The sequence below is a fragment of the Mycetohabitans sp. B46 genome (genome assembly GCF_037389205.1).
In the GTDB taxonomy this organism is placed as follows: domain Bacteria; phylum Pseudomonadota; class Gammaproteobacteria; order Burkholderiales; family Burkholderiaceae; genus Mycetohabitans.
In genome coordinates this window covers 112885-169102 of the sequence record NZ_JADBGL010000006.1, presented here as the reverse complement: position 1 = coordinate 169102, position 56218 = coordinate 112885, and the positions used below count along the sequence as shown (strand labels likewise).

Genomic DNA, 56218 nt, shown 5'->3' with positions numbered 1-56218 from the left:
GCAGCGAGAAATCGGATGCATCAGCCTTCGGCAACCGCGCCTTTGTGATTCATGCGCCGTTCGTTACTGTCAACGACGAGCAGGATTGGTCAGACGACGCTTCGACTGTCACAGATTGGTCAGACGACGATTCGACCGTCGTGGACGGGGCGGACACGGATACCGACACGACAGAATGCTGTGGTGATGACGAGTTTATTCCAACCGATCCAAAGTATGCCGTCCTCGATAATTTCATTGACCAGTACGAAGGCGATGACTTATCGAAGTGGAACGACATGGCATCGGCCGCTCATTGTATCGCGCTGGAGCGTCCAATTGCCGCGATGCAGATTCTGAGCGGCCAAGTCGATGGGGCCACGGACGAGATGAAGCAAGCCGCACTGCAGTTTGTCAACGACAACCCGTCGCTCAAAAGCGGACTGCAGCAGACCGGTGCGCTAAAGAGCGATGGAACGATCGATCAGGGAAAAATGGCTCAGTTCCTGGAATCGACGCATAAAAACCTGGAGCAGGCTGATAGCAATGTCCGGGACTATATGAAGAAACATCCCAACGCGGATCCCGACTCGATTGCAGCGGTGAACTCGGCCGCGCTATTGCGGGCCTATCTCACGATCACCGGTCAGTCCACGGGCCATCAGGACGCCGGTGGCAAGAACCATAGCTACGACGGCGGAAAGGGCGGCGGCATGGTGGCGACCAAAAAGCAGGTCGAGGATCTACAGAACAACGACGGCTTTGACGACGCGATTAAAACTGCCGCCAAGGCATGGTCAACCAACGGTGGTTTCGATGCGCTCGACCGCGCGGGTGTCGACAAGGCCACGAACAAGGCCGATAACCTGATCAACGCTGACAATCTGGCGAGCTTCATCAAGGACGAGGCGCCGACGGACCAACAATCCGACTTGAGCTTCTTGAAAGATGCAGGCCTGAAAAACATCACCGCCAATACTGATATCAGTACACTGAATCAGGACATCTTCGCTCATCCCGGCAATTACACGGCAGAGCAAAAGGCCGCGGTCATGTGCAAGCTGATGCAAACGCTGATCAACGTGCAGGCCGGCGGCAGCGATCATTTACGCAATGTTGACGAGACGGTCAAAGTGCTCGCGCAAGACATCCAGACACTGGCCAAGGATCCGGCCGTGGTCGAGTACCTAAAGAAGAACTTGCCGCCGGAAATGGAAAGCCTTGCGCAGCTGTTCGAGAAGGCGGGCGGTGGCTCGGCGTTGAATGGCGACGCTGAAGGGACCGATTCTAGCGGCAACGGATCGTCCAGCGCGAACCCGACCGACATCATCGACACAATCAAGGACGCGGTCAAGGGCACCAAAGACGTCGGCTCGTGGGTTACCCGCGGCGTCGGGGCGGCCGGTGAGGCTGCGGCGGAAACGGGTGAGGTTGCTACCAAGATTGCGACGACCGCTGCCCGCGTCGTGGGCAACGTGGCGGGCGAAGCCGTCGCTGGGATCGTCGGCGCGGTATCGACAGTGCTCGATGCACTCGGGCCGATTGGCGAAATTGCCGGTGTGATAGCGACGATTGTGTCGGCAATCGTCGAAGCGGTGCACAAGAAGCAGAATCAGGAGAAGTTTGCCGATAACGTGAATCCGACGCTGCAGCAATTCGGCATTCCATTGCCAACCTGATCCGCTGTTTGAATCCGATTATGCGACGAATTGTGTATCACCGTGGCGACGAGGTCATGCGCTTTGTCGCCGCGGCAACGGGCGAGGCGAGCTATAACGACTGCACGACGATTGGGCTCGAAAAAGACGACCATATCGTGGCCGGCGTGGTGTACCAGGGGTACAACGGCCCGAACGTGCTGATGCATTGCGCGATGCTGGAGTCGCGTCATCTGCTGACGCCGGCGTTTCTGTCAGCGGTTTTCCTGTATCCGTTCGTGGTGCTCAATTGCCGGCGGGTGACGGGGCTGGTGCGCACGGATAACCTGCGTGCGCAGCGGCTCGACGAGCACCTGGGTTTTCGGCGTGAAGGCATCATGCGCGAGGGCGCCGGAGACGGCACGGATTTCATCCTCTATGGCATGCTCAAGCAGGAATGCCGCTTCCTGCGCGGACGATATTTCCAGGCACTGCAGCAGGAGCTGGGGCTGATCCCGGGGCCGACGCGGGCCCGGCGCGCCGAGCCGTCTAAGTGACTGCTACCAAGCAGTATCCTTCATTGGCCATCGAGCCGATATCGCTGCCCGCGCGCGGTTGTTAAAATACACGGATCTGAACGCGCACGCTGCGTGCCGTTTCCACCCGTGGAGTTGCATGTCCCGCTGTCTTGCGTTGCTTAAAGAGGTCTTCGGCTATCCGGCGTTTCGCGGGCCGCAGGCCGATATTGTCGAACATGTCGCGGCGGGGCACGACAGCCTCGTGCTGATGCCCACCGGGGGCGGCAAGTCGTTGTGCTACCAGATTCCCGCGCTGGTGCGCCACGAAGCCGGCCTGGGTGCCGGCATCGTGGTGTCACCGCTGATCGCGTTGATGCAGGACCAGGTCGCGGCGTTGACCGAGGCGGGGGTGCGGGCGGCCTACGTGAACTCGGCGCTTACCGCGGCCGAGGCGGCGGCGACCGAGCGCGCGTTCGCGCGTGGTGAGTTGCAATTGTTGTACGTTGCACCGGAGCGACTGCTGACGACGCGGTTCCTGGAGTTGCTTGCGCGCAGCCGGATAGGGCTGTTCGCGATCGACGAAGCGCACTGCGTGTCGCAGTGGGGCCATGATTTCCGGCCCGAATACATGCAACTATCCGCGCTGCACGAGCGTTTCCCGCAGGTGCCCCGTATCGCGTTGACCGCGACGGCGGACGCGCTCACGCGCGAGGAAATCATCGAGCGGCTCGCGCTGAGCAACGCTCGGGTGTTCATTTCGAGCTTCGACCGGCCAAACATTCGTTACCGGATCGTCGAGAAGGATAACGCGCGTACGCAATTACTCGACTTTATCCGGGCCGAGCACACCAACGTGGACGGTACCACCGATTCAGGCATCGTCTATTGCCTGTCGCGGCGCAAGGTCGAGGAGACGGCCGACTGGCTGGTGCAGCAGGGGCTGCGCGCGTTGCCGTATCACGCCGGCATGGACGCGCAGCTTCGCCAGCGGCACCAGCAGGTCTTCCAGCACGAGGAGGGTGTTGTGATGTGCGCGACGATCGCGTTCGGCATGGGGATTGACAAGCCGGACGTGCGTTTTGTCGCGCATCTGGACCTGCCCAAGAGCATCGAAGGCTACTATCAGGAAACCGGCCGGGCCGGCCGCGATGGCCTTGCGTCCAACGCGTGGATGGCCTACGGGCTGGGCGACGTCGTGCAACAGCGCAAAATGATCGACGAGTCCGAGGCCGACGAGCTGCACAAGCGAGTGCAAACGGCAAAGCTTGATGCGTTGCTTGGATTATGCGAGACGGCTGGATGCCGGCGCGTGCATCTGCTCGGCTATTTTGGCGAAACGGGCCAGCCATGTGGCAACTGTGATACGTGCTTGGAGCCGCCGGCAACCTGGGACGGCACGCGCGAGGCACAGATGGCGCTCTCGTGCGTATACCGCGTGCAGCGGGCCAGCGGCTTTGGATTTGGCGCGGGCCACCTGATCGATATATTACGCGGCAATGTAACCGAGCGCGTCAAGCAACGGGGGCATGACGCGTTAAGCACCTTTGGTATCGGCGCGGCCTTGTCAGAGGCGCAATGGCGGGCGATTTTCCGTCAGTTGATTGCACTAGGTTTGCTTGCGGTCGATCACGGGGGTCACGGCGTGCTGGTGCTCACGCAGGCGAGCAAGCCGGTGTTGAAAGGGGAGCGCAACATCACGCTGCGCCGGTATGCCAAGCCCAAACGGGTGCGCGAGGCGGATGGCGCGCGTCGCGGCGAGCGCACCGATCCGACCGCCGGCATGTCGCCGCGCCAGCGTGCGCGCTGGGATCGGTTGCGTGCCTGGCGCAGCGAGACGGCCAAGGCCGACGGTGTGCCGGCCTACGTGATTTTTCACGATGCGACGCTGGCCGAGCTGGCCCGTAGCGCGCCGGTTTCGCTCGATGAACTGCGCGGCGTACCGGGCCTGGGTGCGCGCAAATTCGAGCGTTTCGGGGACGAACTGCTCGAGGTGATCAGCGACGACTGACGGCGGTCGTTGTGCCACCGGTGTGATCCAATGCGCGCAACTTGTTGACGTACTTGCAAATTTTGGATTACTATGCTGGGTTCCGGTACTCGGCGCAATTGCGCTCACATCGCTGGTCGTCCTCTTTATCATCGTGGGTCGGCCGGTTGTCAGCATGGCGGGCGCGGCGCTTTCGCCGCCGATATTCCGGTGTCGGTACATCGGGTGGCGTGTATGTAGCCATTCAGGTCCGCTTGCCCGGGTCTGCGTCGTCCGATTTTGTCTATTTCCAGGAATCAACAATGCCAACCATCAATCAATTGGTTCGCAAAGGCCGCACTTCGGAGCATGTGAAGAGCAAGAGTCCGGCCTTGCAGGACTGTCCGCAGCGTCGCGGCGTGTGCACCCGTGTGTACACGACGACGCCCAAAAAGCCGAACTCGGCGCTTCGTAAGGTCGCGAAGGTTCGCTTGACGAACGGCTTCGAGGTCATTTCATACATCGGTGGTGAAGGCCACAACCTGCAAGAGCACTCGGTCGTGCTGATTCGCGGCGGCCGGGTCAAGGACTTGCCGGGCGTGCGTTACCACATGGTGCGCGGCTCGCTCGACACGCAAGGCGTTAAGGACCGTAAGCAGGCCCGCTCGAAGTACGGTGCGAAGCGCGCCAAGGCGGGTAAGTAAGCTGCATCGCTCGTCGATGCAAAGGCGGTGGTGCCAGATTGGTCGGTGCTATCGAGTAAGTGGTCACCCGGCCAAGCTGGTTAGTCGTGAGATAGATCGGGTTAGTTGGTGGCCGTGGGGTGGGGAAAGTAACCGCTCCAACTGAACAGTCAAAGGAACAGAAATGCCGCGTCGTCGCGAAGTCCCCAAGCGGGAAATATTGCCGGACCCGAAGTTCGGTAATGTGGATGTTGCAAAATTTATGAACGTACTGATGCTGTCGGGCAAGAAGTCAGTGGCCGAGCGCATCGTGTACGGGGCTTTCGAGCAAATCCAGGGCAAGGCCGGCAAGGACCCCCTGGAAGTGTTCACTGTCGCGCTGAGCAACGTAAAGCCGGTGGTTGAAGTGAAGAGCCGCCGCGTTGGAGGTGCGAACTACCAGGTTCCGGTCGAAGTGCGCCCGTCGCGCCGTATGGCATTGGCGATGCGCTGGTTGCGCGAGGCCGCGAAGAAGCGTAGCGAGAAGTCGATGGCGTTGCGCCTGGCCGGTGAATTGCTCGAGGCCGCGGAAGGTCGGGGTGGCGCGATGAAGAAGCGCGACGAAGTGCACCGGATGGCGGAAGCGAACAGGGCTTTCTCGCATTTCCGTTTCTAAAGGCCGTTTAGGCTGGAAAGCCTGGCAAACGGAGAAGGAAATTCCGGGCGGGTGCGCTTCCGAAGCGCCTCGCCCGTTTGTGTTAAGGCGCACCGGGGTTCCCCGCTGCGCAATCCTTTTGAGAGATTAAAGTGGCTCGTAAGACTCCTATCGAGCGTTACCGTAATATCGGTATCAGCGCGCATATCGACGCCGGCAAAACGACGACGACCGAGCGCATCCTGTTTTACACTGGTGTGAACCACAAGATCGGCGAAGTGCACGATGGTGCCGCGACGATGGACTGGATGGAGCAGGAGCAGGAACGTGGCATCACGATCACGTCCGCTGCGACGACGGCGTTTTGGAAAGGCATGGGCAGCAACTATCCAGAACACCGCATCAACATCATCGACACGCCGGGACACGTGGACTTCACCATTGAGGTCGAACGCTCGATGCGCGTGCTCGATGGCGCGTGCATGGTGTACTGCGCGGTCGGCGGCGTACAGCCGCAGTCGGAAACTGTGTGGCGCCAGGCCAATAAGTACAAGGTGCCGCGGCTCGCGTTCGTCAATAAGATGGACCGTACCGGCGCGAACTTCTTCAAGGTGTATGACCAGTTGAAGACGCGCCTGAAGGCCAATCCGGTGCCGATCGTCGTGCCGATTGGCGCGGAGGAGTCGTTCAGGGGTGTCGTTGACCTGCTGAAGATGAAGGCGATCATTTGGGACGACGCGTCGCAAGGAACGAAGTTCGAGTACGTCGACATCCCGGCTGAACTCGTGGACACGTGTAACGAGTGGCGCGAGAAGATGATCGAGTCGGCGGCCGAGGCGAGCGAAGAACTGATGGAAAAGTATCTCGGTGGCGAAGCGCTGACCGAGGCCGAAATCATCAAGGCGCTGCGCGATCGCACGATCGCCTGTGAAATCCAGCCGATGCTGTGCGGGACCGCGTTCAAGAACAAGGGCGTGCAACGCATGCTGGACGCGGTGATCGACTTCCTGCCGTCGCCGGTTGACATTCCACCGGTCAAGGGCGAGACTGAGAGCGGCGAGGGGGCCGAGCGCAGCGCATCCGATGACGAGAAATTCTCGGCGCTCGCGTTCAAGATCATGACGGACCCGTTCGTCGGCCAGTTGATCTTTTTCCGGGTGTACTCGGGCGTCGTGAACTCCGGCGACACGGTGTTGAACTCGACGAAGGGCAAGAAAGAGCGCGTCGGCCGTATCCTGCAGATGCATGCGAACCAGCGCGAGGAAATTAAGGAAGTGCGCGCCGGCGACATCGCCGCGGCGGTCGGCCTGAAGGAGGCGACCACCGGCGATACGCTGTGTGATCCGGCCAATCCGATCGTGCTTGAGCGCATGGTGTTTCCGGAGCCGGTGATCTCGCAGGCTGTCGAGCCGAAGACGAAGGCTGACCAGGAGAAGATGGGGGTCGCGCTGAACCGCCTTGCGCAGGAAGATCCGTCTTTCCGCGTGCAGACCAACGAGGAGTCAGGCCAGACGATCATCTCCGGCATGGGCGAGCTGCATTTGGAGATTCTCGTCGATCGGATGAGGCGCGAATTCAATGTCGAGGCGACGGTGGGCAAGCCGCAGGTTGCGTATCGTGAAACGATTCGTAGCACGGCGGCGGACGTCGAGGGCAAGTTTGTCAAGCAGTCCGGTGGTCGCGGCCAGTACGGTCACGCGGTCATCACGCTGGAGCCGAACGAGCAGGGCAAGGGCTATGAGTTCCTCGACGAGATCAAAGGCGGCGTGATTCCTCGCGAGTACATTCCGGCGGTCGATAAGGGTATCCAGGAAACACTGAAGAGCGGTGTGCTGGCTGGCTTCCCCGTCGTCGACGTGAAGGTACATCTGACGTTCGGCTCGTACCACGACGTGGACTCGAACGAAAACGCGTTCCGGATGGCCGGCTCGATGGCGTTCAAGGAAGCGATGCGCCGTGCCAATCCGGTGATTCTCGAGCCGATGATGGCGGTTGAAGTCGAAACGCCGGAAGAGTATATGGGCAACGTGATGGGCGATCTGTCGGGTCGTCGTGGCATCGTGCAAGGCATGGATGACATGGTGGGCGGCGGCAAGATCGTTCGTGCCGAGGTGCCGCTGTCGGAAATGTTCGGTTACTCGACGTCGCTGCGCTCGCTGACGCAGGGCCGTGCGACGTACACGATGGAGTTCAAGCACTACGCCGAAGCTCCGCGCAACGTGGCTGATGCGATCATCAACGCGAAAGCGAAGTGATCGGTTGGCAACGCATTCACGAAACACTTTTGAAAGAAGAGAAACATGGCTAAAGGTAAATTTGAACGGACCAAGCCGCACGTGAACGTGGGCACGATCGGTCACGTTGACCATGGCAAGACCACGCTGACGGCGGCGATCGCGACGGTGCTGTCGTCGAAGTTTGGCGGCGAAGCGAAGAAGTACGACGAGATCGACGCGGCGCCGGAAGAGAAGGCGCGTGGCATCACGATCAACACGGCGCACATCGAGTACGAGACAGAGCAGCGTCACTATGCGCACGTGGACTGCCCGGGACACGCGGACTACGTGAAGAACATGATCACGGGCGCGGCGCAGATGGACGGCGCGATCCTGGTGGTGTCGGCCGCGGATGGCCCGATGCCGCAAACGCGTGAGCACATCCTGCTGGCGCGTCAGGTGGGCGTGCCGTACATCATCGTGTTCCTGAACAAGTGCGACATGGTGGACGACGCGGAGTTGCTCGAGCTGGTGGAAATGGAAGTGCGCGAGCTGCTGTCCAAGTACGAGTTCCCGGGCGACGACACGCCGATCATCAAGGGCTCGGCGAAGCTGGCGCTGGAAGGGGACAAGGGCGAGTTGGGCGAGGCGGCGATTATGAGCCTGGCCGATGCGCTGGACACGTACATTCCGACGCCGGAGCGTGCAGTGGATGGCGCGTTCCTGATGCCGGTGGAAGACGTGTTCTCGATCTCGGGTCGTGGCACGGTGGTCACGGGCCGTGTGGAGCGCGGGGTGATCAAGGTTGGCGAGGAAATCGAGATCGTCGGTATCCGTGACACGACGAAGACGACGTGCACGGGCGTGGAGATGTTCCGCAAGCTGCTGGACCAGGGTCAGGCCGGGGACAACGTGGGTATCTTGCTGCGTGGCACCAAGCGTGAGGATGTGGAGCGTGGCCAAGTGCTGGCTAAGCCGGGCACGATCACGCCGCACACGCATTTCACGGCGGAAGTGTACGTGCTGAGCAAGGATGAGGGCGGGCGTCATACGCCGTTCTTCAACAACTACCGGCCGCAGTTCTACTTCCGCACGACGGACGTGACCGGCTCGATCGAGTTGCCCAAGGACAAGGAAATGGTGATGCCGGGCGACAACGTGTCGATCACGGTTAAGCTGATCGCGCCGATCGCGATGGAAGAAGGCCTGCGCTTTGCGATCCGCGAAGGCGGCCGTACCGTCGGCGCCGGTGTCGTCGCCAAAATCATCGAGTAAAATCGCTGGTTTGCTGTAGCGGTACGTCGTAGTGTCCGGAGCAGGCTGCCCGTTTCCCGATCGGGGGCCTGCTCCACGTTCTTTGGTTATGGCGATGCAATATCGCCTCGCTCTTTACAGGAAATGTCATGCAAAAGCAGAAAATCCGTATCCGCCTGAAAGCTTTCGACTACAAGCTGGTCGATCAATCAGCGCGGCAGATTTTCGAGACGGTACAGCGCACCGGCGCGATCCTCGTCGGCCCAATCCCGCTGCCGCGGCGCATTCAGCGCTTTGACATCTTGCGTTCGCCGCACGTGAACAAGACGTCGCGCGATCAGCTGGAAATCCGCACGCATCTGCGCCTGCTGGATATCGTCGATCCGACTGATAAGACCGTGGATGCGCTCATGAAGCTCGACTTGCCGGCGGGTGTCGACGTCGAAATCAAGCTGCAGTAGCGCGGCTTTGCGGCGCGCCATGCATGGCGATGGCGTGGTGTGCCTAAATCATTGATTGCTTGCGAAAAACGAAAAGCCTTGCTACAATGCTAGGCTTTTCGCGTATTTGCGTTAAAAAGCCGTGTGGCAGGCGGGCGTTAGCCTCTTCCCTGTTCACCGGTGTTTCGTAATCAGCCCCGACCAATCGCAGTCGGGAATGGAGAAAACGATGAGCCTTGGACTCGTAGGTCGCAAGGTTGGGATGACCCGTATTTTCACGGCTGACGGTGATTCGATTCCCGTGACCGTGCTGGACGTGTCGGACAACCGCGTGACGCAGATCAAGACCGTTGAAACGGACGGTTATACGGCCGTGCAAGTTGCTTTCGGCGAGCGTCGCGCGTCGCGTGTGACCAAGCCGCTGGCCGGTCATCTCGCCAAAGCCGGTGTTCAAGCCGGTGAAATCCTCAAGGAATTTCGCATCGAAGCCGACAAGGCGGCCGAGCTGTCGCCGGGCGCGGTGGTCGGTGTCGACTTGTTCGAAGTGGGTCAGAAGGTCGACGTGCAAGGCGTGTCCATCGGTAAGGGCTATGCCGGTACGATCAAGCGCTACAACTTCGGTTCGGGCCGCGCGTCGCACGGTAACTCGCGCTCGCACAACGTGCCGGGCTCGATCGGTATGGCGCAGGATCCGGGTCGTGTGTTCCCGGGCAAGCGCATGACCGGCCACCTCGGTGATGTGACGGCCACCACGCAGAATCTCGAAATCGCACGTATCGACGCGGAGCGCAAGCTTATCCTCGTTAAAGGTGCGGTGCCGGGCGCAAAGGGCGGCAAAGTTTTTGTGACGCCGGCCGTCAAGGCTCGCGCGAAGAAGGGGGCGTGACAATGGAATTGAAGCTCCTGAACGACCAAGGTCAGGAAAGCGCGGGTGTGAACGCATCGGACATCGTGTTCGGTCGTGACTACAATGAAGCGCTGATCCACCAGATCGTCGTCGCGTACCAGGCGAACGCGCGCAGCGGTAATCGCGCGCAGAAGGATCGTGAGCAAGTCAAGCACACGACTAAGAAGCCGTGGCGCCAGAAGGGCACGGGCCGCGCCCGCGCCGGTATGTCGTCGAGCCCGTTGTGGCGCGGCGGTGGCCGTATCTTCCCGAATTCGCCGGAAGAAAACTTCGGCCAGAAGGTCAACAAGAAGATGTTCCGCGCCGGCGTCTGCTCGATCCTGTCGCAGCTTGCCCGCGAAGGCCGTCTGTCGGTGGTCGAGGACATCAAGCTCGACGCGCCGAAGACCAAGCTGCTGGCGGCTAAGTTCAAGGCCATGGGGCTCGAGTCGGTGCTCGTGATCACCGATACCGTCGACGAGAACCTGTACCTTGCGTCGCGCAATTTGCCGCATGTGGCGGTTGTCGAGCCGCGTTATGCCGACCCGCTGTCGCTGATCTACTTCAAGAAAGTGCTGGTCACGAAGGCTGCGGTCGCCCAGATCGAGGAGTTGCTGTCATGAGCGAAATTCGCAAGAACGATCATCGTTTGATGCAGGTTCTGCTCGCGCCGGTGATCTCCGAGAAGGCGACGCTGGTGGCCGACAAGAACGAGCAAGTCGTATTCGACATTGCGCCGGACGCCACGAAGCAGGAAGTCAAGGCGGCAGTCGAATTGCTGTTCAAGGTCGAAGTAGAGTCGGTCAACGTGCTGAATGTGAAGGGCAAAGCCAAGCGCTTTGGCCGTTTCATGGGCCGTCGCAAGGACGTACGCAAGGCGTATGTGAACCTGAAGCCGGGCCAGGAAATCAACTTTGAAGCGGAGGCCAAGTAATCATGGCGCTCGTTAAGCTCAAACCGACTTCGCCTGGCCGTCGTGCGATGGTGAAGGTGGTCAACAAGGAACTGCACAAGGGCAAGCCGTACGCGGCGCTGCTCGATAAGCAAAGTTCTACGGCTGGCCGCAACAATAATGGTCATATCACGACGCGCCACAAGGGCGGTGGTCACAAGCATCACTATCGCGTGGTCGATTTCCGTCGCAACAAGGACGGTATTCCGGCGAAGGTCGAGCGTCTCGAATACGACCCGAACCGCAGCGCGAACATTGCCCTGCTATGCTATGCCGATGGCGAGCGCCGCTACATTATCGCGCCGAAGGGCGTGATGGTTGGCACGCAGCTGTTGTCGGGCTCGGAAGCGCCAATTCGTGCGGGCAATACGCTGCCGATCCGCAATATTCCGGTGGGTACGACGATTCACTGTGTCGAAATGCTGCCGGGCAAGGGAGCGCAAATCGCGCGCTCGGCCGGTGCGTCGGCGATGCTGCTGGCTCGCGAAGGCACGTATGCGCAGGTTCGCCTGCGCTCGGGTGAAATCCGGCGCGTGCATATCGAATGCCGTGCAACGATCGGTGAAGTCGGCAACGAGGAGCACAGCCTGCGCCAGATCGGCAAGGCTGGAGCGAATCGCTGGCGCGGTATCCGTCCGACGGTCCGCGGTGTGGCAATGAACCCGATCGACCACCCGCACGGTGGCGGCGAGGGCCGTACGGCGGCGGGTCGCGATCCGGTCAGCCCGTGGGGTACGCCGGCGAAGGGCTTCCGCACGCGTCGCAACAAGCGCACGACGACAATGATCGTCCAGCGCCGTCACAAGCGTTAAGGAGTAGGCAATGGCACGTTCTGTTAAAAAAGGTCCGTTCTGCGACGCCCATTTGCTGAAGAAGGTTGAGGCGGCTGCAGCTTCGCGTGACAAGAAACCGATCAAGACCTGGTCGCGTCGTTCGACGATCCTGCCGGATTTCATCGGCTTGACGATCGCCGTGCACAACGGCCGCCAGCATGTTCCGGTGTATGTGTCGGAAAACATGGTCGGCCACAAGCTAGGCGAATTCGCGTTGACCCGTACCTTCAAGGGGCACGTGGCCGACAAGAAGGCCAAGAGATAAGGGGCAATCAAGATGGAAGTGAAGGCAATTCATCGCGGTGCCCGCATTTCGGCGCAGAAGACGCGCCTTGTGGCCGACCAGATTCGCGGTTTGCCGGTTGACAAGGCCTTGAATATTCTGACGTTTTCGCCGAAGAAAGCGGCTGGTATCGTCAAGAAGGTGGTGCTGTCGGCAATCGCCAATGCGGAGCACAACGAGGGTGCGGACATCGACGAGTTGAAGATCAAGACGATCTACGTCGACAAGGCAGCCTCGCTGAAGCGTTTCACCGCTCGCGCGAAGGGTCGTGGCAACCGTATCGAGAAGCAATCCTGTCACATCACTGTGACGGTCGGGAATTAAGGGGTCACACGATGGGACAGAAAATTCATCCGACTGGCTTCCGCCTGGCTGTCAGCCGTAACTGGGCATCGCGTTGGTACGCGAACAATACCCAGTTCGCGGGGATGCTGAAGGAAGACATCGGTGTTCGCGAATACCTGAAGAAAAAGCTGAAGAACGCGTCGGTGAGCCGTGTTGTGATCGAGCGTCCTGCAAAGAACGCGCGTCTCACGATCTTCAGCTCGCGTCCGGGCGTTGTGATCGGCAAGAAGGGCGAGGATATCGAGTTGTTGAAGACCGAACTGCAGCGCCGCATGGGCGTGCCGGTTCACGTCAACATCGAGGAAGTCCGTAAGCCGGAAACCGATGCGCAACTGATTGCCGATTCGATTACACAGCAGCTCGAGCGCCGGATCATGTTCCGTCGCGCGATGAAGCGCGCAATGCAAAATGCGATGCGTTTGGGTGCGCAGGGCATCAAGATCATGAGCGCGGGTCGTCTGAACGGCATCGAAATCGCACGGACCGAATGGTACCGTGAAGGCCGTGTGCCGCTGCACACGTTGCGCGCCGACATCGATTATGCGACGTCGGAAGCGAAGACGACGTACGGCATTATCGGTGTCAAGGTGTGGGTCTATAAAGGCGATACGCTTGGCCGCAACGATGTGCCGGTCGCCGAAGAGCCGACGGAAGACAAGCGTGCACGCCGTAATGCCCGTCCGGGTGATCGTCGCCCGCGCCGTGATGGCGAAGGCGGCTCGCCGGGCGCACGTCGGGGCGGTCCGCGCCGTAGTGGTGCCGGTGCTGGCGGCGACGCGAAGAGTGGAGAATAACCATGCTGCAACCGAAACGCAGAAAGTACCGCAAAGAGCAAAAAGGTCGTAATACTGGCGTGGCAACGCGTGGCAACGCGGTGTCGTTCGGTGAATTCGGCCTGAAAGCGGTCGGTCGCGGCCGTTTGACCGCGCGTCAGATCGAATCTGCGCGTCGAGCGATGACCCGCCACATCAAGCGTGGCGGCCGCATCTGGATTCGCATCTTCCCGGACAAGCCGATTTCGCAAAAGCCGGCTGAAGTACGGATGGGTAACGGTAAGGGTAACCCTGAGTACTACGTCGCTGAGATCCAGCCCGGCAAGATGCTGTACGAAATGGATGGCGTTAACGAAGAGCTGGCGCGTGAGGCGTTCCGTCTGGCAGCGGCGAAGTTGCCGCTGAAGACGATGTTCGTCGCTCGCCAGATCGGCGCCTAAGGAGTCAAGCGATGAAAGCTTCCGAACTTCGCGATAAGGATCAGGCCGCGCTCAACAAGGAGCTGTCGGACCTGCTGAAAGCCCAATTCGGTCTGCGCATGCAGCTCGCGACCCAACAGCTGCAGAACACCAGCCAGCTGAAGAAGGTCCGCCGCGACATCGCGCGTGTGCGTACCGTGTTGACTGAAAAGGCGAACCAGAAATGAACGATAGCGTTAAAACCTCGCTTAAGCGGACGCTGGTCGGCAAGGTCGTCAGCAATAAGATGGACAAGACCGTGACCGTGCTCGTCGAGCATCGCGTCAAGCACCCGATCTACGGCAAGTACGTCGTGCGCTCGAAGAAGTACCACGCGCACGACGAGGCGAACACGTATAACGAGGGTGACCTCGTGGAGATCCAGGAAAATCGTCCGATTTCGAAGACGAAGGCCTGGACCGTGTCTCGCCTGGTTGAAGCGGCGCGCATCATCTGAGCGAAGGTGGCGTGAGCCACCGCAGTATCGCAATAAGTCGTTGCAAGTCCGGGATTATTTGTTATAATCTCGGACTTCCCTGATGTAAGGGATGCCCCGTCGCGGGTAAGTGGTGGGGCTGAGTTGGCCAGTGCGCGCATGGGTGCTATCATCCGCGCCGCAGGATTCACCGATTGCGATGGCGGGTTTCGTCTGCCGTCGCTGCTGTTCTAACCCAAGCAGCCGATCGGCTGACGGGACCAAGACTGACCGGCCGCGCCATGGTGGCGTGCCGGATTAAGTTGGGAAAGATAAACCATGATCCAGACCGAAACTCGGCTTGAAGTAGCCGACAACACGGGTGCACGCGAAGTGTTGTGCATCAAGGTGCTCGGCGGCTCGAAGCGTCGTTACGCGAGCATTGGCGACATCATCAAGGTGAGCGTCAAGGAAGCCACGCCGCGTGGGCGCGTCAAGAAGGGCGAAATCTACAACGCCGTGGTGGTCCGTACCGCCAAGGGCGTGCGTCGCCAGGATGGCTCGCTGATCAAGTTCGACGGCAATGCCGCCGTGCTTCTGAACAACAAGCTTGAGCCGATCGGTACGCGCATTTTCGGGCCGGTCACGCGTGAATTGCGTAGCGAACGTTTCATGAAGATCGTTTCGCTCGCGCCGGAAGTGCTGTAAGGAGTCGCGATGAACAAGATTCGCAAGGGTGACGAAATCATCGTCATCGCAGGCAAGGACAAGGGCAAGCGCGGTACCGTGCTGGCGGTTGCGGGCGATCGTGTGACGGTTGAAGGTATCAATCTCGTGAAGAAGCACGTGAAGCCGAACCCGATGAAGGGCACGACGGGCGGTGTGGAAAGCAAGTCGATGCCGTTGCATATCTCCAACGTCGCGTTGGTCGATGCGAACGGCCGTGCATCGCGAGTGGGCATCAAGGTCGAGGAGGGCAAGAAGGTGCGCTTCCTGAAGACCACCGGTGCTGTGCTGAGCGCCTGAGTCGGGAGTCGAAAATGGCACGTTTGCAGCAGGTTTACAAAGAGAAGATTGTTTCCGAACTGACGCAAAAGTTCGGCTACAAGTCCGTGATGGAAGTGCCGCGCATCACCAAGATCACGCTGAATATGGGTCTTGGCGAAGCGGTTGCTGACAAGAAGATCATCGACAATGCGGTGGGTGATCTTACGAAGATCGCCGGTCAGAAGCCGGTCGTGACGAAGGCGCGTAAGGCGATCGCGGGCTTCAAGATCCGCCAGGGCTATCCGATTGGCGCGATGGTCACACTGCGTGGTCGCGCGATGTACGAGTTCCTGGATCGCTTCGTGACGATTGCGCTGCCTCGGGTGCGCGATTTTCGCGGCATCTCGGGCCGGGCATTCGATGGTCGCGGCAACTACAACATCGGGGTGAAGGAGCAGATCATTTTCCCCGAAATCGATTACGACAAGATCGACGCGCTGCGTGGGCTGAATATCAGCATCACGACGACTGCGAAGACCGACGAAGAAGCGAAGGCACTGCTCGCCAGCTTCAAGTTCCCGTTCAGAAACTGAGGTTACCGTGGCTAAACTGGCACTGATCGAACGTGAAAAGAAGCGTGCTCGTCTCGCAGCGAAGTATGCGCCCAAGCGCGCGGCGCTGAAGGCGATCATTGACGATACGAGCAAGTCCGACGAAGAGCGCTACGAAGCGCGCCTGAAGCTGCAGCAACTGCCGCGCAACGCGAACCCAACCCGCAAGCGCAATCGCTGCGCGATTACCGGGCGTCCGCGTGGCACGTTCCGCAAATTTGGCTTGGCGCGCGGCAAGATTCGCGAAATCGCATTCCGCGGCGAGATTCCCGGCCTGACGAAGGCGAGCTGGTAAGGAGCAACATAAATGAGCATGAGTGATCCTATCGCCGATATGCTGACTCGCATCCGCAACGCGCAGATGGTCGAGAAGGCTGCGGTGACGATGCCCTCGTCGAAAGTGAAGGTCGCAATCGCGCAGGTCCTGAAGGACGAAGGCTACATTGACGACTTCGCCGTGAAGGCCCATGGCCCGAAGGCGGAGCTGAACATTGCGCTGAAGTACCACGCCGGCCGGCCGGTCATCGAGCGTCTGGAGCGGGTATCCAAGCCCGGGTTGCGCGTGTATCGCGGTCGCAACGACATCCCGCAGGTCATGAATGGCCTCGGCGTCGCCATCGTGTCCACGCCCAAGGGTGTGATGACCGATCGCAAAGCGCGCGCCACGGGTGTGGGCGGCGAAGTCATTTGCTACGTTGCGTAAGCCCGACAGGAGAGTGAAACATGTCTCGAGTAGGTAAGAGCCCGATTCCTCTGCCCAACGGTGCTGAGGTGACGCTGGGCGATACGCAGATTACGCTGAAGGGGCCGTTGGGCACGATTTCTCAGGCGCTGAACCCGCTTGTGAAGGTGATCAACGATAACGGCGAACTGAAGTTCCAACCGGCCGATGAATCGCGCGAGGCGATTGCGCTGTCTGGCACGATGCGCGCGCTCGTTGCGAACATGGTGAACGGCGTGACAAAGGGCTTCGAGCGCAAGCTCACGCTGGTCGGCGTTGGTTACCGTGCGCAGGCGCAAGGCGACAAACTGAATCTGTCGCTGGGCTTCTCGCATCCGGTCGTGCATCAAATGCCGGAAGGTGTGAAGGCGGAAACGCCGTCGCAAACGGAAATCGTCATCAAGGGGATCGACAAGCAGAAGGTCGGCCAGGTTGCCGCGGAAGTACGCGGTTACCGTCCGCCTGAGCCCTACAAGGGCAAGGGTGTGCGCTACGCCGACGAAGTCGTGATCCTCAAGGAAACGAAGAAGAAGTAAAGGTGCGCAATCATGGATAAGACTCAATCTCGCCTGCGCCGTGCTCGTCAAACGCGTATCAAGATCGCTGAGCTGCAGGTTGCGCGTCTGGCCGTGCACCGCACCAACCAGCACATCTACGCGCAGGTGTTCTCGCCGTGCGGTACGAAGGTGGTGGCGAGCGCATCGACCGTTGAGGTCGAAGTGCGCCAGCAACTAGCCGACAAGTCGGGCAAGGGCGGTAATGTCGCCGCAGCTCAGCTGATCGGCAAGCGTATCGCCGAGAAGGCCAAGGCTGCCGGTATCGAATCCGTCGCCTTTGACCGCTCGGGCTTCCGCTATCATGGCCGCGTCAAGGCGCTTGCCGATGCCGCGCGTGAAGCCGGGCTCAAGTTCTAAGGATAGGGATTCGTCATGGCAAAGATGCAAGCGAAGGTTCAGGCCGACGAACGCGACGACGGCCTGCGCGAAAAGATGATCTCGGTCAATCGTGTGACCAAGGTCGTGAAGGGTGGTCGGATTCTCGGCTTCGCCGCGCTGACGGTGGTGGGCGACGGGGATGGCCGGGTCGGCATGGGCAAGGGCAAGGCCAAGGAAGTACCGGTCGCTGTCCAGAAGGCAATGGAGCAGGCTCGCCGCAACATGTTCAAGGTGCCGCTGAAGAACGGCACGCTGCAGCATGAGGCGCACGGCAAGCACGGCGCGTCGCAGGTGTTGCTCGCACCGGCCAAGCAAGGTACCGGCGTGATTGCCGGGGGCCCGATGCGTGCGGTGTTCGAGGTGATGGGCGTGACGAACGTTGTGGCGAAAAGCCACGGTTCGACCAACCCATACAACCTTGTGCGCGCCACGCTCGACGGTCTGCGTCGCCAGTCCACGCCGGCCGATATTGCGGCCAAGCGCGGCAAGAGCGTCGAAGATATTTTGAGTTAAGGCGGGGTGGTCACCATGTCTGAAAAAACTGTCAAGGTCCAGCTCGTCAAGAGCCTGATCGGTACCCGTGACACGCATCGCGCGACGGTGCGCGGCCTCGGCCTGCGTCGCCTGAACTCGGTTAGCGAATTGCAGGACACGCCGGCGGTGCGCGGCATGATCAACAAGGTCTCGTACCTCGTCAAGGTCATCGGCTAAGCGCGACACGAGCTTAAGGAGTGAAGATGGAACTGAACAACCTGAAGCCGGCTGCAGGCTCGAAGCACGCAAAGCGTCGTGTCGGCCGTGGCATCGGCTCCGGCCTGGGCAAGACGGCGGGCCGTGGTCATAAGGGTCAGAAGTCGCGTTCGGGCGGCTTCCATAAGGTGGGCTTCGAAGGCGGTCAAATGCCGTTGCAGCGCCGCTTGCCCAAGCGCGGGTTCACGTCGCTGACGAAGGAGTTCGTTGGTGAAGTGCGTCTGGGCGACCTGGAAAAGCTGCCAGTCGACGAAATCGATCTGCTGGCGCTGAAGCAAGCGGGCCTCGTGGGCGAGCTGATCAAGAGTGCGAAGATCATCGCGACCGGTGAAATCAAGCGCAAGGTCACGATCAAGGGGTTGGGCGCCACGAAGGGCGCGCGCACTGCGATCGAAGCTGCGGGCGGTTCGTTTGCTGAGTAAGTCGTTGCAGACGCAGTCACTCGGATTTGCTACGGAGAAGGTTCTTGGCTAACAGCCCGACTTTCGCAAAGACTGGACGCGGTGGGCCGAAGTACGGCGATCTGCGCCGGCGGCTGGTCTTTCTGCTGCTGGCGTTGATCGTCTACCGGATCGGCGCGCATATCCCGGTACCGGGAATCGATCCCGACCAACTGGCCAAGCTGTTCCAAAGCCAGTCCGGCGGCATCCTGGCCATGTTCAACATGTTCTCGGGTGGCGCGCTGTCGCGGTTCACGGTGTTTGCGCTGGGGATCATGCCGTACATCTCGGCATCGATCATCATGCAGCTGCTCTCGATCGTGTCCCCGCAGTTGGAAGCGCTGAAGAAGGAAGGGCAAGCGGGTCAGCGCAAGATTACCCAGTACACGCGCTATTTTACGGTGGCGCTGGCGACGTTCCAGGCGTTTAGTATCGCGGTTGCGCTCGAGAATCAGCCGTACTTGGTGACCGATCCAGGCATGATGTTCCGGCTCACGACGGTGGTGACACTGGTGACCGGCACGATGTTCCTGATGTGGCTCGGCGAGCAGATCACTGAGCGCGGTTTGGGCAACGGGATTTCGATCATTATCTTCGGCGGTATCGCGGCGGGTTTCCCGAACGCGATCGGCGGGCTGTTCGAACTGGTGCGCACTGGATCGATGAGCATCATCGCGGCGATCATCATCGTCGTGCTGATTGCCGCGGTCACGTATCTGGTCGTGTTTATCGAACGGGGGCAACGCAAGATCCTTGTGAACTATGCGAAGCGCCAAGTCGGTAACAAGATCTATGGCGGCCAGTCGTCGCACCTGCCGTTGAAGCTGAACATGTCGGGTGTGATTCCGCCGATTTTCGCGTCGTCGATCATCCTGCTGCCGGCGACGATCGCGAACTGGGTCAGCTCCGGTGCGAACATGCGTTGGCTGCATGACCTGGCGTCGACGTTGGCGCCGGGGCAACCGGTGTACGTGATGTTGTACGCGTTGGCGATTGTTTTCTTCTGCTTCTTCTACACTGCGTTGGTGTTCAATAGCAAGGAAACAGCCGACAACCTGAAGAAAAGCGGTGCCTTTGTTCCGGGGATTCGCCCGGGTGAGCAGACTGCGCGTTATATCGACAAGATTCTCACACGTCTGACGCTAGCCGGTGCGATCTATATCGTATTCGTGTGCCTCTTGCCCGAATTCCTGGTACTGCGCTGGAACGTGCCGTTCTACTTCGGTGGCACATCGCTGCTGATCATTGTCGTCGTGACGATGGACTTCATGGCGCAGGTGCAGTCGTACGTTATGTCGCAACAGTATGAATCGCTGCTCAAGAAAGCCAATTTCAAGGGCGGCAACATCCCGATGCGTTGAGCAAGGAATATGGCCAAAGACGATGTCATTCAGATGCAAGGTGAGGTCATTGAGAACCTTCCTAATGCAACATTCCGGGTCAAACTGGAAAACGGCCATGTCGTGTTGGGGCATATCTCCGGGAAGATGCGGATGCACTATATCCGGATCCTCCCGGGCGACAGGGTAACGGTGGAATTGACGCCTTACGATCTGTCTCGTGCGCGGATCGTGTTCCGGGCGAAGTGATTGAGAAAAAGGGTAATATCATGAAAGTGATGGCATCGGTTAAGTGCATTTGCCGCAATTGCAAAATCATCAAGCGCAAGGGCGTCGTGCGCGTCATTTGCAGCTCGGATCCGCGTCACAAGCAGCGCCAGGGCTAAGGCCACGCTTGCGCTTTTTGTTTGAGGAAAAACAATGGCTCGTATCGCAGGGGTTAACATCCCAGTTCACAAGCACACCGTGATCGGCCTGCAGGCGATTCTCGGTATTGGTGCCTCGCGCGCACGGTTGATCTGTGTGGCAGCTGGCGTGGACACTTCGAAGAAGGTCAAGGAACTGACCGACGCGGATCTCGAAAAGCTGCGCGATGAAGTCGCGAAGTTCGTCGTCGAGGGCGATTTGCGCCGCGAAGTGACGATGAACATCAAGCGCAAGATGGACATCGGTTGCTACGAAGGCGTCCGCCATCGCAAGGGTCTGCCCATGCGCGGTCAGCGCACGCGCACGAATGCCCGTACCCGCAAGGGTCCGCGTCGTGCAGCCCAAGCGCTGAAGAAGTAAGCGGAACTGACAGTTACAGGAAAACGTAATGGCTAAGGCTTCGAACAGCAGCGCGGCGCAACGCGTTCGCAAGAAGGTCAAAAAGAACGTCGCTGAGGGCGTAGTGCACGTCCATGCGTCGTTCAATAACACGATCATCACGATCACGGACCGCCAGGGCAACGCACTGGCGTGGGCGACGTCGGGTGGTCAAGGGTTCAAGGGTTCGCGCAAGTCGACCCCGTTCGCTGCGCAGGTTGCCGCCGAGTCGGCCGGCCGCGTCGCGGTGGAGTATGGCGTGAAGAACCTCGAGGTCCGGATCAAGGGTCCGGGCCCGGGTCGCGAATCGGCAGTTCGCGCGCTGCACGGCCTTGGCATCAAGATCACGTCAATTTCCGATGTGACACCGGTGCCGCACAACGGATGTCGTCCGCCGAAGCGCCGCCGCATCTAATGCTGGCAAGTGTATGGGAGCCTGTTGCTGCGCACGGCAACAGGCTCCCTGCATTGTAAGTTTATTGACTAAGTCCACCGTTCGGCCCAAAGGGCGCGAACTAGCGCGGATCGGCCAGACCCGCGTGAATCAACGTTAAGGAATTGCAAAGTGGCACGCTATACCGGTCCAAAAGCAAAACTGTCCCGCCGCGAAGGCACCGATCTGTTCCTGAAGAGCGCGCGTCGCTCGCTCGCCGATAAGTGCAAGCTGGACAGCAAGCCGGGTCAGCATGGTCGTACGTCGGGCGCCCGCACGTCCGACTACGGTCTGCAACTGCGCGAGAAGCAAAAGGTGAAGCGGATCTACGGCGTGCTCGAGCGCCAGTTCCGTCGTTACTTCGCCGAAGCCGATCGCCGCAAGGGCAACACCGGCGAAACGCTGCTGCAACTGCTCGAGTCGCGTCTGGACACGGTCGTGTATCGCATGGGCTTCGGCTCGACGCGCGCTGAAGCGCGTCAGCTGGTCAGCCACAAGGCGATTACGGTGAACGGCCAAGTGGCGAACATCCCGTCATTGCAGGTGAAAGCCGGCGACGTGGTCGCCGTGCGTGAGCAAGCGAAGAAGCAGACGCGGATTCAGGAGGCGTTGTCGCTGGCTGAGCAGAACAACTTTCCGGGCTGGGTGTCGGTCGATGCGAAGAAGTTTGAAGGCACCTTCAAGCACATGCCGGAGCGTAGCGACATTGCCGGCGACATTAACGAAAGCCTGATTGTCGAATTGTATTCGCGCTAATCGTATCGACGGCCGAGCTGCTTGTCCGCGCGGGCGCGCCCGTGTGCGCCGGTGACTCGGCTGTTCGTTTTTCAGGTTGTCACCGGTCAGCCTTATCGGTGTAACGAGCCGAGGGTATTGAAAAGGAAAACCTATGCAAACCAGTTTGTTGAAGCCCAAGATCATCGCAGTGGATTCGCTTGGCGACAATCACGCGAAAGTGGTCATGGAACCGTTTGAACGCGGTTATGGCCACACCTTGGGCAATGCGCTCCGGCGTGTTTTGCTCTCGTCGATGATCGGCTATGCGCCGACCGAAGTGACGATCGCCGGCGTCGTTCACGAGTATTCGACGCTTGACGGTGTGCAAGAGGACGTGGTCAACCTGCTGCTGAACCTCAAGGGCGTGGTGTTCAAGCTGCACAACCGCGATGAAGTGACCGTCACGCTGCGCAAGGAAGGCGAGGGCGTGGTGACCGCCGGTGACATCGAAGTGCCGCACGATTGCGAGGTTATCAATCCGGAGCACATTGTCGCCCATCTGTCTAAGGGCGGCAAACTCGACGTGCAGATCAAGATCGAGAAGGGTCGTGGCTATGTGCCGGGCAACGTGCGCCGCTATGGCGACGAAAGCGCAAAGGTCATCGGCCGCATCGTGCTCGATGCGTCGTTCTCGCCGGTTCGCCGAGTCAGCTACGCGGTCGAGAGTGCACGGGTCGAGCAGCGTACCGACCTGGACAAGCTCGTGATGAACATCGAGACCAATGGCGTGATTTCGCCGGAAGAAGCGATTCGTCAATCGGCTCGCATCCTGGTCGACCAGTTGTCCGTGTTTGCGGCGCTGGAAGGCACCGAAGCGGCGGCTGAAGCGCCGTCGCGCGCACCGCAGATCGATCCGGTCCTGCTGCGTCCGGTCGACGATCTCGAGCTGACGGTACGCTCCGCGAACTGTCTGAAGGCCGAGAACATCTACTATATCGGTGACCTGATCCAGCGTACCGAGAACGAGTTGCTGAAGACGCCGAATCTGGGCCGCAAGTCGTTGAACGAGATCAAGGAAGTGCTCGCTTCGCGTGGCTTGACGCTCGGCATGAAGCTGGAGAATTGGCCGCCGGCTGGCCTCGACAAGTAATCGGCGGGCGTTGCTGCCTGTTGCAATGCACTGGCAATGACGCGGATATTCTTTTAGAATCCGCGTCTTGTCGTATTCCGTACCGGCCCGTGTACGTTCCTCGTATTTCGTATCGAGTCGTGCAATAGAAGAGCTGGATCAAAACTTTGAATCAAGGAAACTGAAATGCGTCACCGTCACGGTTTGCGGAAACTGAACCGCACGAGCAGCCACCGCTTAGCGATGCTCCGTAATATGTCGAACTCGTTGATCGAGCACGAAGTCATCAAGACGACGTTGCCCAAAGCAAAGGAGCTTCGCAAGGTTGTCGAGCCGCTGATCACGCTGGGCAAGAAGCCGTCCGTCGCGAACCGCCGTCTTGCCTTCGCGCGACTGCGTGACGACAAGTCGGTATCGAAGTTGTTCGAAGTGCTTGGTCCACGCTACGCAACGCGCCCGGGTGGCTATCTGCGGATCCTGAAGTTCGGCTTCCGCGTTGGTGATAACGCACCGATGGCGCTGGTTGAGTTGGTTGACCGCCCGGTCGTCGAGGAAGCAGTGGAAGCGGCAGAAGACGAATAAACGCTGCGTCAGCAAATCAAAGGCCAAGCTCAGCTTGGCCTTTTTCTTTATGCGTTGCATCTGGAGATTGGTTTGGCGCACGAACACGATCGCACACGGGTGTTACGATATCGCGGTAGGAGGCGGCGTGCCCGGTAGGCTGTCGCCCATCGTTTAATGATGCCGGAGGAACGTGTGTCATCGCCTGTCATTCTGACGCTCACCACATTGCCCGATGCCCAGGCCGCGGCGACGCTTGCTCGTGCCGTACTGGATGCACGGTTAGCGGCCTGTGCGACGCAACTTGCGCCATCGCGCTCGCTCTATCATTGGCAAGGCGGGCTCGAACACGCGGACGAGGTGCCACTGTTGTTCAAAACGGCGGTGGCGCGTGCGCTCGAATTAGAAAAGTTTATTGCCGCAAACCATCCGTATCAGACGCCGGAGATTCTGTCCTGGTCCGCTGCGTCGTCGCCTGCCTACGCGTTGTGGGTTGATACGGAGACATCACGTCCGATACATGTTTAGTCCGTCTTTCAAACGTTCGACTACCGTGTCATGGTTGACCGGGATCGCGCTGATTATCGCGGCGCTGTGGGCAGCCTTGGCGTTTCGCGCCGCATGGGCGAGCGACGCGTTTCTCGAGCCACAAGACGCGTTTCAGTTCAGCTCGGTCGAAAAGCCGGGGACGGTCGAGTTGCATTTCAGCATTGCCGATGGCTACTACCTGTACCGTGAGCGCTTTGCGTTTGCCGTCAAGTCGGGCGATGCCGAGCTGGGGGCGCCACAGCTGCCGCCTGGCAAGGTCAAGTTCGACCAGACCTTTAATCAGGACGTCGAGACTTACCGCGGCAACCTTGTCGTCACGGTGCCCATTACCCGCGCGGGCGGCGCATTCGATCTTGTCGTGACGTCGCAGGGCTGCGCGGACCAGGGGATCTGTTACCCGCCGGCCGAGCACGTCGTGCATCTGAATGGCCCGGCGGTAAAGGCTGGCGTGGCAGGCATGACGGCGACCGGTGACGGCAACGCACGATCGGGTTCGTTGATCGAGCGCTTGTTCAGCGCCGATGATGCGCAGGCCGTGTTGCAACAGGACGGATTATTTGCCGTGCTGGCGTTCTTCTTTGCCGGTGGCATCGTGTTGAGCTTGTTTCCCTGCTCGCTGCCGATGATTCCGATTCTGTCATCGATCATTGTTGGCCAAGGGGCTCACGTGACACGCGCGCGCGGCTTCACGCTGTCAGTGGCTTATGTGTTTGGCATGGCGCTGGTGTACGCGTTGCTCGGCGTAGCGGCTGCGGCGATCGGCCAAAGCCTCGGGGCGTGGTTGCAGAACCGATGGGTGCTCGGTGTCTTCGCGGTACTGATTGCGGGGATGGGGGGCTTGTTGCTAGCTGGCCGGGATATTCAGTTGCCACAGGGGCTGCAGGACCGCGCCAATGCGCTGTCGCAGCGCCAGGCGGGGGGCCGGTTTGCGGCCGTCTTTATCATGGGGGCGTTGTCAGCTGTTGTCGTCGGCGCATGTATGACCGCGCCGCTGGCTGCGATCCTGCTATTCATCGCGCATACCGGCAACATCGGCGTAGGGGCCGCATCGTTGTTCGCGATGGGCCTCGGCAATGGCGTGCCGCTACTGGTCGTTGGGATCGGGGCCGGCACGCTGCTGCCGCGCGCGGGTCGCTGGATGGACGCCGTCAAGCGCGTTTTCGGCATGATGCTGTTGGCCGTCGCGCTATGGCTTGTGACACCGGTGTTGCCCGGCACGATCTCGATGTTGCTGGCGGCGCTGTGGCTGATGTTCACGGCAGCGCTACTGCGGCTTTTTGATCGCTCAACCGGTACGGTATCGATTGGGGCGCGATTGGGTAAGGGCCTGGCTGCGGCGCTTGCCGTGTGGGCTGTCGCACTGCTGGTTGGGGTGGCCGCCGGTTCGTCAGATCCGCTCAGACCGCTCGCGGTCTTTGCCGGCGCGCGGACCGGACCCGTGACGGCGGCAACGATCGCCGTCACTGCCTCTACCTTTACCCCGGTCACGTCGACGGCACAGTTGGATCAGGTGCTGAGCGCGGCGCGGCGGCCGGCGCTGTTGGATTTCTACGCGAACTGGTGCACCAGTTGCAAGGAAATGGAGCAGTTCACGTTCAGTGACGAGCGTGTGCGGACAAGATTGGCGTCGATGACCCGGCTGCGTGCCGACGTCACGGCGAACAGCGCCGACGACCAGGCATTGCTGCGGCGCTTTCGGCTGTTTGGGCCACCCGGGATTATTTTCTTCGACGCTCAAGGCCGGGAGCTGGCTCGGGTTGTCGGCTATCAGTCGCCGGAGCTTTTCCTGAAAAGCCTGGACCGCCTGATCGGTGCCTCGTCACCTGTCGCCGGCTAAGCGTCGTGGAGCGGGCGCTGCTGACGATGTGACGCCGGATCATGCCAGAAGCGGGCCCCGCGCTACTAGCTTACCGGCGCTGGATCGCCTACCGTGGATAGGCCTTGCCGGATGGTTCCCGCCCGATCGCGCTCCCGGATCACCGTTGCTGGACCGACTGCTCCGGATAGGCTCCGCCTGGGCGCGCCCGCTGGATCGTACCTGCTGGATGGCTCGGGTTGGAGGGGGCGGGTTGAATCGCGCCCATGTGAGGCGGGGGCGGCATCAGCAACGCTGTTCCCGCAGGATACGGGCGGCATCCAGTGCAAAATAGGTCAGCACACCATCCGCGCCAGCCCGCTTAAATGCCAGCAACGACTCCATAACAACCTTGTCGTGGTCCAGCCAGCCGTTTTGTGCGGCGGCCTTTAGCATCGCGTACTCGCCGCTGACCTGATACGCATAGGTTGGGAAGTGAAAGGCCTCTTTCACCCGATACACGATGTCCAGGTACGGCATACCAGGCTTGACCATGACCATGTCCGCGCCTTCCTCGATGTCCAACTGGACCTCACGCAGCGCTTCGTCGCCATTGGCCGGATCCATCTGGTACGTCATCTTGTTACCCTTGCCTAGATTGGCCGCCGAGCCGACCGCGTCACGGAACGGACCGTAAAATGCTGACGCATACTTGGCCGCATAAGCCATGATCCGGGTATGGATATGGCCTTCGTTCTCGAGCATTGCGCGGATCGAGCCGATCCGGCCGTCCATCATGTCTGATGGCGCTACGATATCGACGCCGGCTTGCGCTTGCGTGCGTGCCTGCTCAACGAGGAGCGCCGACGTCACGTCGTTGATCACGTAGCCATGCTCGTCCAGCACGCCGTCTTGTCCGTGGCTCGTGTACGGATCTAGCGCGACGTCGGTCAGCACGCCAAGCTCGGGAAAGCGGCGCTTGAGCTCGCGCACCGCCCGCGGGATTAGCCCCGCGGGGTTGCTCGCCTCCCGTCCGTCCGGCGTCTTCAGCGAGGGTTCGATCGCTGGAAACAACGAGAGCACTGGAATGCCGGCCTTGACACATTGTTCAGCCACACCCATTAACAGATCGATGGACGTACGTTCGACGCCCGGCAATGAAGCCACGGGTTGGCGAACCTGCGTGCCTTCGACGACGAATACTGGGTAGATCAGATCATCCGTCGTCAGGCGGTTCTCACGCATTAGGCGGCGCGAGAAATCATCGCGACGCATGCGACGCGGACGGTATTGGGGAAAGAAACTCATAGGGATGCGTATTCGAGTCGGTTATCGGACAGATGGCAATGCCCAAAATTTTTCGGGCCATTGGTATATCATACCGAGCGAGCGTCGCACGATGTGCGGAACTCCCCGCTTCTCCTCCCTGAGCGGGTGCCTGTCGTTCTACGATTAGGCTGTTAACCCGCCGCGTGACGGCGGGTTTTTTTTATCTGCGCCTTATTTATCGGTGCCTCATGCCTATTCGCTCGCATCGGGGCCGGATTGCGCATCCGCTTGCGAAGCGGCGTCAGGTGCCAGCCAGTGCTCCAGCCGGGTGTGCGCCTGGTCTAGGCCGATACGCTTGAGGGCCGAAAACAGCTGTAGCGTGATCTCGCTGCGCAGGCCGGCAGCCTGATAAGCGGTGGCAGCTTTTTGCGCGGCGCGCAGGGCATTCGTGCTTTCCTGTCGCGTCAATTTGTCGCATTTGGTCAGCAGCACGTGGATCGGCCGCGCGGTCGCGCCGAACCACTCGACCATGCGCCGGTCCAGTTCCGTGAACGGCCGCCGTGAATCCATCATGAGGATCAGGCCGCGGATCTGCGGTCGCGTCGTCAGGTAGGTGCTCAGTAACGCCTCCCAATGCGCCTTCGCGGCGCCGGGCACTTCGGCGTATCCGTACCCGGGCAGATCTACCAGATGCGCGATGGGCGCATCCGCCGGCCCAATTGCGAAGTAATTGATATGCTGGGTGCGCCCAGGCGTCTTGCTTGCAAATGCAAGCCGCTTCTGGTTGCACAACACGTTGATCGCTGTGGACTTGCCGGCGTTGGAGCGGCCGGCGAACGCCACTTCCGGCTGTATCGTCGCGGGCAGGTCGCGCAGATGGTTGACGGTCGTGAAAAAACGGGACTGATGTAGCAAGGGCATGAGATCACCAACAGGGCGGCGCAATGCAAAGGCAGTGGCCGGGCGACCCCGGGCTGGCATCAACGCGAATAGCGCGTTATTGTACAATGCGACGGTTCACTGACGATCCGATTGTGTGCCCGCCGGGTCGCCGGAGGCTGCCTACCGTCGTTTGTTGCAGAACCTCAGTTCTCTTTCCTACAAGACGAAACAAGGTGTGCGAATGAACCGATTGAGCAAGTCTGTGGTCGTGCTTCAAATGTTGGCAGGAATCGGTGTGGTGCCGGGATGGGCAAGGTTAGCAGGCGCGGCGGATGCGCCGGCAAAGCCGGACCTCAATCGGGGACAAGCCATTGCTGCCCAGGTGTGTGCGACGTGTCATGGCACGGACGGCAACAGCGTGGGTGGGGCATTCCCGAAGCTTGCCGGACAGCATGCAGATTATACCGTTAAGCAATTGAGCAATTTTAAGACGCCGCCGGGCGCGAAGCAACCGGAGCGCAAGAACGACGTGATGGCTCCTTTTGCCGCTGCGCTATCGGATCAGGACACAGCGAACGTGGCGGCCTATTTTGCGTCGCAGCAGCAAACGCCCGGATTCGCGCGCGACCATGCGTTGGTGGCGGTGGGCCAGCGAATCTGGCGCGGCGGCATCCCAGAGAAGGGCGTGCCGGCGTGCGCGGGTTGCCACGGACCCGCCGGCGCCGGGATTCCGGCGCAGTATCCGCGCCTGGCCGGGCAGTGGAGCGACTACACGATCGCGCAATTGAGGGCGTTCGCAGAAGGCACACGCAACAACAACGTGCCGATGAGCCAGATCGCGGCGCGGCTCAGTGATCCTGAGATTAAGGCGGTGGCCGACTACATTAGCGGCTTGCGGTAATGCGGCGGTGGCGGGCAGCGTTCCAATGGAGTGTGAATTGAGTGTTTCAACGTCGGGCGTGCAGATTCGTACCGGACATCGGATCGTGCGCGACGCGATCGAGCTGCTCAGCTCGATGCGCTTTGCGATCAGCCTGCTGGTCATTCTTGCGATCGCGAGCGTCATCGGCACGGTGCTGACGCAGGAAGACCCCTACCCGAACTACGTCAACCAGTTCGGTCCGTTCTGGGCCGACATCTTCCGCGCGCTCAGGCTATACACGATGTACAGCGCGTGGTGGTTCCTGCTAATTCTTGCGTTCCTGATCGTGTCGATCTCGCTGTGCGTGATCCGCAATGCGCCGAAGATGATCGCCGACATGAAAAGCTGGAAGGAGCGCGTGCGCGAGGGCAGCTTGCGCGCATTCCACCATAATGCGGAGTATGTGACAAAGATGGACCGGGAGCAGGCGGCGCAGACGCTCGGCGCGCTCGTGCGCCGGCTCGGCTATCAGATGCGGGCCGTGCCGTGCGACGAACCCGACGGGACGGCGACGCTGATCACCGCCAAGCGTGGCGCATTCAATAAGCTCGGCTATCTCTTCGCCCATCTGGCGATCATTGTGATTTGCCTCGGCGGGTTGCTTGACAGCAACCTACCGATCAAGCTGCAAATGTGGCTATTCAACAAGACCCCTGTGCAGTCCAACCAGGTGATCAGCCAGATTGGCGCGGAGCACCGGTTGTCGGCGTCCAATCCAACCTTTCGGGGCTATGCCTGGGTGCCGGAAGGCCAGCATGTGTCCACGGCAATACTGAACCAGCAGCATGGTTCCCTGATTCAGGATTTGCCGTTCTCGATCGAGTTGAATAAGTTTATCGTCGGTTATTATTCGACCGGTATGCCTAAGTTGTTCGCCAGCGACATCGTCGTAGTCGACCATGACAGCGGCAAGCGCATCCCGGCGCGTGTCGAAGTCAACAAGCCGTTCGTCTACGGCGGCGTGGCCATCTACCAATCCAGTTTCCAGGATGGCGGCTCGACGATGCGCATGAGCGCTTACCCGATGACCGGCACCAGCAACCAGCCCGTGCCGCTTGCCGGTACGATCGGCGAATCGATGCCGCTGGGATCGCTCGGGCAGGACGACACCGTCGAGTTCACGGATTTTCGGGCCATCAATGTCGAGAATGTGGCGAACGGCGCCGGGCAGAAGGATGCGCGCGGCGTATCGCATCAATCGCTCAAGCAGGCGTTTGACGAACGGTTGGGGTCGGGCGCGAAGACCTCGAAACCGGTCGAGCTGCGCAATGTCGGTCCGTCCGTGCAGTTCAAGATTCGCGACAAGAACGGGCAGGCGCATGAATATAATCATTACATGCTGCCGGTGCTGATCGATGGCCAGCGCTTGTTCCTGGCAGGCATGCGCAGTCGTCCCGATGATCCGTTCCGCTACTTGCGCATTCCGGCGGACAACGCCGGCTCCGTCAATGAATGGATGCGGCTGCGCGCGGCACTGGCGGATCCCGTCGTGCGCGCCGAGGCGGTGCGCCGATTCACCGTACGCTCGATGCCATCGGTCGGCAGTAGTGAATTGCAGAGCCATTTGCGCGACAGCGCCGCGCGCGTGCTGAACCTGTTCGCCGGCGGCGCGCACACCGATGGCATGCCCGCCGGCACGCCCCCGAGCGGCGGATTCCAGGCCGTGGCCGAGTTCATTGACCATTCGGTGCCGAGCGCGGAGCAGCAAAAAGCAGCCGAGTTGTTGTTGCGGATGCTCGAAGGGGCGATCTGGGAAGTGTGGCAGATCGCACGGGAGCGCGCCGGGGAGTCGCCCACGCCGCCCGACGCCGATAACACGCGCTTCATGCAAAGCGCCATGAATGCGTTGTCGGACAGTTTTTTCTACGGCGCGCCAGTGTACCTGCAACTTGACTCCTTCGAGCAGGTGCAGGCGTCGGTGTTTCAGCTGACCCGCGCGCCCGGTAAGCATCTCGTGTATCTTGGCAGCCTCTTGCTTGTGCTGGGTATCTTTGCGATGTTCTACGTGCGCGAACGCCGTCTGTGGATCTGGCTCAAGCCCGAGGGGCAGCACGGCGGCACCCGCGTCCTGATGGCCATGTCCACGGCCCGCAGCACGCTCGATTTTGCTGGCGAATACGTGCGCATGCGCGACGCGCTCGGCGCGGCGCTGGGTGTACGGCCGCTTGATGCAGGCCCGTCGCATGTTGCCACGTCCTATGTCGATACGCATTCGTCCGATGCCGGCGACGATGCACCGTCGTCGCAAACGGGGGGCACGTCGGCACCAACCTTACGGTCCCCGCAAAAGTAAAGATTATGGATTTAACTCATTCGTCTTCCCAGCCCGCTCGGGCTTCAGCGGCGGATACGGCGTCACGCCCGCCGTGCGCCGCCCAAGCCACTGCGTCGGTTGAGGGGCCGTTGGCTGGGCTACCAGACGCCGATACCCGTGCGCTACTGCGCCGCCTGACGCTGCTCGACGGGTTGTTCGCGTTGCTGGTGATTGTAGGCGCGGGCTTCGCGCTGTCGCGCTATCACGTGTACATGAACGGGTATGACGTCGGTGTCCTGTGCGGTACCGTGCCGGCGTTGATCGTGCTGGGCTGGCGCTGGAAACCGGTTCGATGGCTGGCGCTGGGCATCGCGGTGCTGGCACTGTCCGGCGTGGCGCTGTATCGTGGCGACCTGGCACGGGCCGAGTCGACGTTTTTCTTGAAGTACCTGCTGTCGAGCCAGTCGGCGATCCTGTGGATGAGCGCGCTGTTTGTCATCGCGACCGTGTTCTACTGGATCGGCACGCTAACGCGCTCGGCCTCGGGCGGCGCGATCGGCTCGAAGCTGACGTGGGCGGCGGTATGGATGGGATTCGTGGGAATGATGGTGCGCTGGTACGAGTCGTACTTAATCAGCCCGGATGTCGGCCACATTCCGATTTCGAACCTGTATGAAGTGTTCGTGCTGTTCTGCCTAATTACTGCGCTGTTTTATCTTTATTACGAATCGCATTACCGCACGCGGGCGTTGGGTGCATTCGTGCTGCTAGTGATCAGCGCGGCCGTCGGATTTCTGATGTGGTACTCGATATCACGCGACGCGCAACAAATCCAGCCGCTTGTGCCGGCGTTGCAAAGCTGGTGGATGAAGATCCATGTGCCGGCCAATTTCATCGGCTATGGCAGCTTCGCGTTATCGGCGATGGTATCAGTGGCCTATCTGCTCAAGCAGCGCGGCATGCTGGACGATCGGTTGCCTTCGCTCGCATTGCTGGACGACGTGATGTATAAGTCGATCGCGGTCGGCTTCGCTTTCTTCACGATCGCGACCATCCTTGGTGCGTTGTGGGCTGCCGAGGCTTGGGGAGGCTATTGGAGTTGGGATCCGAAGGAAACTTGGGCGCTGATCGTCTGGTTGAATTACGCGGCCTGGCTCCACATGCGGCTGATGAAAGGATTGCGTGGCGTGCCAGCAGCATGGTGGGCGCTGACCGGTTTGCTCGTGACGACTTTTGCGTTCCTCGGCGTCAATATGTTCCTGTCCGGCTTGCACAGCTACGGCAAGCTCTAGGCGTGCGGTGCACGGCGAGGACCCGCATCGCGACCGCCGCCCGCCGGCGGTTTTTTCAGTTGCATTGCATAAAATCGAAATTCGACACGGACAAGGGCGATCCGTCAGAGATCATCCGACGTGCCGAGCCGATCGGCAACGCCAACTATAGAATCATGCGGTGAGGATCGCGCTGCGCGGTAGTACCTTCTGAGCGGTCACCCGGCTCAGTCGGGTAGCACCGATTCGCCGCCCATCAACTGCGCGAGCGTTTCGCGTCGGCGGGCCACGTGCACCCGATCGCCGTCTACAAGCAACTCGGCGGCGCGGGGACGGGTGTTGTAGTTCGAGCTCATTACGAACCCGTATGCGCCGGCTGACTGTATCGCGAGTAGGTCGCCGGACTCCAGCGCGAGTGACCGATCGCGAGCCAACCAGTCGCCACTCTCGCACACCGGGCCGACGATATCGTAGGTCACCGGTGGCCGGCCATCGCGCGGTGCGACCGCGTCGATCGCGTGATATGCGTCGTACATGGCGGGGCGGGCGAGGTCGTTCATCGCCGCATCGACGATCGCGAAATGCTTGTCCGCTCCCGGCTTTAAGTATTCGACGCGGGTCAGCAAAATTCCCGCATTGCCGACCAGCGAACGGCCAGGCTCGAACCAAATTTCACGATGGCCATGTCCACGCTGATCGAAGTGGTCCAGTATCGTTTTCACGAACGTGCCAATGTTCGGCGGCGTTTCGTCATCGTAGCGAATGCCCAGGCCGCCGCCAACGTCGATATGGTCGATTGGCGCGCCGTCTGCTTCGACTTGCGCGACTAACTCGAGTACCTTGTCGATGGCATCGAGGTAGGGGGAAATCTCGGTGATTTGCGAGCCGATATGGCAGTCGATGCCCATAATGCGCACATGCTTCATGCCCAGCGCCGCGCGATACGCCGCACGCGCATCGTCGAAGGCGACGCCGAACTTGTTCGCCTTCAGGCCCGTCGAAATATACGGATGAGTCTTCGCATCGACATCGGGGTTCACTCGCAGCGATATCGGTGCGATTCGGCCTGATTCCCCGGCGACCTGGTTCAGTTGCACCAATTCGGCCAGCGACTCGACGTTGAAGCACCGCACGCCCGCATCCAACGCCATGCGCATGTCGGCTGCGTGCTTGCCGACGCCGGAAAACACCACGTCGTGTGGCTTGCCGCCGGCGGCGAGCACACGTGCGAGTTCGCCGCCGGAGACGATATCGAATCCGGCGCCCAGGCGGGCGAACACATTCAGCACGGCAAGGTTGCTGTTGGCCTTGACCGCGTAATGGACCTTGGCGCGGCGGCCGGTGCACGCGCCCGCATAGGCCTGGTAGGCGTCGGTCAGCGCGGCACGCGAATAGACGTAGAGCGGCGTGCCGTATTGTTCGGCGAGTTGGCCGGCGGGCACGCGCTCAACGTGCAATTGACCGTCGACGTAGGCGAAGGCATGGACCATGAGTCAGCGGGCAGGTTGAACCGTACCGGAGGCAGGCCGCGGAACGGACAGGTCTGGCGCGATCCGAAGGCCGCGCTGCAATGGGTCATCGAGGGATGGCGTCGCGGATGCGCCCATGGCGCTGCTGGCCGACGACGCAGCGGGGGTGGACGCCGGTTGTGCGATGAAGGCCGGCCGTTCAGGCAGCGGCGGCACACTGGGCAAGTACAACGGGCCACGCTGTCCACAGCCCGCGAGCACGGCGACTCCCCAAGCCACGATACCATACGACACCGCGCCGGCACGTGCGCGCGGACCCGCTACAATACCCGACAACCCTGAAACGACACGCATGACAAACCCTGTCAATTTAACCGGTGGAGTTTAGCATGACCGATACCGAATACCTGGAGCTGGCCGAACAGACGCTTGACGCCGTGCAGACCGCACTCGAGGGCGCGGCCGATGAGGCGGGCATCGACGTCGAATGCGAACGTAGCGGAAACGTGCTGACGCTCGAATTCGACGACGACTCGAAGATCATCGTGAACCTGCAGCCACCGATGCAGGAGATTTGGATCGCGGCGAAGTCCGGTGGATATCACTTCAAGTATATCGACGGCGCGTGGCGCGATACCCGCACATCGACCGAGTTTTTTGCGACGTTGTCCGCCGCGGTGTCGCAGCATGCGGGCCAGCCGGTCACGCTAGCACGCGCGTTGTGAGCCGCCGTGCGGTGCACGGTGTTCCGTGCGCGCCGCGCTTGGGCGGCGTGCTCACTGGCCCTTGAACAGGTTCATGATGTTCTGTCGTTCGGACTCGTTCACGCTCGCGTTGACACCCGATTCCGAGGCGGCGCTCACCGATTCCTCAGCCAGCGCCGAGCCAGGTATGTCGACTGTCGCCACGAACCCTGAGCCCGGCACCATGTTGGCGTAGTACAGTTCGCCGCCGATATCCTCGATGCCCGGTGGGCGGGGCATGGTGTAGGTGGGTTTGCCCTTGAGCGCCCGGCCCATGTAGTCGATCCAAATGGGCAATGCGAGGCCGCCGCCGGTTTCGCGATCGCCTAGACTGCGCGGGCTGTCAAAGCCGATCCATGCGACTGCGACCAGCGTGTGCTGGTAGCCGGCGAACCAGGCGTCGCGCGAATCGTTGGTCGTGCCGGTCTTGCCGCCGATGTCCACGCGTTTGAGCACGTTCGACTTGGCGCCCGTTCCGCGCTGTGCGACACCGATCAGCAGGTTGTTCATGATGTACGCATTGCGCGGATCGATCGCGCGCGGCGCATTCCGGTCGGCCACCACGGGTTGTGCGCGCGCGACGAGCGCGCCACGCGCATCGGTGATCTCGGCAATCAGGTAGGGATTGATCCGGTAGCCGCCGTTGGCGAACACCCCATAGCCGGCGGCCATCTGCAAGGGCGTGACGAGCCCCGCGCCGAGCGCCATCGGCAGGTAGGCGGGATGTTTATCCGCGTCGAAGCCGAATTGCGTGATGTACTGCTGTGCGTAGTGTGTGCCGATATGGCCTAAGATCCGGATCGATACGAGGTTCCTCGACTTCTGCAGCGCGGTGCGCATTGTTATCGGCCCATCGTAGCTGCCGCCGTAGTTCTTCGGCTCCCACGCATGACCGCCAGGTGTGGTCGGCGCAAAGTACAGCGGCGCGTCATTGATCATCGTCGCCGGACCCAGCCCCTTGTCCAGCGCGGCCGAATAGATGAACGGCTTGAAGCTCGAACCGGGCTGACGCCACGCCTGCGTGACGTGATTAAATTTGTTCTTGTTGAAATCAAAGCCACCGATCAGTGCGCGGATCGCGCCATCCTGCGGTGTGAGCGCGATGAGCGCGCTCTCAATCTGGGGCAGTTGCACGATGCTGAACGCACCGTCCGCGGCCTTGGTGATCCGGATGATCGATCCGGGGCGGATGCGCTGGTTCCGCTGCGCACGCCCGGACAAGGCCGCGGCGGCAAAGTGCAGGCCGTCGCCTTGGATGGTGACGGTATTGCCGTCGATCAGCGTAGCCTTGACCTCGTGCGGGCCCGCTTGCGTGACGACGGCGGCGACCAGTTCGCCGTTGTCCGGGTGTTCGAGCAATGCGTCATCGATTGCCTGCTCGCGCTCGGCGGCATCCTGCGGCAATTCGATAAACCCTTCCGGCCCACGGTAACCGTGGCGGCGGTCGTAGTCCATCACGCCCTTGCGCACGGCGCGGTATGCGGCCTCCTGGTCTGCCGAATCGATCGTCGTCACGACCTCGAAGCCGCGTGTGTAGGTCTCGTCGCGATACTGCGCGTACATTAACTGCCGCACCATCTCGGCCACGTACTCAGCGTGCACGCTGTACGGCGTGCTCACTGTCTTGAGCACGATCGGCTCGTGTACCGCCGCATCGTATTGATCTGCGCTGATGTAGTGCAACTCGAGCATACGTTGCAGGATGTACTCCTGGCGTATCTTCGCGCGCCGGGGGTTGACCACGGGGTTGTATGCGGATGGCGCCTTGGGCAGCCCGGCGAGCATGGCCGCCTGAGCGAGCGTCACGTCCTTCAAATCTTTGTTGAAATACACGCGCGCCGCGCTAGCGAAACCGTACGCCCGTTGCCCAAGATAGATCTGATTCATGTAGACCTCAAGAATCTGATCCTTCGTCAACGCCGACTCGATCTTATACGCGAGCAGCATCTCGTACAGCTTGCGGGTGTAGGTTTTCTCGCTGGACAAAAAGAAGTTGCGTGCCACCTGCATCGTGATTGTACTGGCGCCTTGCGCACTGCCGCCGCGGGTGAAATTGGCCACGCCGGCGCGCACGATGCCGGTCAGGTCGACGCCGCCATGATTGTAGAAGCGATAGTCCTCAATCGCCAGCACGGCCTTTTTCATCACATCCGGGATTTCGTTGAATCGCACGATACGCCTGTGCTCCTCGCCGAATTCGCCGATCAGTACATGGTCCGCCGTATAGATGCGCAGTGGCACCTTGGGCCGGTAGTCCGTCAATGCGTCCAATGATGGAAGGTTGCGCTCGGCGACAAGCGTTGCGTAGCACAGCACCAGCACCAGCGCCAGTATCGTACCGATCAGCAGGGTGCCCAGCGCGAGCAGAGCCCGCCACCATAGCGCGCGCTTGCGCTTTGGGCCGGCCGGAGGAGGAGAGGCGTCAGGCGTCGTCGATTGCATGGGAATACCAAAAACACGAACTCGCGATTATAGCGGGGCGTGCTGGCATGACTGCCCGCCTTGCCCACAACGATGCTTATTGTGGGCGCGATGTGGCGTGAGTGAGCCGCCGCTGGCCGATCAGCCGAATGTTCGGCGGCGGCGTGGCTCGCAACAATGTCTGCATGCTTTGTCGAGCGTAGAGCCGGAGTGGTTTCCGGCCGATGCGGTGTAGCAAGGAGGGAACATGCAGAATGCTTTATTGTCCGTCGGGCGCCGGTTCGCGGCGGGAATCGACATTACGCCGTTGGAAATCCGGATGGCGGTGGCCAGCCGCAGGCTGGCTGACGGCGCCGACGTGCGCGTTGAGCACCTGGCGGCACAACCGCTGCCGGCGGGCGTGGTGGAGGATGCCGAAATCCTGCGGCCCGAATGCGTGTCGCGGGCATTGAGCGCATTGCGCGATGGTATGCCGATACGGCGGTCCCTCGCCAGCGTGCGATACGCGATGGCGTTGCCGCCGACGGTGACCTACACGGGCGTGGCCTCGCTCGCTGAGCTGGCGCGGCGCACGCCCGGCCTCGCTTCGGCGCAGCACGCTTGCACCGCATTCGACGAATTGGAGCCGGCCGTGCTGGCCGAGGCCGAACGCCTGTTTGGCGTGGATCCATCGTCAATCGTCGTCGATTGGCTCATGGCGGATCGGGACGACGATCCCGATGCGGTAACGATCACCGCCGCTTCGCGTGATTGGCTCGATATACGGATCGCCACGGCAGCGGCTGCGAACATCGCGCTCAGTACGGTGGACGGCGAGGCTGCGGCCGCACTGCGTGCGTGCCGGTTGCAGGGGGCACTGGTGTTGCCCGCCGGTTGTCGCTGGTGCGCGATATGGGCCGGCGGTGGCGCGGTGTATGCATGGCTGCTGCGTGGCACAATGATACGGCGCGAGTGGCAGGCGTTATCCGGGCATCAGGGCCCAATATTGGACGCGCTGCGTGACGCGCTGGCCTCGGATGACCTCTCAGGTGCCGTGGTGGGCGGCGAGGTTGCCGCGATCGCGGCCGCGGGGCTCGATTTCGATGCGTTGCGCGGCGCGCTCGGATGCGATCCGCAGCTATTCCGGTGTGCGCCATTTTGCCGTGCGTCGATCGCCGCACAACCGTGCAGCAACAGTCCGGCGTATGCCGTCGCCTTCGGGCTCGCGATGCGCGGAGTGCTCGAATGAGCAACGTGTCAGCGAGGGCGCGTGACGGGCGTTGCCGCGCGGCATGTGCGTTGCTGCTCGGCGACCTTGGCGGTTTTAACCTGTTGCCCTATCGCGCGCGGCGCCGAGGCAGAATGCGCCAACGCAGAGCGTTTGGCGCGGCATGTGCCGCGTTGGGCGGCGTGGGAGTCGCGGCGATCGTGGCGGCCGCCGCTGGACGCAATGACATCGCGGCTGAGCAGAACCGGCAACGGCTCGAAAGTGACCTTGCGGCTGCAGCGATTCCGATGGCCGAGCATGCCAGCCTGCAGGCCGAGCTGGGTGCCTACCGTGCGTTTTGCGAGCACGCGACACAGCGCGCGGTGCGTAGGGATCAGTTGCTCGCGTTGCTTGACCGCCTGTCGAGGGCCGCAGCCCATGACGTGCGCCTGACCGAACTGAGTCGGCGCGGCGACGAGACATTCGTCAGCGGACAAGCCACTAGCCAGCCTGCTTTATCCGCATGGCTCAATGAATTGCGGCATGCGCCAGGCGTGGTTTCGACCAGCGTCCTGTCGTTTCGGCGTGTGCCGCCTGATCGTGAGGCTGACGGCACAGGCCGCACCACGCCTGCTGGCGCGTTCGACTTTACTGCGCGGTTGACCCACGCCGGTATGCGGCCGCCGGCATCGCCGCATGAGCAGCGTGTTGCTGCGCGAGGTGTGGAGCAGTTTGTCGACGCTGGAGCGCCCTCATGATGGCGCACACAATCGACGCTTCCCCATATAGCTTACGCGCTCAGGCGGCGCGGCTTGCGTCGTGGCGGGTGTTGGCGCGGCCGCTGGAGCAGTGGCCGGCCCTGCCGTTCCGTATCGCGATAGGGGCGCTGGCCGCGTTGTCGTTCGGCGGCACGCTGTATGTGTCGCAATCCTCGCGCGACGAGCGCATGCGCGCCGAGGCCGTGGCGGTGGCTGAGTTGCGTGCAAAGACTGCGCAAGCCCATCGGCAAGTCAGCGCGTTGCCTGCACTCAGGCGCCAATTGGAGCAGGCGCGTGCTGGGCGAATCGATCCGGACATCGCACAGCACATGCAAAGGATCGACACGTTGGCAGCCCATGCGGGCCTGTTACTCGACAGCGTCGAGCCTGTTACCGAAGTCGCGGTGGGCGAATACCGAGGCGAGGGGGCGCAAGCAGTCGAGCGGCAGACGGCCAGGCTGGTCGCATCCGGCGACTTTATCGGCGCGTGGTCCTTTCTCAACTCTTTGAGCGCGCTGCCGGTGATCGCGGTACCCGACGAAGTTCAGCTGAAAGTGGACGGTGGACAACTCTCGTTGCACGCCATGTTGACGCTATACGGAATGCACGGTGGAACCGGTCTTGCTGCAGCTGGCTGCGGCCGCGAGGGGCGGCACGAGTCCCGCGTGCCGTTGCCGGCGCGCAGCCTGGCGGCGGATGCCGTTCGTGTGCATGATGCCAGCAAGGATGCCGCTGTCGAGCGAGACGTCAATGCCGACCGAAGGCGTGCTGGCAACCTACCTTCGCCGTTGCCACCGGATCCTTTTAGTGGGTCCCGCGCACGCCAGCCTCGCATGGCATCGGTCACGTCACCGGCGTGGATCGGTACGATATGGAGCGGGTCGCGCCGGATCGCTGTGGTCGATGCAATCCAATCCCGTCTGCCGGCCGCCCCAAGCGATGGCGTTGACTCGGCGGGGGCCATTGCCGACGGCGCGGCCTGGGAGGCTGAGTGCAGCGATCGTGGACCATTGGCGCTATCAGCGGAGGGCTACGGGTGAGCAGTGTTCGATTCGGCAACACGCGTTGCGTGGCGGCGCGGTGTTGCGTCGCCACGCTGGGCGTTGCGCTTGTCGGGCTGACCGGGGCGGCTGATGCTCGCGCCTCGTTGGCCACAGGGCGGCCTGTGTCACTTACCATGGCCGAGCACGACGTGCGCATGCTGCAACTGCCGAGCGCGGCGATGGCGGCGGGGGCGCCGGCAGTTCGCCTTGGGCCTATGCCGAGGCTTGCGTCCACTCCCACTCCCACTCCTACACCCACGCCTACGCCTACGCCTGTGTCCGGGCCCACCACACCCGCGTCCGGGCCTACATCCGCGTCCGGGCCTACATCCGTGTCCGGGCCTATACCCGCGTCCGGGCCCATACCCGCGCAGACGCCATTGCCGGCACCGAAGATCGGCGCGTGGGAGGGCACCGGGTCATCCGCTTCCCCACCGGCCGCGCGTAGTGGCTCGCGCTCCGGCGCAAACGTGCACGATGGTGCGGATGCGACCAGGCCGATCTCCTTGACTTTTCGTGACGCGGAACTGAGCACGGTACTCGGCGCCTTTGCCGAATTCACGGGATCCAACATCATCGTCAGCGATAAGGTCCGCAAAAAAGTGTCGCTGCATCTGGTCGACGTGCGATGGTCCCATGCACTGGCTGCGCTGCTGCAAGCGCACGGACTTGAAATGGAGCGACGCGGCAATGTGATATGGATCGCGCCGGCGGCCGAAATCGCGGCGCGAGAACGCGCATTGCTGGAGGTGCGTGCGAAACGATTGCAACTAGAGCCGCTGGCTAGTCGCCTGTTCGAACTGCATTATCAGCGGGCCGAAGACGTGCGCACGATGATCTGCGCATCGGGCAGTCAGCGGCTGTTGTCTAGCCGCGGCGCGGCGAATGCCGACCCGCGTACCAATCAATTGTTCGTCACCGATGTCCCCGGCCGGCTGGCCGACATCGCGTCGCTGATCCAGGCGATCGATCGGCCGACCCGGCAGGTGTTGATCGAGGCGCGGATCGTTGAGGCGGATGATGGATTTTCTCGCGCGCTGGGTGCACGAGTCGCGATGCTCAAGCGCGACGGCGGCGATAGTCCGACATCCGGTGGCGAGGTGGCGTCTCAAGGTAGCACCGGGGCGGGGCTGCGGGGGCCGATGGTCGATCTGTTGGCGGCTCCGCTTTCCGGGTTTGCGCCGGCCAGCGCGGGCATTGGGCTGCTGAGCGCGTCGGTATCGAGGCTGCTCGACATCGAACTGAATGCACTGGAGATGCAAGGGCGCGGCCGCGTGGTATCGAGCCCGCGTGTGATTACCGCGGATCGTTTCAAAGCCGTGGTCGAGCAGGGGGCCGAAGTACCGTACCAGACCCGTACCCAGCGGGGCAGCGCGGTACAGTTTCGGCGCGCGACGCTCAAGCTCGAAGTCGAGCCGCGCATTACGCCTCGCGGACATGTGATACTAGACCTCGACATTGCGAAAGACAGTGTTGGCTCTGAGACGTCACATGGGCCGGCGATCCATACGAAGCGGGTGCAGACGAGCGTGGAGGTCGAAAACGGTGGCACGGTCGCGATTGGCGGTATTTATTCCCAGGACGATCGGCAAGATGAGGCCCGCGTGCCCATCCTCGGTGATATCCCGCTGATCGGTGCTTTGTTCCGGCATCGGATCCGAAGTGACCGTCACAGTGAATTAATCATATTGATTACGCCCACTGTCGTTACTGGGCTGCAGGCAACTGCATCCGGGGCGCGACGCAAGGACCTTGGCGCCACATCATGGGCCGGCGGCGTCGAAGCCGACTCTTCGCAGGGGACCGAAACGGACCCGCCGCCGCCGGCTGAAATGGGCCCGTTGCAACCAACCGAAGCGAGCTCACGACGGCCTGCCGAGGCGGATCCGTCACAGTCCGCCGAGCAGGACGCACACGAAACTGCTGAGCAGCATGAGGGGTGATGCGCAAACCGTCCGCGTCGCCCGTCGCGATGCGTGTCCCGGCGCTACAAGTACAGAGGTACTGCGTTGCGGCCTCGACAAACCACGACGTTTGCAATTAAGCTGCGCGACGGACCAGTAGATTCATGTCAATGACACAGTTGCTCGACGCGACGGCAAACGCCAGCGTTTTTTTCATCGGATTGATGGGGGCGGGAAAGACGACGGTCGGTCGTGCTGTCGCCCGTCGCCTCGGACGCCCCTTCGTCGATTCTGACCACGAAATCGAAGCCCGTACGGGCGCGCGCATTCCCGTGATATTCGAGCACGAGGGGGAGGAGGGCTTCCGCCACCGGGAATCGGCGATTATCGACGAGTTGACGCGCCGTCCAGGTCTGGTCCTTGCGACGGGCGGTGGTGCAGTGATGCGCCCCCAAAACCGTGAGTGGCTGCAGGCGCGCGGCATTGTCATTTATTTGCGCGCCACGCCGCATGACTTGTGGCTGCGCACCCGTCGCGATAAGAATCGTCCACTGCTGCAAACCGACGATCCGCGCGGTAAGCTGGAATCGCTGTTCGCGCTGCGAGATCCACTGTATCGTGAATGCGCCCATTTCGTGATTGAAACCGGACGGCCCACCGTCAATGGTCTTGTCAATATGGTACTCATGCAACTGGAACTGATCGGCATCCGCCCGCAACCCGACTGCGACGCATCGCAGGATGCCCTGCCGCCCCATGACAATGCTTGTTGAGCCGCCCCGTATGACCCACGTCGAAGTTGCACTGGGCGAGCGCGCCTACCCGATCCATATCGGTGCGAGCTTGCTCGACCGGGAAGCGTTGTTCGCGCCGCATATTCGCGGGACCTGCGTGGCCATCGTGACCAATACCACAGTCGAGCCGCTGTACGGCACGCGGGTACGGGCAGCGCTTGAGCGCGCCGGCAAGCGCGTGCAGACGATCGTGCTGCCCGATGGCGAAGCGCACAAGGACTGGCCAACGCTGAACCAGATATTCGATGCGTTGCTGGGTCAGCATGCAGACCGCAAGGTGACGCTGGTCGCGCTGGGCGGCGGTGTCATCGGCGACATGACCGGCTTTGCCGCCGCATGCTACATGCGGGGTGTGCCGTTCATTCAGGTGCCGACCACGCTGCTGTCCCAGGTCGATTCGTCGGTTGGTGGCAAGACCGGCATCAATCATCCGCTCGGCAAGAACATGATCGGTGCGTTCTACCAGCCGCAAGCGGTGATCGCCGACATCGGCACGCTGGACACGCTGCCGCAGCGTGAGCGTGCCGCCGGCCTCGCCGAGGTCATCAAGACAGCGGCTATCGCGGATCCGGTATTCTTTGACTGGATTGAAGCGAATATCGACGCGTTGAACCGTTGTGACGCATCGGCGCTGGCATGGGCGGTCAAGCGCTCCTGCGAGTTGAAGGCGAAGGTGGTCGCCGCTGACGAGCGCGAGGCAGGTTTGCGCGCGATACTGAATTTTGGACATACGTTCGGTCATGCGATCGAGGCCGGCCTTGGGTATGGCCAGTGGCTGCATGGCGAGGCGGTCGGTTGTGGGATGGTGATGGCCGCGGACCTATCGGTACGGCTTGGCCTGCTGGACGAGGCCACGCGCGAGCGACTGGTCCGATTGATCGGCGCAGCGCACTTGCCCACGCGTGCGCCGGCACTTGGCACGGATCGGTATGTCGAACTGATGCAGGTCGACAAGAAGGTGGACAGCGGTACGATAAAGTTCATCCTGTTGAAGCGAATCGGTGACACGCTGATCACCGGTGCGCCCGATGCTGAGGTGCGCGCGACTCTGGCGGCGAGCGTCTGAGTTCACGCCCCGGCGTCCGGACGGCTGAAGCAGGGCGGCCGCAGTCGTTGCTTAAGGAGTGTCGGTAAGTGAAGAGTGCATTCGAAGGTCAATGTTGGCATATGATGCCGACCTTGTGCGATCTCGAGGATCATCTGGCGCCATATGCGGTGTCTTCACGGCTGTCCCGCGGGCGCCGCCATCCGGAACCCGCGCCGGATTCCCGGACCGAGTTCCAGCGCGATCGGGACCGTATCATCCATTCAACGGCGTTTCGGCGCCTCGAGTACAAGACGCAGGTGTTTGTCAATCACGAGGGCGATCTGTTTCGCACGCGACTGACCCACAGCCTGGAAGTGGCACAGATCGCGCGTTCGGTGGCGCGCAACCTGCGCGTCAACGAGGACCTGGTCGAGGCGATCTCGTTGGCGCACGATCTCGGGCATACGCCGTTCGGCCATGCCGGGCAGGATGCGCTGAACGAATGCATGCACGAGTTTGGTGGATTCGAGCATAACTTGCAAAGTCTGGCGGTGGTCGATGAGTTGGAGGAGCACTATGGCGGATTCAACGGCCTGAATCTGTGCTTTGAGACCCGCGAGGGCATCTTGAAGCACTGCTCGCGTGACAACGCGCGGCGCCTGGGCGAGCTCGGCGAACGCTTTCTGCACGGGCGCCAGCCTTCCATCGAGGCGCAGATTGCCAACCTTGCCGACGAAATCGCGTACAACAATCATGATATCGACGATGGGCTGCGCTCGGGGCTGCTGTCCCTGGAGCAACTCGATGCGGTCGAACTGTGGCGTGTGCATCATGCATTGGCGAGGCAGGTCCATCCGACGCTGGATGGACGGCGGCTGATCCACGAAACGATACGGCGGATCATCAATACGTTGATCGTCGATTTGATCGGTGCGACGGCTGAACGCCTGGCGATGGCGGCGCCAGACTCGGTCGATGCGGTTCGCGCATCGGCACCGTTGGTCGCGCACAGCGACGCGGTCGCGACGCAAGCGCGCGAACTCAAACAGTTCTTGTTCCACAACCTGTATCGCCATTATCGTGTGATGCGTATGGCGAACAAGGCGCGTCGCGTGGTCGTAGGGTTGTTCGATGCGTTCCGGGACGAGCCGCGCTTGCTGCCACCCGATTACCAGTGCGATGATCCGGCCACGCAGGCTAGACTCATAGCGCATTACATCGCCGGGATGACGGATCGGTATGCGCTGAAGGAATATCGCCGCCTGTTCGTCATCGACGACGGCTAAACGCCCACACTTGCTTTCCCCGCGTGGTTGACTTGCGCTGCTTCTCTTTTTATTCAAACGAGGAATGCAAGATGGCCGATTGGCCTTATCCGCGCGTGGTCGCGCACCGGGGTGGCGGTACGCTGGCGCCAGAAAACACACTAGCGGCGATCCGCGTCGGTGCGGAGCTGGGGCTCAAGATGGTTGAGTTCGATGCCAAGTTGTCCGCCGACGAGGTGGCGTTTCTGCTGCACGACGATACAGTGAATCGGACCAGCGATGGCCGGGGTGCTGTCGCGCGCAAACAGTACGCGGCGATTGCCCGGCTGGATGCCGGCAGCTGGTTCGATGGGCGTTTCAGTGGTGAGTGGATGCCGACGCTGCAGCAGGCGAGCGAGTGCTGTCGCGCGCTGGAGCTGATCGCCAACGTCGAAATCAAACCGTGTCCGGGGCGCGAAACCTTGACCGGGCGCATCGTGGCAGGCGAAGTGGCGCGATGGTGGGCGGGCGCCATGCCGCCGGCGCTGCTCTCATCGTTTTCTCTTGAGGCGCTGCACGGCGCGCGCGCCGCGGCGGCGCATCTGCCTCGCGGCTGGCTGGTCGGCGCCGTGCCGGCGAACTGGCGCGAGCACGCCCGTGCGCTCGGCTGCATCTCATTGCACGTGGACCACCGCCAGTTGACCGCCGCGCGCGTTGCACAAATCAGTGAAGCCGGCTTGCGTGTCTTTGCCTATACCGTCAATACGCCGGAACGCGCCCACGAACTTGTCGAGTGGGGAGTCGATACGGTTTGCACAGACCGCCTCGACTTGATCGGCGCGGACTTTTTGGCTAGGGCGACGGGCTTGCACCACGCTACGCACGGTAAGTCCCCTACGGCGAGCCGGTAATTTGTACACCGTAGGAGGATGCCGTACTACGTAAGACGTTTGGCATCGCGAAGGATACGCCACCTATCGGTGAAAATGTCGATCCGTCAATGTGGCGCCGCGCCAGTGTCGCGATGCCGCGCCGCTAACGGCGCAGCAGACCGGTGCTGGGCCTGTGCGCCGCGTCTCGGCGCGGGGCGTTGCTAAGCGCGTCCCAGCAACAAGCCCAGTAGCAACGCTGCGCCGGCGGCGGCAGCAACGGCCTGCCATGGGCGCTCATGGACATATTCATCCGCACCGCCCCAGGCGGCCTGCGCGCGGCGCTTCACGTTCTCCTGGGTATCTTCTAAGCGCGAGCGCGCGGCTTCAAGCTTGTCCCGCAATTGCTGGCGCAAAATCTCGGCATCGGCTTGAGTACTGTCAGTTAGCGTATTTTCCAATTCGGACAATAGCTCACGTACTTCGGCGCTCACGTCCTGTACGGCATGGCGTCCATGGTGTGCGATACGCCGCGCGCGGTGGCCGGCCTTGTCGAACGAATCCCCTAGCGCCTGGCGGGTATTTTCCAAATTTGCCATTACAGCTTCCTCCAGTATTGTCGAAATGTTCGACGGTGTTGCAAAAAAACAACTTGTGGTGGCACGCGACGTGCGTGAAACCACTAAACAGCGGTGGCGCGGCGAGCGAATGTCAACACGCCGCTTCAGGTTGGTCCTGCAATCCGCAATTTGGTTCTCGACGGCGGTGACAGTGTGCAATGCGGCTGTCGGTGCCGCCACAGTGAAGCACATTGCAGGCCAACCCGAAGGGTGTTGGTGTTGTGCTGGTCAAGGCTGGCGATAGCTGCGCCGCCGACCAAGGCGGGCGTCACGGAAGTAGACGGTGCGCGAGCTAAGGTAGTGTCACGCAGCTAAACGACGCGCGGGCAAGGCAGGTGCCATGCAGACTCACGTTGCAGGGAACAAGCATGAGGTGCAGTTGCAAGCACCGCTCTCGGCACGGAAGAGGCTAGCATGCCGGCTGCTCCCCGGAGCGGCGGGCGTCAGAAGCGGTAACCGACGTTTAGAAGCGTGACGAGCGGATTCAACTTGATGTGTGCGTGGCTCGTGACGTTACGCATGCCGACCGGTGTTTGAGCGACGGTATGCAGCTTAGCATCGGTTGAAAATGGGAGGAACGACACGGAAAAGCTGGCGAAAATGTGCTTGTTGAAGTTGTACGCAAAACCCGCGTTGAACACCGGCGCCCAGGCGCTGTCTACCTCCACAGAGGTCCGACCGTGCAACTGCCGCGACACGAACGTCGGATTCGTGATCCGCGCGTTGGTGAACCAGATGTAGCTCACGCCGATTCCGACGAACGGACGAAACGCAGCATCTGCATGGCGGAAGTAGTATTTGAAGACAAGCGCAGGACTCCATTGTCGCGCCTCGCCGAGTTTGCCGTACGAGGCGAGGGTGCCGCCGCCGCGCAGGTCGAATTTGGGCGGAATGCCCGCATCGGCTTGGACGGCGAAGTTGTCGGTGATGAAGTACCCTGTGGAGAAGCCGAAAGTATCGGAAGAGCCGATACTGGCGCTCGACCCAGGGACTGCGATATTGACCGGGGAGCCACCGATGTTCGTGGTTCTCAGTACGTCGCTGCTGTCTTGCGGCGCAAGATGGAACCATCCGGCTGCCATGTAGACGCTGCCAGCCGTTTGAGCATGTGCCTGATTGAAGCAGCAGGCGATGGCCGCGAACCCCAGGATGGCCTTAATGACGCGTATTAATTGCACTGTGCTCCTCCATTTTTTTAAAGCTTACCCATTATGCAGACAACGTTTCAAACGAACCATAGTCCTGCGTTAAGCATTTTCCCTAAAGCTGGGACGCAGTTGGCTTTGCACGCCGCGTCGTGCGCGAGCGCCGCGGGATGATTGACTCCGCGGATATACTCTAAGTGTGATCTAAACGGAAATTCCTGCAATGGCCCGGTTAGCACGTCTTTATGTCCCCGACCAGCCGCAGCACGTGATTCTGCGAGGCATCGATCATCAGCCTGCTTTCGTCGATGACGAGGATTATGCGCTGTTTGTCGAGTGCTTGAAAACGGCATCACGCGACCACCGACTTGCGGTCCACGCGTATGTTCTGATGCCGTCGGCGGTGCAGTTGCTGGCGACGCCGCGCGAGGAGTCCAGTCTTCCCAAGGCGATGCAGGCCGTGGGTAGACGCTACGTCGCACACTTCAATCGTCGCTATGGGCGACGCGGTACGCTGTGGGAAGGGCGCTACCGTGCCACGGTGATCGAAGCAGAGCGGTATTTCATGCTGGGCAGCCGGCTGGTGGAGCTTAGTCCGGTGCGCGAGCGCCTCGTTTCTTCTGTCGACGCATATCAGTGGTCTAGCTATCGACACCATGTTGGCCTCGCACTCGATCCGCTGATTACCGACCATCCGTTGTATTGGGCGCTGGGCAATACGCCGTTCGAGCGCCAGCACGCCTACAAAGCGCTGTGTGAGCAGGCGTTGGATGAAAACGCGGTCAATGAGCTGCAGCAGGCTACGCTCAAGGGTTGGGTGCTGGGGAGCGAAAGTTGGCGCGACTGGGCGGCTCGGCAAGCGAACCGCCGCGTGTCGCCATTGCCGCGTGGACGCCCTCGCAAGACGCGGGCCGACGATGATCAGGGGCCGGCCGGTGTGCAGTCGCCTGGTGCAGAGGCCGAAGGCGAGGCCTCGGCTGTTGCACGCCCGTCAGGCGATGTGCCGTCGCCGGAGGCGGGTCGCTCAAGTGAGGCAGGGCCGGTCAATGAGCCGTCCGTACAGAATGTGCAGGCGGGGCGGGCCACGACTGGCCTTGATGCTGCTGACACGAGCGCGAGCGGCGATGGCGCTCCGGCACGGGCATCGGGGGAGGGGCCGGCCAATGGCGATTCGGAAACGGATCATCCCGCTTCAACGTAGGGCATCTCTGTCAGCGGCGGCTCTACCGGCGACAACCCGCTTATTGACTACCGGTGGCTCCCCTGGAGCGGCATGACATCGATGTTTCCATATCGAGTAGTCCCCCTGTCGAGCGGTGCTACATTGGGCGGACTACATCAGGCGTTTCACATCGAGAAGTTGCCTCCTGCGGCGTTTTCCCTTCGGTGTTCTCCTTCCGGTGTTCTCCTTCCGGTGTTCTCCTTCCGGTGTTCTCCTTCCGGTCTCCTACATCGGGCAGTCACCCCTGCGGAAGTTCCTCATCGGGCGACACGGTAGCCCGGGACCGCGTGACACACAGGCCCCCCGCAATGATGCATCGAGTGCGGAACGGGCAGGGGCAAGCGTGGTGCATTTCGGTTGCCATGGACACCGTCTTGATCGGGTGAAGCAGGCACACCAAGGCGTGCTGCTTGTACACCCCATTGATATGGAACCAATTTTTATGAACAAAAAATAGTGATGAATATTATGGGGGGTCGTATCAATCAATTTTTCTTGGCATCCTATCGATTCGTTGCGTATATTCCGATTTCCAGCTGATTTATCGTCTCCATGTTCAGCAGTCGCGGCCGCTACTGATCCAGCGCGACATGCGCTGGTAACCTTGCCGCGCCAGCGACGCAGCGTTTAAGCGCGAGTTTTCCAGGCCGTTTGCACCTAATCACAATTACGGTGTCCCCATGAAAGACGCAGCACAATCGATCGTCGGCCAGGGTTTGCCCGAAGCACAAGGCCTGTACGCGCCAGAAAATGAACATGACGCGTGTGGCGTTGGTTTTGTCGCGCACATCAAAGGCCGCAAGCGCCATGAGATCGTGGAGCAGGGCCTGAAAATTCTCGATAACCTGGATCATCGCGGCGCGGTGGGCGCGGATCCGCTAATGGGCGACGGCGCCGGCATCCTGATCCAGATTCCGGATGCGTTCTATCGCGAGGAGATGGCGCGGCAGGGTGTGACGTTGCCGCCGTCCGGCGAGTACGGCGTTGGCATGATTTTTCTGCCCAAAGAGCACGCATCGCGCCTGGCGTGCGAGCAGGAACTCGAGCGCACGGTCAGAGCCGAGGGGCAAGTGGTACTCGGCTGGCGCGACGTGCCAGTCGACGGCGCGATGGACATGTCGCCGATGGTGAAGGCCAGCGAGCCGGTGATCCGCCAAATTTTCATCGGTCGCGGCAAGGACATCATGGTTACCGATGCGCTCGAGCGCAAACTGTACGTGATCCGCAAGACGGCCAGCCACCGTATCCAGGCGCTCAAGCTCAAGCATGGCAAGGAGTATTTCGTGCCGTCGATGTCGGCGCGCACGGTCGTCTACAAGGGGCTGCTCCTGGCGAGGCAGGTGGGAATCTACTATCGCGACCTGCAGGACGCGCGGGTCGTGTCGGCGCTTGCGTTGGTGCACCAGCGTTTCTCGACCAATACGTTCCCAGCGTGGGAGTTGGCGCACCCATACCGGTTGATTGCACACAACGGTGAAATCAACACGGTCAAGGGCAATGTCAACTGGCTAAACGCGCGCACCGGGGCTATCGCAAGCCACGTGCTCGGCGATGATCTGCACAAGCTGTGGCCGCTAATCTACCCGGGCCAGTCCGATACGGCTTCGTTTGATAACTGCCTCGAATTGCTGGTGATGGCGGGCTATCCGCTGGCTCACGCGATGATGATGATGATTCCGGAGGCGTGGGAGCAGCACGCGCTGATGGATGAAAACCGCCGCGCGTTCTACGAATATCATGCGGCGATGATGGAGCCGTGGGACGGTCCGGCGGCGATCGCGTTCACCGACGGTCGCCAGATTGGCGCGACGCTGGATCGCAACGGCTTGCGTCCGGCGCGCTACCTCATCACCGATGACGACATGGTGATCATGGCATCCGAGGCCGGCGTGCTGCCGATCCCCGAGTCCAAGATCGTCAAGAAGTGGCGCTTGCAGCCGGGCAAGATGTTCCTCATCGACATGGAGCACGGCCGCATCATCGATGACAAGGAATTGAAAGACAATTTAGCGAACGCGAAGCCGTATAAGAGCTGGATCGACGCGGTGCGCATCAAGTTGGACGAAATTGAGCCGAAGCCGGAGGACGTCGCGGTGGCGGCCGAGCCGCAGGCCGTGCCGGCGTTGCTGGACCGGCAGCAGGCATTCGGCTACACGCAGGAGGACATCAAGTTTCTGATGGCGCCGATGGCGCAAACTGGCGAAGAGGCGATCGGCTCGATGGGCAATGACTCGCCGCTCGCGGTGATGTCGAACAAAAACAAGACGCTGTACCACTACTTCAAGCAGTTGTTCGCGCAGGTCACGAATCCGCCGATTGACCCGATTCGCGAGAACCTGGTGATGTCATTGGTGTCATTCATCGGACCGAAGCCAAACCTGCTCGATACGAATAACATTAACCCGCCGATGCGGCTGGAAGTATCGCAGCCGGTGCTCGACTTCAAGGATATCGCGAAGATCCGCGCAATCGGCGAGTACACTGGTGGCAAGTTCAGTTCCTACGAATTGACTATCTGCTATCCGGTCGCGTGGGGCAAGGCCGGTATCGAGGCGCGCCTGGCGTCGCTGTGTGCTGAGGCAGTCGACGCTGTACGCTCCGGCTACAACATTTTAATCGTATCGGATCGCAAGACCGACCGGGACAATGTCGCGATCCCGGCGTTGCTCGCGACCTCGGCGATTCATAGCCACCTGGTGGCGCATGGGTTGCGCACGAGTACGGGCCTGGTGGTCGAGACCGGTTCCGCGCGCGAGGTTCATCACTTCGCCCTGCTCGCCGGCTATGGCGCCGAGGCGGTGCATCCTTACCTGGCGCTTGAGACGCTGGTGGCGATGTCCAGTGGCCTGCCGGGCGCGCTGTCGGCCGACAAGGCCGTCCAAAACTTCACGAAGGCGCTCGGCAAGGGCCTGCAGAAGGTCATGTCGAAGATGGGTATCTCAACCTACATGTCGTACACCGGCGCGCAGATCTTCGAGGCGGTGGGTTTGTCCAGCGAACTGGTCGCCAAGTACTTCAAAGGCACCGCATCCAACGTCGGCGGCATTGGCCTGTTCGACGTCGCGCAAGAGGCGATCCGCCTACATCGCGATGCATTCGGCGACAACCCGGTTCTCGCGACGATGCTTGACGCCGGCGGCGAGTATGCGTACCGCGTGCGTGGCGAGGACCACATGTGGACGCCCGACGCGGTGGCGAAACTGCAGCATTCGGCGCGCAGCAATTCGTACCAGACCTACAAGGCGTACGCCCATATCATGAATGACCAGACCCGCCGTCACATGACGCTGCGCGGCCTGTTCGAGTTCAAGGTCGATCCAACTAAGGCCATTGCGCTCGATGAAGTCGAGCCGGCCAAGGAGATCGTCAAGCGCTTCGCAACCGGTGCGATGTCGCTTGGCTCGATCAGTACCGAGGCGCATGCGACGCTGGCGATCGCGATGAACCGCATCGGTGGCAAGTCCAACACCGGTGAAGGCGGCGAGGACGAGCGCCGTTACCGTAATGAGTTGCGTGGCATTCCCATCAAGAATGGGGATACGCTCGGCTCAGTCTTGGGTGAGCAGGCCGTCGCCGTCGATATTCCGTTGCGCGATGGCGATTCGCTGCGCTCGAAGATCAAGCAGGTCGCATCGGGCCGTTTCGGTGTGACCACCGAGTATTTAAGCTCGGCTGACCAGATCCAGATCAAGATGGCTCAGGGCGCCAAGCCGGGCGAAGGCGGCCAGCTGCCCGGACACAAGGTGTCGGAGTACATCGGCAAGCTGCGCTACTGCGTGCCGGGCGTCGGGCTGATTTCCCCGCCGCCGCACCACGATATCTATTCGATCGAGGACCTCGCGCAACTGATCCACGACCTGAAGAACGCCAACCCGAGCGCCAGCGTATCGGTGAAGCTTGTCTCTGAAGTCGGCGTGGGCACGGTGGCGGCGGGCGTGGCCAAGGCCAAGGCTGACCACGTCGTGATCGCGGGCCACGATGGCGGCACGGGCGCATCGCCGCTGTCGTCGATCAAGCACGCTGGTACGCCATGGGAGTTGGGCCTGGCCGAGACGCAGCAGACGCTGGTGCTTAACAAGCTGCGCGGCCGGATCCGCGTGCAGGCCGACGGGCAGATGAAAACCGGGCGCGACGTCGTGATCGGCGCGCTGCTGGGCGCCGACGAATTCGGCTTTGCGACGGCGCCGCTGGTCGTCGAAGGCTGCATCATGATGCGCAAGTGCCATCTGAACACGTGCCCCGTGGGCGTCGCGACGCAGGACCCGGTGCTGCGTGCGAAGTTCCAGGGCCAGCCCGAGCACGTGGTGAACTTCTTTTTCTTCGTGGCCGAGGAAGTGCGCGAAATCATGGCGCAGCTCGGGATTCGCCGCTTTGACGAACTGGTCGGGCGGGCCGACTTGCTCGACACGAAGAAGGGCATCGAGCATTGGAAGGCGCGCGGGCTCGATTTCTCGCGGATCTTCCATGTGCCTGAAGCGGGTGCCGAAGTGGCGCGCCGGCACGTCGATACGCAGGACCATGGGCTGGACCGGGCACTGGATCATGTGTTGATCGACAAGGCGAAGGCGGCGATTGACAGGGGCGAGCATGTGTCGTTCATCCAGCCGGTGCGCAACGTGAATCGCACGGTCGGCGCGATGCTCTCGGGGGTGATCGCGCGCAAGTATGGGCACGATGGCTTGCCGGACGATACGATCCACATCCAGTTCAAAGGGACAGCCGGGCAGAGTTTCGGCGCGTTCTTGGCGCGCGGCATCACGCTAGACCTGGTGGGCGACGGCAACGACTATGTGGGCAAGGGGCTGTCGGGCGGACGCATCATCGTGCGTCCGACCAATGACTTCCGTGGCAAGTCGGAAGAGAACATCATTTGCGGCAACACCGTCATGTATGGGGCGATTGAGGGCGAAGCGTACTTCCGGGGTGTCGCGGGCGAGCGCTTCTGCGTGCGTAACTCCGGCGCGACGGCAGTCGTTGAGGGTACCGGCGACCACGGTTGCGAGTACATGACCGGTGGCACCGTCGCCGTGCTTGGCGAGACCGGCCGCAACTTCGCGGCTGGCATGTCGGGAGGCGTCGCGTACGTGTTCGATCCGGACAACACGTTCGCGACCCAGTGCAATAAGACGATGGTCGCCCTTGAGCCGGTACTGCAGCAGGCCGAGCAGGAGCGCACTGTCGATCCGGCACTGTGGCATCAGGATCAGACCGACGAGGCATTGCTCAAGGGGCTGATCGAGCGCCACTTCCAGTTCACCGGATCGCCGCGCGCCAAGGCGCTGCTCGAAAACTGGGATACGTCGCGGCGTCAGTTCGTCAAGGTGTTCCCGACCGAGTACAAGCGTGCGTTGGCCGAGATCGGCGCCAAGAAGAAGGCGGCGAGCGCGCCGAGCCTAGCGGCCTGACGGCTCGCGCACCGACGCGACTTCAGGTGCGCTGGCAAGCACACGCACGACAGTCCCGCCGCGGTGTAGCGGGCTGCCCCCTCAATATGCATTGGTTAAGAGAAGCTCATGGGCAAGGCAACCGGTTTTCTCGAATATGAACGTCGCCACGAAGTGTATGAGCGACCGCTGGAACGCGTGAAGCACTGGAAGGAATTCGCGCATGTGCTGACTGATGAGGACGCAAGGATCCAGGGGGCACGCTGCATGGATTGCGGCATTCCGTTCTGCAACAATGGCTGTCCGGTAAATAACATCATCCCGGACTTCAACGACCTTGTGTATCGCCAGGACTGGAAGCAGGCGATCGACGTGCTGCACTCGACGAACAATTTTCCGGAGTTCACTGGCAGGATCTGTCCCGCGCCGTGCGAGGCCGCCTGCACGTTGCATATCAACAGCGACGCGGTAGGCATCAAATCGATCGAGCGCGCGATCATCGATAAGGCGTGGAGCGAAGGATGGGTCGCACCCCAAGTGCCCAAGCTGAAGACCGGTAAGAAGGTCGCGGTGGTGGGGTCTGGGCCTGCCGGGCTGGCCGCTGCGCAACAGCTGGCGCGAGCCGGCCACGCGGTGACGGTGTTCGAGAAAAACGACCGGATCGGCGGCCTGCTGCGCTACGGCATCCCCGACTTCAAACTGGAGAAGTGGCAGATCGACCGCCGCATGCGCCAGATGGAGGCGGAAGGCGTGACGTTCCGTACCGGCGTGTTCATCGGCAAAGAGCCATTGCCGGCGTCGATCAACCATGCGGCGAAGGACACCTTGTCGCCGGACGCATTGCGCGAACAGTTTGATGCCATTGTGATGGCGGGCGGAGCCGAAACGCCGCGTGACTTGCCAGTGCCGGGCCGTGAGCTGGCCGGCATCCATTTCGCGATGGAGTTCCTGCCGCAGCAGAACCGAGTCAACGCGGGCGACAAGCTTGCAAATCAGTTGCTTGCCAAAGACAAGCACGTGGTCGTGATTGGCGGCGGCGACACCGGATCGGATTGCGTCGGCACGTCGAATCGGCACGGCGCGAAGCGCGTCACGCAGTTTGAATTGCTGGCGCGCCCGCCGCAGGAGGAGAACAAGCCTCTCGTGTGGCCATACTGGCCGATCAAGCTGCGCACGTCATCCTCGCACGAGGAAGGTTGCGAGCGCGATTGGTCGGTGGCGACCAAGCGCTTCGAGGGCAGCAACGGCAAGGTCGACAAGCTGATCGCTGCGCGCGTCGAGTGGAAGGACGGCAAGATGCAGGAGGTGCCTGACTCCGAGTTCGAAATAAAAGCGGATCTGGTATTGCTTGCAATGGGCTTTACGCAGCCGGCAGCGGCGATGCTCGATGCGTTTGCCGTTGACAAGGACCAGCGCGGTAACGTGCGGGCCGGCACCGACGACGAGCGCGCGTATCACACGTCGGTCGACAAGGTGTTTGCTGCCGGCGACGTGCGCCGGGGGCAGTCGCTGGTGGTCTGGGCCATTCGCGAAGGCCGCCAATGTGCGAGTGCGGTGGATGCGTTCCTGATGGGAGACTCGGAGCTGCCGCGCTGAGCTTGAGCCGTGCGCGGGCCGGTGCCGGGTCGGGCTTTTTTCATCATCGGCGACCGCTTGCAGCAGGACGGCTTTGTCGTAGGGGATCATCGATGGATGTCAGATTGCAGCGTTGCTTTGTCGCACTGATTCCCGATTCCGGCGCCCTCGA

At 61.4% G+C, this 56218-nt stretch carries 60 protein-coding genes and 1 pseudogene (2 of these 61 running past the window's edge); 54 read left to right on the top strand and 7 right to left on the bottom strand.

The features are described 5' to 3' along the window. From IHE30_RS08715 to dsbD, 38 genes are all read left to right on the top strand, one after another. Window positions 1–1658, top strand: partial view of a type III effector HrpK domain-containing protein gene (locus IHE30_RS08715; RefSeq protein ID WP_337689933.1) — the 3' portion only. Its footprint begins 265 nt before the window's first position; only the last 1658 of its 1923 coding nucleotides appear in the window; its start codon lies off the left edge, out of view; its stop codon occupies window positions 1656–1658. Window positions 1659–1678: 20 nt separating this feature from the next. Next, window positions 1679–2173, top strand: a complete 495-nt coding sequence (locus IHE30_RS08710; RefSeq protein ID WP_337689932.1) for a GNAT family N-acetyltransferase — start codon at window positions 1679–1681, stop codon at window positions 2171–2173. Window positions 2174–2291: 118 nt separating this feature from the next. Then, the gene (gene recQ / locus IHE30_RS08705; protein WP_337689931.1) at window positions 2292–4142 is read left to right on the top strand and encodes a DNA helicase RecQ; all 1851 of its coding nucleotides are present in this window, start codon (window positions 2292–2294) and stop codon (window positions 4140–4142) included. Window positions 4143–4423: 281 nt separating this feature from the next. After that, window positions 4424–4804, top strand: coding sequence for a 30S ribosomal protein S12 (rpsL, locus tag IHE30_RS08700; RefSeq protein WP_041754145.1), 381 nt, complete (start codon window positions 4424–4426; stop codon window positions 4802–4804). A gap of 163 nt (window positions 4805–4967) precedes the next feature. Further along, window positions 4968–5438: a 30S ribosomal protein S7 gene (rpsG, locus tag IHE30_RS08695; protein ID WP_013434778.1), complete on the top strand. Its 471-nt coding sequence runs from the start codon at window positions 4968–4970 to the stop codon at window positions 5436–5438. A 131-nt stretch (window positions 5439–5569) separates the two neighbouring features. Further along, entirely contained in the window at window positions 5570–7672 is a 2103-nt protein-coding gene (fusA, locus tag IHE30_RS08690; RefSeq protein WP_337689930.1) for an elongation factor G, read from the top strand. A 45-nt stretch (window positions 7673–7717) separates the two neighbouring features. Beyond that, entirely contained in the window at window positions 7718–8908 is a 1191-nt protein-coding gene (gene tuf, locus IHE30_RS08685; protein WP_237575352.1) for an elongation factor Tu, read from the top strand. Between the two features lie 128 nt (window positions 8909–9036). After that, the gene (rpsJ, locus tag IHE30_RS08680; protein ID WP_013434780.1) at window positions 9037–9348 is read left to right on the top strand and encodes a 30S ribosomal protein S10; all 312 of its coding nucleotides are present in this window, start codon (window positions 9037–9039) and stop codon (window positions 9346–9348) included. A 208-nt stretch (window positions 9349–9556) separates the two neighbouring features. Beyond that, window positions 9557–10213: a 50S ribosomal protein L3 gene (gene rplC, locus IHE30_RS08675; RefSeq protein WP_337689929.1), complete on the top strand. Its 657-nt coding sequence runs from the start codon at window positions 9557–9559 to the stop codon at window positions 10211–10213. A gap of 2 nt (window positions 10214–10215) precedes the next feature. Continuing rightward, on the top strand, window positions 10216–10836 hold the full coding sequence (gene rplD / locus IHE30_RS08670) for a 50S ribosomal protein L4 (RefSeq protein ID WP_041753257.1): 621 nt from the start codon (window positions 10216–10218) through the stop codon (window positions 10834–10836). Then, window positions 10833–11147 carry a 50S ribosomal protein L23 gene (gene rplW, locus IHE30_RS08665; protein ID WP_237575369.1) on the top strand — a complete coding sequence of 105 codons (315 nt, stop codon included), beginning with the start codon at window positions 10833–10835 and terminating at the stop codon, window positions 11145–11147. Before rplD ends, rplW begins: the two co-directional genes overlap by 4 nt. Before the next feature lie 2 nt (window positions 11148–11149). Continuing rightward, entirely contained in the window at window positions 11150–11977 is an 828-nt protein-coding gene (rplB, locus tag IHE30_RS08660) for a 50S ribosomal protein L2 (RefSeq protein WP_337689928.1), read from the top strand. Between the two features lie 10 nt (window positions 11978–11987). After that, window positions 11988–12263 (top strand): 30S ribosomal protein S19, encoded by a 276-nt coding sequence (rpsS, locus tag IHE30_RS08655; RefSeq protein WP_237575371.1) that lies wholly within the window; start codon window positions 11988–11990, stop codon window positions 12261–12263. A gap of 12 nt (window positions 12264–12275) precedes the next feature. Beyond that, the gene (gene rplV, locus IHE30_RS08650; protein WP_013434786.1) at window positions 12276–12605 is read left to right on the top strand and encodes a 50S ribosomal protein L22; all 330 of its coding nucleotides are present in this window, start codon (window positions 12276–12278) and stop codon (window positions 12603–12605) included. A gap of 11 nt (window positions 12606–12616) precedes the next feature. After that, a complete protein-coding gene (gene rpsC, locus IHE30_RS08645; protein WP_337689927.1) occupies window positions 12617–13420 on the top strand; it encodes a 30S ribosomal protein S3 in 804 nt (267 codons plus the stop codon). Window positions 13421–13422: 2 nt separating this feature from the next. Beyond that, a complete protein-coding gene (gene rplP, locus IHE30_RS08640) occupies window positions 13423–13839 on the top strand; it encodes a 50S ribosomal protein L16 (protein WP_013434788.1) in 417 nt (138 codons plus the stop codon). An 11-nt stretch (window positions 13840–13850) separates the two neighbouring features. After that, the gene (gene rpmC, locus IHE30_RS08635; protein ID WP_013434789.1) at window positions 13851–14045 is read left to right on the top strand and encodes a 50S ribosomal protein L29; all 195 of its coding nucleotides are present in this window, start codon (window positions 13851–13853) and stop codon (window positions 14043–14045) included. Beyond that, the gene (gene rpsQ / locus IHE30_RS08630; protein ID WP_013434790.1) at window positions 14042–14314 is read left to right on the top strand and encodes a 30S ribosomal protein S17; all 273 of its coding nucleotides are present in this window, start codon (window positions 14042–14044) and stop codon (window positions 14312–14314) included. The genes rpmC and rpsQ overlap by 4 nt, the downstream gene beginning before the upstream one ends. 297 nt (window positions 14315–14611) lie before the next feature. Further along, entirely contained in the window at window positions 14612–14980 is a 369-nt protein-coding gene (rplN, locus tag IHE30_RS08625) for a 50S ribosomal protein L14 (protein ID WP_013434792.1), read from the top strand. Window positions 14981–14989: 9 nt separating this feature from the next. Beyond that, window positions 14990–15298: a 50S ribosomal protein L24 gene (gene rplX, locus IHE30_RS08620; protein WP_013434793.1), complete on the top strand. Its 309-nt coding sequence runs from the start codon at window positions 14990–14992 to the stop codon at window positions 15296–15298. 14 nt (window positions 15299–15312) lie between these two features. Beyond that, window positions 15313–15852 carry a 50S ribosomal protein L5 gene (gene rplE, locus IHE30_RS08615; protein ID WP_337689926.1) on the top strand — a complete coding sequence of 180 codons (540 nt, stop codon included), beginning with the start codon at window positions 15313–15315 and terminating at the stop codon, window positions 15850–15852. 7 nt (window positions 15853–15859) lie between these two features. Then, on the top strand, window positions 15860–16165 hold the full coding sequence (gene rpsN / locus IHE30_RS08610; RefSeq protein ID WP_013434795.1) for a 30S ribosomal protein S14: 306 nt from the start codon (window positions 15860–15862) through the stop codon (window positions 16163–16165). A 12-nt stretch (window positions 16166–16177) separates the two neighbouring features. After that, entirely contained in the window at window positions 16178–16573 is a 396-nt protein-coding gene (gene rpsH, locus IHE30_RS08605; protein ID WP_013434796.1) for a 30S ribosomal protein S8, read from the top strand. A gap of 20 nt (window positions 16574–16593) precedes the next feature. Further along, a complete protein-coding gene (gene rplF, locus IHE30_RS08600; RefSeq protein ID WP_337689925.1) occupies window positions 16594–17127 on the top strand; it encodes a 50S ribosomal protein L6 in 534 nt (177 codons plus the stop codon). Between the two features lie 12 nt (window positions 17128–17139). Beyond that, window positions 17140–17505, top strand: coding sequence for a 50S ribosomal protein L18 (gene rplR, locus IHE30_RS08595; RefSeq protein WP_013434799.1), 366 nt, complete (start codon window positions 17140–17142; stop codon window positions 17503–17505). A gap of 15 nt (window positions 17506–17520) precedes the next feature. Further along, entirely contained in the window at window positions 17521–18039 is a 519-nt protein-coding gene (rpsE, locus tag IHE30_RS08590; RefSeq protein WP_337689924.1) for a 30S ribosomal protein S5, read from the top strand. 15 nt (window positions 18040–18054) lie between these two features. Next, the gene (gene rpmD / locus IHE30_RS08585; protein WP_027819341.1) at window positions 18055–18237 is read left to right on the top strand and encodes a 50S ribosomal protein L30; all 183 of its coding nucleotides are present in this window, start codon (window positions 18055–18057) and stop codon (window positions 18235–18237) included. Window positions 18238–18263: 26 nt separating this feature from the next. After that, window positions 18264–18698, top strand: coding sequence for a 50S ribosomal protein L15 (gene rplO / locus IHE30_RS08580; RefSeq protein ID WP_041753262.1), 435 nt, complete (start codon window positions 18264–18266; stop codon window positions 18696–18698). Window positions 18699–18742: 44 nt separating this feature from the next. Continuing rightward, on the top strand, window positions 18743–20077 hold the full coding sequence (gene secY / locus IHE30_RS08575; protein ID WP_337689923.1) for a preprotein translocase subunit SecY: 1335 nt from the start codon (window positions 18743–18745) through the stop codon (window positions 20075–20077). Window positions 20078–20086: 9 nt separating this feature from the next. After that, window positions 20087–20305 carry a translation initiation factor IF-1 gene (gene infA, locus IHE30_RS08570; RefSeq protein WP_041753265.1) on the top strand — a complete coding sequence of 73 codons (219 nt, stop codon included), beginning with the start codon at window positions 20087–20089 and terminating at the stop codon, window positions 20303–20305. A 20-nt stretch (window positions 20306–20325) separates the two neighbouring features. Then, window positions 20326–20442: a 50S ribosomal protein L36 gene (gene rpmJ / locus IHE30_RS08565; RefSeq protein ID WP_041754149.1), complete on the top strand. Its 117-nt coding sequence runs from the start codon at window positions 20326–20328 to the stop codon at window positions 20440–20442. A gap of 34 nt (window positions 20443–20476) precedes the next feature. Further along, entirely contained in the window at window positions 20477–20842 is a 366-nt protein-coding gene (rpsM, locus tag IHE30_RS08560) for a 30S ribosomal protein S13 (protein ID WP_013434807.1), read from the top strand. A gap of 28 nt (window positions 20843–20870) precedes the next feature. Further along, window positions 20871–21275, top strand: coding sequence for a 30S ribosomal protein S11 (gene rpsK, locus IHE30_RS08555; RefSeq protein WP_013434808.1), 405 nt, complete (start codon window positions 20871–20873; stop codon window positions 21273–21275). Window positions 21276–21425: 150 nt separating this feature from the next. Continuing rightward, window positions 21426–22049, top strand: coding sequence for a 30S ribosomal protein S4 (gene rpsD, locus IHE30_RS08550; RefSeq protein ID WP_337689922.1), 624 nt, complete (start codon window positions 21426–21428; stop codon window positions 22047–22049). 133 nt (window positions 22050–22182) lie between these two features. Next, complete coding sequence (locus IHE30_RS08545) at window positions 22183–23160, top strand: DNA-directed RNA polymerase subunit alpha (RefSeq protein ID WP_337689921.1); 978 nt, start codon at window positions 22183–22185, stop codon at window positions 23158–23160. A gap of 165 nt (window positions 23161–23325) precedes the next feature. Next, window positions 23326–23721 (top strand): 50S ribosomal protein L17, encoded by a 396-nt coding sequence (rplQ, locus tag IHE30_RS08540; protein WP_337689920.1) that lies wholly within the window; start codon window positions 23326–23328, stop codon window positions 23719–23721. 156 nt (window positions 23722–23877) lie between these two features. Further along, a complete protein-coding gene (gene cutA, locus IHE30_RS08535; protein ID WP_337689919.1) occupies window positions 23878–24228 on the top strand; it encodes a divalent-cation tolerance protein CutA in 351 nt (116 codons plus the stop codon). Beyond that, window positions 24221–26086 carry a protein-disulfide reductase DsbD gene (gene dsbD, locus IHE30_RS08530; RefSeq protein ID WP_337689918.1) on the top strand — a complete coding sequence of 622 codons (1866 nt, stop codon included), beginning with the start codon at window positions 24221–24223 and terminating at the stop codon, window positions 26084–26086. The genes cutA and dsbD overlap by 8 nt, the downstream gene beginning before the upstream one ends. 264 nt (window positions 26087–26350) lie before the next feature. Here the strand turns inward: dsbD and hemB are convergent, their stop codons facing one another. Continuing rightward, window positions 26351–27352 carry a porphobilinogen synthase gene (hemB, locus tag IHE30_RS08525; protein ID WP_337689917.1) on the bottom strand — a complete coding sequence of 334 codons (1002 nt, stop codon included), beginning with the start codon at window positions 27350–27352 and terminating at the stop codon, window positions 26351–26353. A 213-nt stretch (window positions 27353–27565) separates the two neighbouring features. Then, window positions 27566–28234, bottom strand: a complete 669-nt coding sequence (gene yihA / locus IHE30_RS08520; RefSeq protein WP_337689916.1) for a ribosome biogenesis GTP-binding protein YihA/YsxC — start codon at window positions 28232–28234, stop codon at window positions 27566–27568. 202 nt (window positions 28235–28436) lie between these two features. Between yihA and IHE30_RS08515 the strand changes: the two genes are divergently transcribed. Genes IHE30_RS08515 through ccsB form a run of 3 tightly spaced genes read left to right on the top strand, consistent with a single transcriptional unit; the run spans window position 28437 to window position 32663 of the window. Beyond that, entirely contained in the window at window positions 28437–29096 is a 660-nt protein-coding gene (locus IHE30_RS08515; protein ID WP_337689915.1) for a c-type cytochrome, read from the top strand. 37 nt (window positions 29097–29133) lie between these two features. Next, complete coding sequence (locus IHE30_RS08510) at window positions 29134–31410, top strand: cytochrome c biogenesis protein ResB (protein ID WP_337689914.1); 2277 nt, start codon at window positions 29134–29136, stop codon at window positions 31408–31410. 5 nt (window positions 31411–31415) lie between these two features. Continuing rightward, on the top strand, window positions 31416–32663 hold the full coding sequence (gene ccsB / locus IHE30_RS08505) for a c-type cytochrome biogenesis protein CcsB (protein WP_337689913.1): 1248 nt from the start codon (window positions 31416–31418) through the stop codon (window positions 32661–32663). Window positions 32664–32869: 206 nt separating this feature from the next. Here the strand turns inward: ccsB and lysA are convergent, their stop codons facing one another. Together lysA and lptM are read right to left on the bottom strand one after the other, a co-directional pair. Next, window positions 32870–34132: a diaminopimelate decarboxylase gene (gene lysA / locus IHE30_RS08500; protein WP_337689912.1), complete on the bottom strand. Its 1263-nt coding sequence runs from the start codon at window positions 34130–34132 to the stop codon at window positions 32870–32872. Window positions 34133–34135: 3 nt separating this feature from the next. Continuing rightward, window positions 34136–34465: an LPS translocon maturation chaperone LptM gene (lptM, locus tag IHE30_RS08495; RefSeq protein ID WP_337689911.1), complete on the bottom strand. Its 330-nt coding sequence runs from the start codon at window positions 34463–34465 to the stop codon at window positions 34136–34138. A 35-nt stretch (window positions 34466–34500) separates the two neighbouring features. On the opposite strand from lptM, the gene cyaY reads away from it, so the two are divergent. After that, window positions 34501–34836: an iron donor protein CyaY gene (gene cyaY, locus IHE30_RS08490; protein ID WP_337689910.1), complete on the top strand. Its 336-nt coding sequence runs from the start codon at window positions 34501–34503 to the stop codon at window positions 34834–34836. A 51-nt stretch (window positions 34837–34887) separates the two neighbouring features. Here the strand turns inward: cyaY and IHE30_RS08485 are convergent, their stop codons facing one another. Continuing rightward, the gene (locus IHE30_RS08485) at window positions 34888–37296 is read right to left on the bottom strand and encodes a penicillin-binding protein 1A (RefSeq protein ID WP_337689909.1); all 2409 of its coding nucleotides are present in this window, start codon (window positions 37294–37296) and stop codon (window positions 34888–34890) included. A gap of 226 nt (window positions 37297–37522) precedes the next feature. Between IHE30_RS08485 and pilM the strand changes: the two genes are divergently transcribed. The 8 genes from pilM to ugpQ all read left to right on the top strand — a co-directional run bounded on the left by pilM (window position 37523) and on the right by ugpQ (window position 46142). Further along, a complete protein-coding gene (gene pilM, locus IHE30_RS08480) occupies window positions 37523–38503 on the top strand; it encodes a pilus assembly protein PilM (protein WP_337689908.1) in 981 nt (326 codons plus the stop codon). Continuing rightward, window positions 38500–39219 (top strand): PilN domain-containing protein, encoded by a 720-nt coding sequence (locus IHE30_RS08475; RefSeq protein ID WP_337689907.1) that lies wholly within the window; start codon window positions 38500–38502, stop codon window positions 39217–39219. Before pilM ends, IHE30_RS08475 begins: the two co-directional genes overlap by 4 nt. Then, entirely contained in the window at window positions 39216–40259 is a 1044-nt protein-coding gene (locus IHE30_RS08470; RefSeq protein WP_337689906.1) for a hypothetical protein, read from the top strand. The genes IHE30_RS08475 and IHE30_RS08470 overlap by 4 nt, the downstream gene beginning before the upstream one ends. Window positions 40260–40768: 509 nt before the next feature. After that, window positions 40769–42205, top strand: coding sequence for a type IV pilus secretin PilQ (locus IHE30_RS08465; protein WP_443193630.1), 1437 nt, complete (start codon window positions 40769–40771; stop codon window positions 42203–42205). Between the two features lie 131 nt (window positions 42206–42336). After that, window positions 42337–42939, top strand: coding sequence for a shikimate kinase (locus tag IHE30_RS08460; RefSeq protein WP_337690036.1), 603 nt, complete (start codon window positions 42337–42339; stop codon window positions 42937–42939). A gap of 10 nt (window positions 42940–42949) precedes the next feature. Further along, window positions 42950–44026, top strand: a complete 1077-nt coding sequence (aroB, locus tag IHE30_RS08455) for a 3-dehydroquinate synthase (protein ID WP_337689905.1) — start codon at window positions 42950–42952, stop codon at window positions 44024–44026. A gap of 101 nt (window positions 44027–44127) precedes the next feature. Further along, the gene (locus tag IHE30_RS08450; protein WP_337690035.1) at window positions 44128–45273 is read left to right on the top strand and encodes a deoxyguanosinetriphosphate triphosphohydrolase; all 1146 of its coding nucleotides are present in this window, start codon (window positions 44128–44130) and stop codon (window positions 45271–45273) included. Window positions 45274–45344: 71 nt separating this feature from the next. Then, entirely contained in the window at window positions 45345–46142 is a 798-nt protein-coding gene (ugpQ, locus tag IHE30_RS08445; RefSeq protein WP_337689904.1) for a glycerophosphodiester phosphodiesterase, read from the top strand. A 182-nt stretch (window positions 46143–46324) separates the two neighbouring features. Here the strand turns inward: ugpQ and IHE30_RS08440 are convergent, their stop codons facing one another. Together IHE30_RS08440 and IHE30_RS08435 are read right to left on the bottom strand one after the other, a co-directional pair. After that, entirely contained in the window at window positions 46325–46699 is a 375-nt protein-coding gene (locus IHE30_RS08440) for a DUF883 family protein (protein ID WP_337689903.1), read from the bottom strand. A gap of 464 nt (window positions 46700–47163) precedes the next feature. Beyond that, complete coding sequence (locus IHE30_RS08435) at window positions 47164–47889, bottom strand: OmpW/AlkL family protein (protein WP_337690034.1); 726 nt, start codon at window positions 47887–47889, stop codon at window positions 47164–47166. A 199-nt stretch (window positions 47890–48088) separates the two neighbouring features. Here IHE30_RS08435 and IHE30_RS08430 point away from each other — a divergent pair. The 4 genes and pseudogenes from IHE30_RS08430 to thpR all read left to right on the top strand — a co-directional run. Further along, a pseudogene (locus IHE30_RS08430) lies at window positions 48089–48775 on the top strand (transposase); the annotation flags it as partial. Window positions 48776–49767: 992 nt separating this feature from the next. After that, the gene (locus IHE30_RS08425; RefSeq protein ID WP_337689902.1) at window positions 49768–54492 is read left to right on the top strand and encodes a glutamate synthase-related protein; all 4725 of its coding nucleotides are present in this window, start codon (window positions 49768–49770) and stop codon (window positions 54490–54492) included. 108 nt (window positions 54493–54600) lie between these two features. Then, a complete protein-coding gene (locus tag IHE30_RS08420; RefSeq protein ID WP_337689901.1) occupies window positions 54601–56067 on the top strand; it encodes a glutamate synthase subunit beta in 1467 nt (488 codons plus the stop codon). 92 nt (window positions 56068–56159) lie between these two features. Beyond that, a protein-coding gene (thpR, locus tag IHE30_RS08415; RefSeq protein ID WP_337689900.1) for an RNA 2',3'-cyclic phosphodiesterase crosses the window boundary here: on the top strand, window positions 56160–56218 show its start. The gene runs 511 nt beyond the window's last position; 59 of the gene's 570 nt are visible here — the first part of the coding sequence; the start codon lies at window positions 56160–56162; its stop codon lies beyond the right edge, outside the window.

What these genes read in the sequence shown, in the direction of transcription:
- IHE30_RS08710 (WP_337689932.1), top strand. Translation starts at nt 1,679, where the DNA reads ATGCGACGAATTGTGTATCACCGTGGCGACGAGGTCATGCGCTTTGTC.
- recQ (WP_337689931.1), top strand. Translation starts at nt 2,292, where the DNA reads ATGTCCCGCTGTCTTGCGTTGCTTAAAGAGGTCTTCGGCTATCCGGCG.
- rpsL (WP_041754145.1), top strand. Translation starts at nt 4,424, where the DNA reads ATGCCAACCATCAATCAATTGGTTCGCAAAGGCCGCACTTCGGAGCAT.
- rpsG (WP_013434778.1), top strand. Translation starts at nt 4,968, where the DNA reads ATGCCGCGTCGTCGCGAAGTCCCCAAGCGGGAAATATTGCCGGACCCG.
- tuf (WP_237575352.1), top strand. Translation starts at nt 7,718, where the DNA reads ATGGCTAAAGGTAAATTTGAACGGACCAAGCCGCACGTGAACGTGGGC.
- rpsJ (WP_013434780.1), top strand. Translation starts at nt 9,037, where the DNA reads ATGCAAAAGCAGAAAATCCGTATCCGCCTGAAAGCTTTCGACTACAAG.
- rplC (WP_337689929.1), top strand. Translation starts at nt 9,557, where the DNA reads ATGAGCCTTGGACTCGTAGGTCGCAAGGTTGGGATGACCCGTATTTTC.
- rplD (WP_041753257.1), top strand. Translation starts at nt 10,216, where the DNA reads ATGGAATTGAAGCTCCTGAACGACCAAGGTCAGGAAAGCGCGGGTGTG.
- rplW (WP_237575369.1), top strand. Translation starts at nt 10,833, where the DNA reads ATGAGCGAAATTCGCAAGAACGATCATCGTTTGATGCAGGTTCTGCTC.
- rplB (WP_337689928.1), top strand. Translation starts at nt 11,150, where the DNA reads ATGGCGCTCGTTAAGCTCAAACCGACTTCGCCTGGCCGTCGTGCGATG.
- rpsS (WP_237575371.1), top strand. Translation starts at nt 11,988, where the DNA reads ATGGCACGTTCTGTTAAAAAAGGTCCGTTCTGCGACGCCCATTTGCTG.
- rplV (WP_013434786.1), top strand. Translation starts at nt 12,276, where the DNA reads ATGGAAGTGAAGGCAATTCATCGCGGTGCCCGCATTTCGGCGCAGAAG.
- rpsC (WP_337689927.1), top strand. Translation starts at nt 12,617, where the DNA reads ATGGGACAGAAAATTCATCCGACTGGCTTCCGCCTGGCTGTCAGCCGT.
- rplP (WP_013434788.1), top strand. Translation starts at nt 13,423, where the DNA reads ATGCTGCAACCGAAACGCAGAAAGTACCGCAAAGAGCAAAAAGGTCGT.
- rpmC (WP_013434789.1), top strand. Translation starts at nt 13,851, where the DNA reads ATGAAAGCTTCCGAACTTCGCGATAAGGATCAGGCCGCGCTCAACAAG.
- rpsQ (WP_013434790.1), top strand. Translation starts at nt 14,042, where the DNA reads ATGAACGATAGCGTTAAAACCTCGCTTAAGCGGACGCTGGTCGGCAAG.
- rplN (WP_013434792.1), top strand. Translation starts at nt 14,612, where the DNA reads ATGATCCAGACCGAAACTCGGCTTGAAGTAGCCGACAACACGGGTGCA.
- rplX (WP_013434793.1), top strand. Translation starts at nt 14,990, where the DNA reads ATGAACAAGATTCGCAAGGGTGACGAAATCATCGTCATCGCAGGCAAG.
- rplE (WP_337689926.1), top strand. Translation starts at nt 15,313, where the DNA reads ATGGCACGTTTGCAGCAGGTTTACAAAGAGAAGATTGTTTCCGAACTG.
- rpsH (WP_013434796.1), top strand. Translation starts at nt 16,178, where the DNA reads ATGAGCATGAGTGATCCTATCGCCGATATGCTGACTCGCATCCGCAAC.
- rplF (WP_337689925.1), top strand. Translation starts at nt 16,594, where the DNA reads ATGTCTCGAGTAGGTAAGAGCCCGATTCCTCTGCCCAACGGTGCTGAG.
- rplR (WP_013434799.1), top strand. Translation starts at nt 17,140, where the DNA reads ATGGATAAGACTCAATCTCGCCTGCGCCGTGCTCGTCAAACGCGTATC.
- rpsE (WP_337689924.1), top strand. Translation starts at nt 17,521, where the DNA reads ATGGCAAAGATGCAAGCGAAGGTTCAGGCCGACGAACGCGACGACGGC.
- rpmD (WP_027819341.1), top strand. Translation starts at nt 18,055, where the DNA reads ATGTCTGAAAAAACTGTCAAGGTCCAGCTCGTCAAGAGCCTGATCGGT.
- rplO (WP_041753262.1), top strand. Translation starts at nt 18,264, where the DNA reads ATGGAACTGAACAACCTGAAGCCGGCTGCAGGCTCGAAGCACGCAAAG.
- infA (WP_041753265.1), top strand. Translation starts at nt 20,087, where the DNA reads ATGGCCAAAGACGATGTCATTCAGATGCAAGGTGAGGTCATTGAGAAC.
- rpmJ (WP_041754149.1), top strand. Translation starts at nt 20,326, where the DNA reads ATGAAAGTGATGGCATCGGTTAAGTGCATTTGCCGCAATTGCAAAATC.
- rpsM (WP_013434807.1), top strand. Translation starts at nt 20,477, where the DNA reads ATGGCTCGTATCGCAGGGGTTAACATCCCAGTTCACAAGCACACCGTG.
- rpsK (WP_013434808.1), top strand. Translation starts at nt 20,871, where the DNA reads ATGGCTAAGGCTTCGAACAGCAGCGCGGCGCAACGCGTTCGCAAGAAG.
- IHE30_RS08545 (WP_337689921.1), top strand. Translation starts at nt 22,183, where the DNA reads ATGCAAACCAGTTTGTTGAAGCCCAAGATCATCGCAGTGGATTCGCTT.
- rplQ (WP_337689920.1), top strand. Translation starts at nt 23,326, where the DNA reads ATGCGTCACCGTCACGGTTTGCGGAAACTGAACCGCACGAGCAGCCAC.
- cutA (WP_337689919.1), top strand. Translation starts at nt 23,878, where the DNA reads ATGATGCCGGAGGAACGTGTGTCATCGCCTGTCATTCTGACGCTCACC.
- dsbD (WP_337689918.1), top strand. Translation starts at nt 24,221, where the DNA reads ATGTTTAGTCCGTCTTTCAAACGTTCGACTACCGTGTCATGGTTGACC.
- hemB (WP_337689917.1), bottom strand. Translation starts at nt 27,352, where the DNA reads ATGAGTTTCTTTCCCCAATACCGTCCGCGTCGCATGCGTCGCGATGAT.
- yihA (WP_337689916.1), bottom strand. Translation starts at nt 28,234, where the DNA reads ATGCCCTTGCTACATCAGTCCCGTTTTTTCACGACCGTCAACCATCTG.
- IHE30_RS08515 (WP_337689915.1), top strand. Translation starts at nt 28,437, where the DNA reads ATGAACCGATTGAGCAAGTCTGTGGTCGTGCTTCAAATGTTGGCAGGA.
- ccsB (WP_337689913.1), top strand. Translation starts at nt 31,416, where the DNA reads ATGGATTTAACTCATTCGTCTTCCCAGCCCGCTCGGGCTTCAGCGGCG.
- lysA (WP_337689912.1), bottom strand. Translation starts at nt 34,132, where the DNA reads ATGGTCCATGCCTTCGCCTACGTCGACGGTCAATTGCACGTTGAGCGC.
- lptM (WP_337689911.1), bottom strand. Translation starts at nt 34,465, where the DNA reads ATGCGTGTCGTTTCAGGGTTGTCGGGTATTGTAGCGGGTCCGCGCGCA.
- cyaY (WP_337689910.1), top strand. Translation starts at nt 34,501, where the DNA reads ATGACCGATACCGAATACCTGGAGCTGGCCGAACAGACGCTTGACGCC.
- IHE30_RS08485 (WP_337689909.1), bottom strand. Translation starts at nt 37,296, where the DNA reads ATGCAATCGACGACGCCTGACGCCTCTCCTCCTCCGGCCGGCCCAAAG.
- pilM (WP_337689908.1), top strand. Translation starts at nt 37,523, where the DNA reads ATGCAGAATGCTTTATTGTCCGTCGGGCGCCGGTTCGCGGCGGGAATC.
- IHE30_RS08475 (WP_337689907.1), top strand. Translation starts at nt 38,500, where the DNA reads ATGAGCAACGTGTCAGCGAGGGCGCGTGACGGGCGTTGCCGCGCGGCA.
- IHE30_RS08470 (WP_337689906.1), top strand. Translation starts at nt 39,216, where the DNA reads ATGATGGCGCACACAATCGACGCTTCCCCATATAGCTTACGCGCTCAG.
- IHE30_RS08460 (WP_337690036.1), top strand. Translation starts at nt 42,337, where the DNA reads ATGACACAGTTGCTCGACGCGACGGCAAACGCCAGCGTTTTTTTCATC.
- aroB (WP_337689905.1), top strand. Translation starts at nt 42,950, where the DNA reads ATGACCCACGTCGAAGTTGCACTGGGCGAGCGCGCCTACCCGATCCAT.
- IHE30_RS08450 (WP_337690035.1), top strand. Translation starts at nt 44,128, where the DNA reads ATGATGCCGACCTTGTGCGATCTCGAGGATCATCTGGCGCCATATGCG.
- ugpQ (WP_337689904.1), top strand. Translation starts at nt 45,345, where the DNA reads ATGGCCGATTGGCCTTATCCGCGCGTGGTCGCGCACCGGGGTGGCGGT.
- IHE30_RS08440 (WP_337689903.1), bottom strand. Translation starts at nt 46,699, where the DNA reads ATGGCAAATTTGGAAAATACCCGCCAGGCGCTAGGGGATTCGTTCGAC.
- IHE30_RS08425 (WP_337689902.1), top strand. Translation starts at nt 49,768, where the DNA reads ATGAAAGACGCAGCACAATCGATCGTCGGCCAGGGTTTGCCCGAAGCA.
- IHE30_RS08420 (WP_337689901.1), top strand. Translation starts at nt 54,601, where the DNA reads ATGGGCAAGGCAACCGGTTTTCTCGAATATGAACGTCGCCACGAAGTG.